Genomic DNA, 57,671 nt, shown 5'->3' with positions numbered 1-57,671 from the left:
GAGCATATCCATAGTAGCTTAAGCATACATTGATCGAACCTGCGCTTGCTCTTTTAAGTGAGTCAATAAATAACAATAATTCCATTAAATTATCATTTACAGGTTTTGACGTTGAAGCAATGATGTAAACATCTTTGTTTCTAACAGTTTCTTCAGCTACTCACATGGCTTCACCATCAGTATAAACTGTTCTTGTTGCTTTTGAAAGTGGTATATTAACAAGTTCAGAAATCTTTTTTGCTAATTTTTCTGAATTATGCATACCAAAAATAACTGTTTGATCTTTATTCATTTTTCCTCATTTATATTTTACCCTTTTTGTCGCTTTATTATTTAAATAAAAATATTAAAAAAATACTTTGTTTTATTTTTTCTGTGTTATAATATACAAGCAAAAAGAAATGCCCAGGTGGTGGAATGGTAGACACAAGGGACTTAAAATCCCTCGGTAGCAATACCGTGCTGGTTCAAGTCCAGTCCTGGGCACCAAAAAATGTGCGTCCTTAGCTCAGCAGGTAGAGCAAATGGCTTTTAACCATTGGGTCAGAGGTTCGAATCCTCTAGGACGTACCATTTCAAGAAATTGACCAAGGAACCTTAAAAGGTTCTTTTTTTATTACTTTTTTTACTTTTACAGTAGTGAGCTAATCATATAAGTAAAAAATCAATTTCTTTAATTTATAAAAAAGAGCAAGAAAAAACCAACTATTTCTAGTTGGCAAAAATAAGGTCATCTTTATGAAATGGTGCGAACGAATGGACTTGAACCATCGACCTCACGATTATCAGTCGTGTGCTCTAACCAGCTGAGCTACGCTCGCATAAATGCACTTCTATTATAGCATAAAACTATAAAAACAGAAGTACAAAATATTATTAATTTTATTAACGTTTTGAGAATTGTCTTGCACGACGTGCTGCACGTAAACCTGGTTTTTTACGTTCTTTAGCACGAGCATCTCTTGTAAGCATTCCGGCTACTTTTAAAGCTGAACGATATTCAGGGTTAGCTTCTAATAAAGCACGTGCAATACCTAATCTAATAGCACCTGCTTGACCACTAAGACCACCACCACTTACGTTTACACTAACATCAAATGTTCCAAATGTATCTGTTAAAACAAAAGGTTGGTTAGCATCTTTTAAGTAAATGTCAGATGTTAAGTATTCTCTAGCATCACGGTTGTTAATAACAAATTTACCTTTACCTGGTGTTAATCTAACACGAGCAACTGAAGATTTTCTTCTTCCTAATCCACGGTACATAACTGTTTCTTTAGCCATAATTATTTAACCTCTAATCTTTCTGGTTGTTGAGCTTCGTGTTTGTGGTTTGGTCCAGCATACACAAATAAACTACGACGTTGTTTGTTTCCTAATTTTGTGTGAGGAATCATTCCACTTACTGCTTTTTCAATTAAAGCTGTAGGTCTTTTAACTCTTAATTTTGCTGCTGTAATGCTTTTTAATCCACCTGGGTATCCTGAGTGTGAGTAGTAAATTTTGTTTTCTTCTTTTTTAGCTGTTAAAACTACTTTTTCTGCATTTACGATGATAACAAAGTCACCCATATCTGCGTTAGGTGTAAATGTAGGTTTGTTTTTCCCTCTTAAAATTGATGCAACTTGAGCAGCTAAACGCCCTAATACTTGTCCTTCAGCATCAATAACATATCATTTTTTGTTAGCTTGTTGAGTATTAACTATTGTTGTTTGTCTCACGCTATCCTCCTATATACGTTAATAATAAAAAATTTATCTCGGTTTATAAATTTATAAATTGCTTATTTATTATACCACATAAGTTTTTTTATACTCATTTTTTTACATATGGTTTGTTATGTTTTTTAGACCTATAGTCTAGGTATTTTATATATTTTCTTAATTAATTTTATTAATCAATTTTTATTTGCGATAACATGAAAATTGCTGCTGTTTCTGCTCTTAAAATTCTTGAACCTAATGAAACAACTTTTACATTATTTTTTGCAGCTAAATTGATTTCTTCATCTGAAAAACCACCTTCAGGTCCGACTAGGAAAATAACATCACTATCAATTGGTTGTGGTAAATTTGATGAAATATCAATTTTTTCATGCGCTATATATTTATTTTGAATTGGTAGATTTAACACTTGTTTTAATGTCATTAATTCGGTTAAAACTGGAATTTTATTTCTAAATGATTGCTCAGCTGCATTTTGCAAAATAGTTTTAAATCTTTCATATTTTGAGCTAAATTTATTAAATTTAAGCAAGTCATGATTTGTGTATTGAGTTTTTAGTGGAATTATTTTTGTAACTCCTAGTTCTGTAGCTTTTTGTAGCGCTCATTCAAAACGATCTAACTTAATTACAGCCATCGCAAGAACAACTTCGTATTTATGTTCATGATTTTGTTCTATTTTTTTAATTATTTTCGCTGCATTATTATCTAATACACATTCATAAAATTCTTCATTATAAACACAAATAAAAGGTTTTGTGTCTATTCTGATAACTTGAAGATGTTTTAATGTTTCTTTTGATAAAACAAAAGAGTCGTTGTTTTTCTCTGTTACAAAAAATCTATTCATAATTAGCTATCTTGCATAATTTCTTCATATTCTTCAAGAGAACCTCTGAATAAGAAGCTCTTTGTAGGTGATTGAAGTTCTAAAATAACATCAGCACATTGGTTAACAAATGCTCTGTTATATGTTGTGAAAATTGCTCCACCCTTGAAGTTTTTAACACCTTCAATAACTGAGTCAATACTTTCAGCGTCTAAGTGATCTAATGGTTGGTCTAAGATGATAAAGTTAGATTCAAGAAGCATCATTCTTGAGAACATTAATCTAGCTTTTTCTCCCCCACTAGTTACTTTAACTTTTTTGAATACTGAATCATTACTAAATAACATACGACCTAAGAACCCACGCATTCTAGCATCATCATTTTCTCTGTTTTCTTTTTCTTTATTTTCAAGTGGTCACTTAGAAATTCATTCAAGAATGTTTTCATCTGTATCAAAGTATTTACTATTTTCATTAGGGAAGTATGAAGGCGTAATTGTTTGTCCTCATTCAACTGTTCCTGAAGTTGGTTTACTAATTCCAAGTAAACATTCTAATAATTTTGTTTTAGCAATGTCATCTTCTCCAACAATAACCATTTTTTCACCTGGTTTCAATGAGAATGATACGTTTTCAAATAAAGTTTCACCTTTATCATTTTTATATGTTAAACCTTCAACATTTAAAATTTGTTTACCATGATCACGGTTCATTTCTCAACGAACGAATGGATATTTTCTATTTGAAGGTTTAATTTCATCAAGTGAAATTTTTTCAAGAGCTTTCTTACGTGATGTAGCTTGTCTTGATTTAGATGCATTAGCACTGAAACGTGCGATGAATTCTTTAAGTTTTTCTATTTGTGCTTCTTTTTTAAGATTTGATTGCTTCATCATTTCTCTAGCTAACTCTGAACTTTGTTTTCAGAATGAATAGTTACCTGTGTAAATTTTTGCTTCATTGTAATCGATGTCAACAATATGTGTACAGATAGCATCTAAGAAGTCACTGTCGTGACTAACTACAATAACAACATTAGGGTAGTCGATCAAGAAGTTTTCAAGTCATCTAATACTTCTAAGGTCTAAGTGGTTAGTTGGCTCATCCATAATTAAAATATCAGGATTTCCAAATAATGCTTTTGCTAAAAGAACCTTGATTTTTTGATTAGCTGTAAGCTCTCTCATTGGGGCTTCTCATTTTTCTTTAGGTATATGTAAGTTACTTAAAAGTTCTTGCGCATCATTTTCTGCTATTCATCCACCTAACATACCATATTTTTCTTCTAAATCAGCTGCTCTTTCATAATCTTTATCAGTTGCATCAGGGTTCATATAAATTGCATCTTTTTCTTCTTTGATTTTGTATAAATCAGTGTTCCCCATAATTACAACTTCAGTAACATTGTAATCATCATATGCATTATGATCCTGGCTTAATACCGAAATACGTTTGTTTTTCTCGATAACAATATTTCCACCTGATGGTTCAATGTCACCTGCAACTATTTTTAAAAATGTTGACTTACCAGCACCATTAGCACCGATAATTCCATAAGTGTTACCTTCTGTGAATTTTAAGTTTACGTTTTCAAATAATTTTTTATCACTAAAAATCTTGCTTAAATTTTGAACTTCAATCATATTTAGCTCCTTTGTTTTAATTAACAATATATAAATTAATGATTTATATATTTTATATTATTTTGAATAAAAAAACCTTCAAATTGAAGGCAGTACACATCTAAGTTTTCACTTCGATGTCGGCTCCTAAAAATAATACCATAAAAATAAAAATCACATAGCAAATTTGCTATGTGAAAGATAAATTATTTTTTGAATTCTGTAATAACTTCTTCACTGTATTCTCTGAATTTGTTTGCAACTGGATGTAATGTGTAGTAGTTTTTAACAATAACTTCTTCAACTACTTGTTCTGTAGATACTCTAACTGCTTCTTCTACTCTTTCTTCAACTTGTTCACAGTTACATTCACCTACGCAGCATGTTTGTTTTTCTTGGTCACAGTTACATTCACCTACGCAGCATGTTTGTTTTTCTTCTTCAAATCCACATTCTTCTTTAGCTAATGCTGATGAGCTGTAAACAACTTCTGCTTCTCTTTTAACCATATTAGCGTTTCTGTTTGCTAAGCAGTGTCCACCACATCTGTGTCCACCAACAGGTTCTATAATATTTTCTTCACGTGTTAAGTCTGATTCAACGTAAACGTATTCTTCTTTAGGTTCTTCTTTTACTTCTGAATATACAACTGTTTCTTTTTCTTCTACTGGTTGTTCTTCTTCAACTACAGTTTCTTCTACTAATAATTCTTCGTTTTTAACTTCTTCAACAATTGACATTTGTTCAACGTGGTATTTTCCTCCTAAACAAGGACATGATAAGCAAACACATTGAATTCTTGGTGATTTACATACTTTACAATTTCCATCTAATTTAACTTCTAATTCTACTTGTGCCATAAGGATCTCCTTTTATTTTCAAACTATTTAGATTTAATAAATTTATGATTTTGAACAATTTTTATTTATGTTTTACATAAACATTGATATTTAGCCTTGGTCTTTGTGGTTGTCTTCTTTTTGGTGCAAGAGCTACTGAACGACTAATTTTATGTTCATTATCTTTAATATAAGCAATATTACTACAATTATAAAGTTTATTATCAAGATTTCTAGCAATATTTTTATTAGTTTTATTACTTTGTTTTTTAACTTTTTTTGGTTTTTCATCTAATCTAACCACTTCTTGATTTTGTAGTTGATTTTCAACCGGAACTTCAATTGGTTCACTAGCTGCTTGAGCTAATTTTTCTTGCTCAGCTTTCTTTTGTTGCTCTAGCTCTTCCATTCTTTTCTTAATTAACTCGTAAGTTTCAATAACAACTCTTTCTTGCTCTTCAATTGATTTGTATGGATCAATTCTGAATGATGAAAGAATTTGTTGGAATATTGGGTCAGCTTTCATTTGTTTTGTGAATAATGTCTTCATTCCAATTCTGTCTGAGAAGACTTTTAAAAGCACTCCATAAGCAATATCGTCAATCATTTTGTAGAAAGCTTTTGTCCCTTCCTCTGTATAAATTTGGTAAGGGTTCTTTTGTGAATATTGAGCTAAGTTAACGTTTGAACGTAATTTGTCCATTAAGTTGATGTGACTTTGTCATTTTTCATCTAATGTACCTAAAATAAGTGCTCTTAAGTGTCTTATTAACTCTTCTTCTGAAGTGTTTTCTATTGCATTCTTTTCTCAATCTTGATAAATTGAAAGAATAATGTTAGCAATATATTCTGGTAAATCTGTTTCGTGAACTTTTGAAATGTCAATAATATCAAAGTGGAATTTAATGAATTTACCAATGTTTTCATTTAAAAAGTCTACAAGAGCTTCATAATGATAAACATTATTATGCAATCTATACTCACCACTTCTAACAATTGATCTAGCAGCAGATGCTATCATTCTTTGAACGATAAACACTATGTCACTGCTGTATAAGATTAAATCACGTTGCGCATAAATTAAGTCACGTTGTTGTCTAATAACGTCGTCATAATTTAAAACTGATTTACGTGAGTCATAGTTGAAACCTTCAATTTTCTTTTGAGCGTGATTGAAAGCAAATCTAAGTTGTTTATTAGTAACTTCTTTGTCACCATCTTTTGAGTAAGCTTCTCTGAAACTTTCATAGTTTGCAAAACGTTGCATTAATTGATCATCAATAGAAATAAAGAATTTACTTGTACCGACATCTCCTTGACGCCCTGAACGTCCTCTTAGCTGGTTATCAATTCTTCTTGATTCAGCTTTATCTGTTCCTAAAACGTATAATCCACCAAGTTCTAAAGCTTCAGGTGTAGGCTTAATGTCAGTTCCACGACCAGCCATATTTGTGGCAATAGTAACTGATTTAACTTCACCAGCATGTGAAATAATTTCAGCTTCAGATGCATTTTGTTTAGCATTTAAAACTCTATGAGGAATTGCTCTATGTGTTAAAAGTCTATGAATAATTTCTGAATCTTCAATTTGAGCAGTACCAACTAAAACTGGCTGACCTTTTTTGTAAAGTTCTTCAATTTTGTCAGCAACTGCATTTCATTTTGCTTTAGCAGTTGCAAAAATTGAATCAGGTTCATCAACACGAACAATTGGTTTATTTGTAGGAACAACATTAACTCTCATATTGTAGATATCAATGAATTCTTGCTCTTCAGTTTTTCCTGTACCGGTCATTCCACAAAGCTTTTTGAACATTCTGAAAAAGTTTTGATAAGTAATGGTTGCTAAAGTTTTTGTTTCAGGTTCCACTTCAACCATTTCTTTAGCTTGGATAGCTTGTTGAAGCCCTTCCGAATAGCTACGTCCATCCATTATACGACCAGTGAATGCATCAACTAATTCGATTTTTCCTTCACGGACAATGTACTCAACATCAATACGCATAATTTTATGTGCTCTTAATGCGTTTTGGATTAAGTGAACATTTTCAGAGTTTTCAATTTTATAAAGTCCATCAGTTTTGTAAAACTCATTAGCTTTAGCAATCCCTGAGTGTGTTAGTGCTACAGCTTTTGACTCTTCATCAACTATGTAATCTTCAGGACCAAGAGTTCTAACGAATTGGTCAGCAGCAAAGTAAGCTGCTGTATCATCTTTTTCACCACCTGAAATGATAAGAGGTGTTTTAGCTTCATCGATTAAGATTGAGTCAACCTCATCGATTAAACAGAACTGAAGTCCTCTTTGAACCTTGTTATTCTTATTTGAGACCATATTATCTCTTAAGTAATCGAACCCAAGTTCAGAGTGAACTGAATAAGTAATATCAGCTGCATAAGCTTTTCTTTTATCATCCTCATTCATTTGTGCTTTATTAATACCTACAGTAAGTCCTAAGAAATTAAACACAGCACCCATTTCGGTTGCATCACGTTCAGTTAAGTATTCGTTAACTGTAGATACAATCGCACCTTTACCTAAAAGGGCATTCAAGTAAACTGGAGCAATAGATGTAATTGTTTTACCTTCACCAGTTTTCATTTCAGCTACTGAACCTAAATCTAAAAGTAATCCACCTAATATTTGAACGTCATAAGGTCTTTTACCTAAAACTCTCTTTGTTGCTTCTCTAGCTACTGCAAAAGCATCATTTCGAATGTCTTCTAATGAATAACCTTTTTCTAATAGCTTTTTAAAGTATTCTGTTTTAGATTTAAGTTCTTCATCTGTAAACTTAGAAACTATGCTTTCAAGCTGATTAATTTTCTTTAAAGCTTTCTCAGCAATACGCATTTCTGATGTTTTGAAGTCTAATAATTGTTTTCAACTTTTCATAAGTTCAATTATACTTTTTTATTTATAAAATAAAAAAGACCTATTAACTTTTATGAGTTGAATCGGTCTTTTTGACTTTTAATACTATGTGCGTGATGAAAAAGTAATTTTCAGGTTAATAATTATTGTATGAATATTTAGTTAAAAATAAAGTTTTACACCATTTATTTTTAACGTTTTTTAGATATAAAAATTAAACTAGAAATCATAATCTTGTTTGTAGTTATTTGCTAATGTAAATTTTCGTTTCGGCAGTTTAATTTTCTCGGCAAGCACAGATCTCCTATACTCATAATAAAACATTTCAGGTTTTAATTCAATATTACTAAGTTTTCACATACCATCACCACATAATAACATTGCTAAATAAATATCCATTTTCTTAGTTTTTGATTTCTTTAAAAATTTAATTTTAATATGCATTCAAGGAAATAACACTGAAGATATGTCCACTCTAACTGAAGGCCACACTGTTTTAAATTTTGTCTTTTCATTTATTAAAAAATGAACTTCGGAATGAGCATTTAGAATTAAATTATCATATAAATTTTCATCGGATAATCTTGCATTCTTACTTGAATATTCTGGTATTAAGTAATTTATATAATCATCCAAATATGATTTTAGATTACCTGATATTCAAAGACCGAAAAGTGAAGAACCCTCACATAGTAAAATAATAGAAGCAGGTAATCCTGTGTAGAAACAGAAACTAGTGATAGTATTTATTTTAGCAAAATAAATGCATGCCAAAATTATCGAAATAATTGTGTGTATAGCTGATATTGTGATGATTACAAGAAAAACGATTAATAATACCTGTTCGAATTTCAATCTTTTAAGAAATTTTTCTTTTAAGTAATCAAAAATTTCAGGACGTATTTTCGTGCCTGAATCAATTAATCGTATAATGTCAAACAGTTTATGTCATATAAATCTCATTTTTCCATCTATCAGTCAGGATAGATAATAAATAATCATTAATATCATTCTTGATTCCTTTTCTTAATATTTAAATAATATCACCTGTTCCATAAAATAATTAAAAATAAATAGTTATTGAATGTTAAGTAAAAAGAGAGCTCATCGAGCTCTCAAAGTTATCTAATATCCTAAACTAGTTTTATTAATCACATTTTGTTTATAAACTCATTTTAAAAATGGATAAATTGCTATTGAAATTATCACTAAAACACCTCATTCAACCAGCATATTTACTCAAATTAATGTTAATCAAACCGATGGTGATGTTACTTCTTTTATGCCTATGAATTGAATTCCGATAAAAATAAAAATCGAAACAAATAATGTATTGGCAGCAAAAATTAAGAAAGCAAAAATTGTGCTTGTGAATATATTGAATTTACCTATTTTAAAGCATAAATAATATGCCCCTACTAAAAATAAAGCTAAAGCGATTCTTGGTACAAATGAATATAAGATGTTATTGAAAATTGGATAACCCAAAACAATCGAACCTATTCAAGATCAAAATCCAAATGACAGCGTGCTTCATAAAGTTCCAATCATACCTAAATGAATTGATGCAATTAAAATAACAATTGGAACAGTTGTTATTGATATAACACCAATCGTAATATAGCCTGTGTAAGGTGTAAAAGTTAAAATTACAATAATTGCCATATACATAGCTAAGTAAGCTATGTTTTTTATTGTGAAAAGATTTTGTTTGCGTTTATGTATAGTTTGTTGTTGTTTATTTGAATTTGCAATTCATATTAATTCTTTATTAGAGCAAGAATTATGATTTTGTGAATTATGTAGTTCCATAAATTAAGAAAAGAAAAATTCAGCTTAATTACTGAATTTAACACTTAAAATTTCAATCATGTATTTTGTTTGTGCATCAACTTCGACAACATCACCAGCTACATGTCCCATCATTGCTACTGCAAGTGGACTTTTGTTTGAAATTTTATTTTCAAATGGGTTTGTATCGTGTGTACCCATAATTGTAACTTCTTTAACTTGATTTGTGTCTTTTTTAACAAATTGAACTGTTGTACCAATTCCGACTGTGTTTTGTGTTGACTCATCTTTAGCTTCAATAATTTTTGCATTATCTAAAATTTGTTCTAATTCGCTAATTCTACCTTCAACAGCACCTTGTCTATCTCTAGCTGCATCATATTCAGCATTTTCAGATAAGTCCCCTTGTGCTCTAGCTTCTTTTAAGGCAGCTTGAACAGCAGGTCTTTCAACATTAACTAAATGTTCGTATTCTTTTTTATATCTATCGTAAGTTTCTTGCGATAGGTAAACAACACCTTTTAATTCTTCATTGTTCATAATCATTCTCCTTATGTTATTTTGAGAAAAGTTAATTTAATTATATTTTATTTTAGTCTGATTTTATCTTTTTACTATAAAAAGAAATTTAGAACTTAAAAATGATACTTCATATGGGATTGAAGACATTCTAAGTAATGAAATTAATCTTTTAATTTCAGATCTTTTTGCATTATCAAAACTAATAATACACATACCTTTTTGCATCTTGTGAACATACTTATCATATAAGTCATTTACATCTTGCTCAGTACGTAAAATCGCAACAAAATCTAATTCTTGATCTTTATATTCTATTATTCCTTTACCAGCTTCATTACCAAAATTCTCTTTAACTTTATCATATAAGTCTTTATTTAAACTTGAGTTTAAATAATAAATATTTGATTTTGTTTTTGAGTCAATCGCAACTATTGGGAACATATCTTTTTCATCGATAATTAAACAATTTTGATAATGATTTTGATAAATTGTATTAATAATACCTTCAATGTCTAAATCATTTGCTTTTGATTTTAGGAAGTCTTTAATATCAAAAGGTAATACACCAAGTTCACTACGTAAAGATTCAATTTGAACCAGCGCTTCAGCATGTGCTTTTGCTAAATATTTTTTACGAATCTTTCTTGAGTAAATATTTAACGCAATGTAAATAGCAATACCTAAAACAAACACAACTATTGCAGATACCATTAAAATCGTTCTTGTTGTTTCGTTCATTATTTACCTCATTTATGTTTGTAGTAATCTAAATAATCATTAAGTATGATTTGTGCTGCAAGTTTATCTTTATGATCTTTTCTTTTCTTTCTAGTTAAACCGGCTTCAATCATAGTCTCATGGGCTTTTTTAGTTGAATATTGTTCATTAACCAATAAAACAGGTAAGTTAAATTTTTCTTCAAGTTGCTTTTTGAAATCTTCAACCATTAAAGTTCTATCACTCTTATCTCCACTAATTTTAAGTGGGTAACCAAGCACTATTCCATCAATTTTGTTTTTATAAACTTCGTTAATGTAGTAGCTAATTCTGTCAAGAGCTTGGGTAAATTTATATTCTTCGAATTTAAAGTTTTCTAATCCTGATGCAATGATTTCACTTTCATCAGTGATTGCAATTCCACAACTTTTAGTTCCTAAATCTAGACCTATTTTTCTCATGTAATCTCTTCTAATGCAGCAATTAAGTTATTAGCAGTTGCGACTTTACCCATAGATAAGATAGCGTTTCCACCACCACGTCCATTAAGTTTTGCAAATAATTGTTGTGCAATAGCATTTGAATTGTATTCTTTTGAAGCTACAACAATCATTGGATTAGTTTCATCGTTTGATGTAAGCACAACTAAAATGTCATTGTATTTTTCTCTTAATGTAGAAGCTACTGTTTTAATGTTTGATTTATCAACTGTTTGATTTAAGTAAACTTTGTTTCCATTTATTGTTAAAACTTCAATTGAGTCATAATCAAATTCAAATGAATTTTGTAAATTTTTTTGAATTTGCTTATTGTCTTCTTTAAGTTTTTCAATTGCTTCTTCTAAGTAGTCAATTGCTTCTTCTTTTACAGTAGGAATATTTAAATCAAAGTTGTATGAAGCTTGTAGCTTAGTGTTTTTGTCAATTAATTTTTCTGCTTCAATAATTAATTTGTCAATTTCTTCATCTAAAAACTCATCAACTAAAGCATTTGATGAAATAGCTCTAATTCTATATACACCAGCTGCTTTCTTATCAACGTCTGTAATTTTGAAGTTTTCTAATTTAGCTGTATTTGACAAGTGAGTACCTCCACATAAGTCAGCTGTAATATTGTCAAATTTAACAATTCTTACATTTAATGGGTTCATATATTCTTGTTCTTCAAGAGTCATAATTGCACCCATTTCTTTAGCTTGGTCTGTTGTCATATTCAAGTAATGTCTTACAGCGTCCATCTTAATGTACTTACGAACTAAGTTTTCGATTGCTCTAATTTCTTCTTTTGTAGGTCTTGTATCAGCTGGTAAATCAAATGTTAAACGTTCTTCATTGTTATTTGAACCTAATTGTTTAATTTGATTTCCTAAAACACTTCTAAGTGCACTGAATAATAAGTGTGTTCCAGAGTGGTTTCTTTCAAGACCTAGTCTAATTGTTTCGTCAACAAAGCACTCTACCGGTAAGTTTTTAACAATTTTTCCTTCAACTTTGTGAATGTGGTTTCCAAATTTATCTTTGAAAACATCTAAGATTAAAATTGTATTTGTACCTTGTTTTATGTAACCACGGTCGTGTTTTTGTCCACCACTAGTTGCATAAAAAGGAGTTCTATCAAGCACAACATATGAAATTCCGTTAGCTTGCTCAATTTCTTTTTCAGTATCTAGTAAGTATAAAATGTTTGAAACTGATTTTGTGTGTTCATAACCAATAAATTCATCAACTTTTGATTTGATTAAAGTTAATGAGTTGATTACTTTATCCATTCCTGAAACTTTTATTCCTTTACTCATTTCAGCGTGTTTTTGTTTTGCTGCTTCAAAAGCTTTATAATCAATTTGGATATTTTGTTGAGCTAAAATTTCTGCAGTTAATTCAACAGGGAAACCATATGTTTCGAATAATTTAAATGCAATGTCTCCTGGGAAAACTTTTAAATCTTCAACAATAAAGTCAGATAGAATTTGTTTTCCGTTTTCAATAGTTTTAGCAAAAGTTAATTCTTCATCTTCAATAACTTTTTTAATTGGATTTACATCATATTCAAAAGGTAATGTTTCTTTAATCACATCAACAAGTTTGTATAAGAAAGGTTCGTGAATATTTAATTGCATAGCTTTGTAAACACTACGTCTAATTAATCTTCTTAAAATGTAACCTCTACCAACATTAGATGGTTTAGCACCATCAGCAATAGCATTAGTTACTGTTCTCATGTGATCGGCAATAACTTTAAAATATGAGTTCAATAAAGTTTGATCTTTATCATTTACAAAGTAATTGTTTGTATCATATCTATAATTTGTGAATTTCTCGATTTCGTGAATAATAGGTAAAAATAAGTCAGTATCAAAGTTTGTAGGTGCATCTTGCATAATTGAGACAATTCTTTCTAATCCAGCACCAGTATCAATATTTTTTTGCTTTAATTCTGTATATTCACCTTCACCATTTGAGTTATATGTTGAAAACACAATGTTTCAGATTTCAATGTATCTGTCATTTTCAATGTCTTCTTTAAGTAACTCGATTCCTCTTGAATCATACTTCTCACCACGATCATAGAAAATTTCTGTGTTAGGACCACAAGGACCTGAACCAACTTCTCAGAAGTTAGTATCTTTACCACCTGGTATCATGTGTGATTCGTCAAAACCGTGAGCCATTCAGTAATTTTTAGTTTCTAAATCTTCATAGTAGTATGTGAAATATAATCTGTCTTTATCAAGTTTTAGAACATCTAATAGAAACTCAACAGCAAAATTAATAGCTTCTTTTTTAAAGTAATCTCCAATTGAGAAGTTTCCTAACATTTCAAAGAATGTATGATGTCTAGCTGTAATACCAACATTTTCGATGTCATTTGTTCTAATTGCTTTTTGTGAGTTAGTTAATCTTTTTGCAGGAGCTTCTTTTTTACCTGAAAAGTAATCTTTCAAAGTTGCAACACCACTATTGATTCAAAGTAATGATGGGTCATTTTGAGGAACTAAACTTTTTGAAGGCACAACAAAGTGTCCTTTAGATTCGAAAAACTTTAATCATGATTCTCTAATTTGTTTTGAATTCATACTTACCTTCCTTATGTTCTTTTATTTCTTTGAAATAAAAGTAAAAATATTACTAAATTATATTAAAAAGATTTTTAAACAGTTTAAATTTTCAATTTGTTTTAATGAATATCCTTATTTTCATTTTTATTACTAAAACATCTTGTAAACTACGTTAAAAGTTTTAATTGTAGATTTGAATTCAAAATAATTAGCACAAAATTTTCTTAATTTCAATTAATTAAAATAACCAAGTTAAATTCTATAAAGTGTAAAATTATATTAATTAGGAGAAATATGAAATTAAAAACAAAAAATATTTTTAAATTATTAACATTAACTGGTGCGATTTCATCAGTAACAGGAACTATTGCATGTTCTCAAGAAGCACCAAAAGAACCTAAACCAGGCAATCCGATTGCAAACCCAGGTGACACAGATCAAACAATTGCTAAAAAAGAGGAATTATTGGATTTCTCAAAATCACTCACCGATACTACAATGGCGCTTACACCAAATCTTTTCAATAACTATGCCAATTTAGTCAAATCGCTAACAAATGCAGATATTAATGATAATTCTGAGAATTACGTGGAAGCTCTAAAAATTAAAGACCAAATAGCAAAAAACTTACAAGATGTCAAATCATTAGAAGAAGGTAAAAAAGAGGTTGAAGGAATCACCTTTTCAAATATCCCTCTAACAAATGAAGTTATCTTATTAATTGAAAAGACAAAAAAATATGTGACTTCAAAATATCAATCTTCAATCGAAAAGCTAAATAGTGCCAACATAAAAGAATTAGACGATTTTGAACTAGATAAGCTGATTGCTTTAACCTCTTATGCGTTGAAATTGACTAGTTCATCATTTGATAACATGTATCCGATAGTTATGAAGGTTATTAGAGATAAATATATCTTACTTAATAGAATGGATATAAATTCTTTAAATGATCTATTTACAAATTTAAAGGATCAGGAGCAAGTTAAACAATTCTTTCTTGCTGCAATAACGGAATTATATGAATCTTTTGATGATACTGATAAAACTGTTAAAGCATCACAGAATAATTCTCTTCTTTTTCCATTTTTGAATTATTCTAATACGGAATCTGATATTCAAACTGAAAGAAGATCGCATATCGAAACCTATGGAATGGCAGAAACAATTGTTGATATTTCTCAATTAGCAAATTCTGTAATAAATAATCCTGAAACGCTTGATTCATTAGGAACTGAGAAAAAAGATGAAATCTTAACTTTCTTAAAAGAAATAAATAATAAACATAAGGGTAATACCAATTTGAACTTATATACAATCGGCCAAATGCTTAATAACAATGCTATAAAGATTGAAAAAAACATAATAGTTAACATTGTATGAGCTATGTTTCTTCAAAAAGATGAAACTACAACAATGTTGAAGTCAATCATTAATGAATTTACCGATTTCTTTTTAAAGAAACAAAACAATACTGTTTTAGGACTTAAATACGAAATTCCAGAAAAACAAATACCTATTTTCCTAAACGAAAATTACACTGCAATTATGGAGGAAGCATTTAAAGATAAAAAAGTTTCATATGTTTATGCACCATATGTTGAAAAAATTGGGAAAGATTCATTAAATACAGAAGATATTAGAAATGTATTTTTACCAAAGGCAACTTATTTAGGTGAAAATGCAATTAGACATCAATTGTTAGCAGAATTTGCAAATACAGTTCCAGAAAGCTTTAAAAAACAAATTAAACTTAATGAGAATACTTATGTATCTGTGGATAGTGAAGCAACTGATGTACAAATAACTTCAGATAAGCCGCTTTATTTTGTAAATGGTTTATTCAAGAGCAATGAAAATATCAATACAGTTACAATTACTTCAACACAACCAGTTTATGTTTCAGAAGAAATGTTTAAACACAGTACACTTAGATCAATAACAATTCAAGCACCTGAAGTTTATATTGCAAATGAAGCATTTGCAGATACTCCAGCACTTGAAACATTTGATGCTCAAAATGTTAAAAACATAGGTGAGTATGCGTTATTCGGTTCAAAATGATACTATGACCACATTTCAAACTCAAATGAAGAGCAAATTAAATTAGGTTCAGTTTTAATTGGTTACAAAAATATCAATAATAAAGCTGAAATCACTTTAGATCCATCAATTACACAAATCTACAACTCTGCATTTTCATTTGACAATAAACTTCCTGAAGCAGCAACTGCTAATGAAGTCATTACAAGTATAACAGCAGAAAATGTTAAAACAGTAAATCAAGGAACATTTGGGTCGTTATCAAACTTAACAAGTTTGAACTTACCTATCTTAACTTCTCTAGGTACTACAGCACTTCAAGGGACACCATATTACTATAACATCTTAAACGATCAAGAAAACACAAAAGCCATGTTAGGAAAAGTTTTAATTAAACTTAAATCTGATAACCCTTATGTTACATTGTCTGATGACGTTGAATTTATTTACACAACTGCATTCAAGAACTCAAACCAAATAAACTCAATTCAAGGAGAAAATGTCAAGGGCATTGCTTCAAATACATTTGCAAATGGATTTGGAACAATTTCTGCACTTAACTTCCCTAACTTGGAAAGTGTCGGTTCATCTTGAGCAACATCAATTTCTCCACAAAGCGAAACTCCAGTTCTAGTTGCACCTAAATTAAATGTAGTTAATAAAAACCAATTAATTGGAAATTAAGATAAGAAAAATCATATGAGTTAATTTAACACTCATATGATTTTTTATATATATCATTTTTTAGTTTCATCATCATAAACTTCATCAATTGTTGCTCCACCAATACATTTGTCTCCATCATATAAAACAACTTGTTGACCTGGCGTAACAGCTGATGAACCCTCAGGATAGAATACTCTGATTTTATCGTCGCCTAAAAATTCAACGGACACTTTAATATCTTTTTGTCTATATCTAAATTTAGCAGTTAAATTATCAGGATTAAAATCTTTGTTATTTAAGGTTAATCCTGAAGCAATTAAATTATTTGAAATTAAGTATTCAGGTTTTGAGTTAGGTGCAACATATAAAATGTTTTTTTGCACATCGTGACCACAAACATAATATGGTTCAGTCATACCACCTAAATTTAAACCTTTTCTTTGTCCAATTGTGTAATAGAAGCATCCAACATGTCTTCCAACAACTTTATTTGTTGTAATATCTACAATATCTCCATCTTGTGCCGGTATATAGTTTTGTAAGAATTGTCCAAAGTTTCTTTCCCCAATGAAACAAATTCCTGTTGAATCTTTTTTAGTTGCAGTAATTAAACCTAACTCAGAAGCAATTTGTCTAATTTCAGGTTTAGTTAATGCAGCAAGTGGCATAATAACTTTTTTAAGTTGATCATGACTTAATTGAGCTAAAAAGTAAGTTTGATCTTTATCTTCATCTTTTGCTCTGTATAAGTGTCCATCAATTACATTTGCATAATGTCCCATAGCAATATAGTCTGCTTTAAGTTCATTAAATGCATAGTTAGCAAAAGCATTGAATTTTATGTACTTGTTACATAAAATGTCCGGATTAGGTGTTCTTCCTTTTTTGAATTCTTCAATAAAGTTTTCAAAAACATTATCTCAATATTCTTTAACAAAGTCAACTCTTTCAAGTTTGATGCTTAATGAATTTGCGACTGATTGAGCATCCAAATAATCTCTTTCCTGTGGACACATATCTTGTTTAAGATCATTGTTTCCAAGAAAATCATTATTAACAATACTGTCTCAGTTACGCATAAATAATCCTACTACTTCGTAACCTTGCTTTTGTAATAAATAAGCAGCAACTGATGAATCAACACCACCACTCATACCTATAACAACTCTTTTAGACATATTTCTCCTTTATATACTTAAATAAGTATATAAATTGTAATATAAAAACCAAAAAAGCGAAATTTTTTGGTTTTTAATGTAAAAATTTAACTTTTTGCTATTAAGCAAATGGTTCTCATAACTCAAGAACAACTGATTTATCAGCTTTAAGATATTCTTCCGGAACATATTTAGGATCTACAATAACTGAGAAATTGTATTCATCAAATCATTCATCAGACATTGAGTAAACACCTTTTTTACCAGAATCATCACCTCAACTGTTTTCAACTTTTCAAGCAATCGGTTTACCGTTTTCTGTCTTAACACCTGCAAAAGCCATCGCGTGATTTAACATTGAGTTAAAGTAGATAATTCTATCTTCTTTATTAAAGTCACTAATTGGTTCAAAAACTGAATCAAAATCATAAAGTTTGGGGTCAAAAATTCCTGATTTATTATCTTTGAAAGGATCAACATCACAAGCAAATCAAACTGGTAAGTTATCTTTTAATGAAGCAATTACAGCACTCTTAATTACATCTAATGGAACGTTAATCATTTCAACATCTTGATCTTCATAAACTGATTTTTGATATTTAAGAACATATTTAGTTCCATAGTCATAAAGATTTCTGGGGTCGTGCACTAGATTAACTTTTTTATCAAAATCTTTACCTACATATTTTTCGAAAAACTCTACAGGAGTTATGTTTTCAATTTTGTGATACTTATTATCTTTATCTTTGTATTCATAAGTGAACTCAGTAACTGGCGTTCCTAAACATTTAGAAATAATATCATAAACTCTGTAAAGCGCATCTTCTTTAACTGCTTGAATTTGTGATTCAGCAGCACCTTGTGAAACAAGTACTCTAATTTTCTTCATTCCATTTTTAAGATGCTTATCAATTTGTTCATTCATATCTGTTGTATTTCCTGAATGGAATGTTTCAGGCATAATTGATTTTGGAACTGCACCATATTTTTTAAGTAAGTTAGCAAAATATTCTCAGTATCCACCATCTGAAGCAACATTTCTATTAATTAAGTGATAAACTTCTCTATTTTCTAATGGTAAGTTCGCTGTTTGGATTGCATAATTTAAAAATGTATTTGCTTTTTCAATTTTGTCATAGAAAGCAAAGTAGTTTTGTGAAAACTCAAAGCTACTTACATTTAAGTTTTTAGCAGCTTCAACTCTACCCATATTTAACGAAGCGAAAATTCAACATCTTCCACTATTTTTTTGTGATGTTATATCACCTAATGTTGTTTCTATGTCAAAAACGTGATCGTGTTTGATAAATGTTTGATGATCAAAAACTGTATTCTTAATACCATTTTTGATGATTGAGTTTTGAATCATTTTATTGTTTGATTTTGATTCAAATTTTGACTTGAATTCATCTAATAAGTTTTTAGTTACATTCATTTTTACTCCTATATACCTTGTATATTAGTTATTAATATAGTTCAGTTTAATTCATAATGTATTACAATTTAAATTATGAATAATCAAGAAACTATTAAAGCAGTTCCTGATGTTAAATCAGGCTCTGTAAAATTATTTTATGGAATTATACTATTAACAAGCACTGGTGGATTGCTTTTATTATCATTATTATCAATCTTCTTTGTGTGAATTAATTTACTAATACTAAATTCAATGCCAAAATCGTTTTATCAACTTTTATTTTTAATAATGATGATAATCGTCCCTTTTATTGGAATTATGATTCTAAGTTTTATAAAACCGAAAAATGAATCTCAAAATCTAATACTCACGAGCATCAAGTTCTTCTTCTATGCATTATTCTATGGAATTTTAATCGGAACAGCTTTATTATTAATTAGTTTTGGATCATATACATATGATAAATCTGCATTAGAAATTGTCAAGTATGCATCATTGCAATTAGCATCAGTTATTTTTATACCAGTAGGAATATTATTCTTGACCGGAATATTAGGAATGTTAAAAATTATTAATGTAAGATCACTAATAGTAATGATTTTAGTTCTATCATTTGCAATATTAGTTACATTCTTAATTTCATTCTTTGCTTTTAGACAAAGAGATAACATTAACTGATGAATCGGAATTTTAATGGTTGCATTAATCTCATTATTTATGATTCTTCAATGATATTCAATTAGAAAAACAGCTGATTATGTCGAGTATATGAGTAGAAAATCATTAATCACTTTAGGAATTCAGCACGGACTTCAGTTATTTGTTTCATTAGCTCAACTACTTTATTACGTTATTGTTATATTGGTTAAAGAAAGATAAAACAATTTACTCTCAACACTACGGTGTTGATTTTTTTGTTAAAAACGCAAAGAAAATACACAGACCTAAATCTGTGTATTTGAAATTATTTGTGAAAAACAATTAGTCAAATTATTTAACAATTTTTGTAACTGTTCCTGCACCAACTGTACGTCCACCTTCACGGATTGAGAATTTTGTTCCTTCTTCAACAGCAATAGGTGCGATTAATTTAACTTTTAAGTTAACATTTTCCCCTGGCATAACCATTTCACGTCCTGGTTCGAATTCAATTCCCCCTGTAACGTCTGTTGTACGGAAGTAGAATTGAGGTTTGTAGTTTTTAAGGAATGGAGTGTGACGTCCTCCTTCTTCTTTTTTAAGAACGTAAATAGCAGCTTCGAATTCTGTGTGAGGAACGATTGAACCTGGTTTAGCTAAAACTTGTCCACGTTCAACTTCATCACGGTTAACTCCACGAAGTAATAATCCAGCGTTATCTCCAGCTTGTGCTTCTTTAAGGTTTTTACGGAACATTTCGATTCCTGTAACAACTGTTTTCTTAGTAGGTTTTAATCCAACGATTTCAACTTCGTCGTTTAATTTAAGTGTTCCACGTTCTACACGTCCTGTAGCAACTGTTCCACGTCCTGTAATTGTGAAAACGTCTTCAACAGCCATTAAGAATGGTTTGTCAAATTCTTTAACAGGTGTTTGGATGTATGAATCAACTGAATCCATAAGTTCCATAATTTTTTCTTCGTATTTTGCATCACCTTCTAATGCTTTAAGAGCTGATCCACGAATGATTGGAGCATTGTCTCCATCAAATCCGTATTCTGAAAGAAGTCCACGGATTTCCATTTCAACAAGTTCGATCATTTCTTCTTCACCTTCAAGCATATCTACTTTGTTTAAGAATACAACGATACGAGGAACCCCAACTTGTTTAGATAAAAGAATGTGTTCACGTGTTTGAGGCATTGGTCCATCTGTTGCAGCAACAACTAAGATAGCTCCATCCATTTGAGCTGCCCCTGTAATCATGTTTTTAACATAGTCAGCGTGACCAGGACAGTCAACGTGTGCATAGTGACGTTTTTCTGTTTGGTATTCGATGTGTGATGTGTTAATTGTAATTCCACGTGCTCTTTCTTCTGGTGCGTTATCGATAGAAGCGTAATCACGAGCTTCTGATAATCCTTTTTTAGCTAAAACTGTAGCAATAGCAGCAGTTAAAGTTGTTTTACCATGGTCAACGTGTCCGATTGTTCCAACGTTAACGTGTTCTTTACTACGATCAAAATCTAATTTTGCCATGTAATTTCCTTTCTATTTTATATATATAAAATTGTTTAATAAATGTATTGTGTTTTAGCGCCAAAACCAACCTATGCCTAGCCTTTCATCTAGGTCCTGTCCATTTGTTAAATTAGCACATTAATTTTATCAAAAATAATTTTTGAAAACATTATTTCCAATAACATTTAAATTAGTTTTTATATTGTACCACAAAATGCAATTTCTATTATTTCTGTCTAATAATGAAACTAATTAGAGACGCAGTTTTATATAAAATCATCAAATAAATTTAATAAAAATATATGCGATAAATAATACTAAAAATTTCTAAAAATTAATTATATAAATGTGCAAAATTCAAGCAGTTTGATGGTGCAAAATATTGGTTATTTTCGGTTTTGTTTAAAAAATAAATAAAGTAAAATAATGATACATTAAGTTACAAAACGTTTTAACTTGATGTTTAAATTTATTTCGAAATAAAATCAAACAAAAAAGGAAACAAGATGAAAAAAACTTTATTTGATAGTAAAAATTATTTAGATAAAGTGCATGCTTGATGACGTGCTGCTAACTATCTTTCAGTTGGGCAAATGTTTTTAAGAAACAACCCTTTACTTAGAGAAGAGTTAAAAGCCGAAGATGTTAAGATGTACCCAATCGGTCACTGAGGAACAATCCCAGGACAAAACTTAATCTATGCTCACTTAAACCGTGTTATTAACAAATACGACTTAGAAATGTTCTACATTGAAGGTCCAGGACACGGTGGTCAAGTTATGATTTCTAACTCATACTTAGATGGAAGCTACACAGAATTATTCCCAGAAATCTCACAAGATGAAGAGGGATTAAAAAGAATGTTCAAGAGATTCTCATTCCCTGGTGGAACTGCATCTCACGCTGCTCCTGAAACACCTGGTTCAATTCACGAAGGTGGAGAGTTAGGATACGCATTATCACACGCAACAGGTGCTATTTTAGATAACCCACAAATCATTGCTGCTACAGTAATCGGTGATGGGGAAGCTGAAACAGGACCACTTACAGCAGGATGATTCTCATCATCATTCATTAACCCAGTTAATGATGGAGCTGTATTACCAATCATCCACATCAATGGTGGAAAAATTGCAAACCCAACAATCTTAGCTAGAAAATCAGATAAAGAAATCAGAGATATGTTAGCTGGATTTGGATGAGAAGCTATCTTTGTTGAAGCTGATGTTTTTGACCAAAGAGGAATTCACAAACCAATGGCAAAAGCATTTGACAAAGCTATTGAAAAAATCCAAAAGATTCAAGCAAAAGCAAGACAAAAATCAGCTGAAGAAGCTACAAGACCTATTTGACCAGCTCTTGTTGTTAGAACACCAAAAGGTTGAACAGGACCTCACATATACAATGGTTTAACATATGAAGGAAGCTTTAGATCACACCAAGTTCCACTTCCTGTTACATCAGAAAAACCAGCTACATTAGACTTATTAAAAGAATGATTAACTTCATATCATCCAGAAGAATTATTTGATGAAAATGCTAAATTCAAAGCTGAATATGCTGAAATTGCTCCTAAAGGTGCAAAAAGAATGGCAATGCACCCTATTACAAATGGTGGTGTAAACCCTAGAGCATTAAACTTACCAGACTGAACACAATTTGCATTAGACATCAAAAAACCTGGTTCAGTTCAAGACCAAGATATGGTTAACGCTGGAAAATGATTTGCTGAAGTAATCAAAATGAACCCAGATAACTTCCGTGTATTCGGACCAGATGAAACTAAATCTAACAGACTTTACGATGTTCTTAAAGTTACAAACAGACAATGATTAGAAAGAGTAAATCCTGAATTAGATGAAGCTATTGGACCAGTTGGAAGAGTTATCGATTCACAATTATCAGAACACCAAGCTGAAGGATTCTTAGAAGGATACGTATTAACAGGACGTCACGGAATGTTTGCTTCATACGAATCATTCTTAAGAGTTGTTGACTCAATGCTTACACAACACATGAAATGAGTTGCTAAAGCAAGAAAAGTTCACTGAAGAAAAGATTATCCATCTCTTAACGTTATTGCTACATCAACAGCATTCCAACAAGATCACAACGGTTACACACACCAAGATCCAGGTATTTTAGGTCACTTAGCTGACAAAAAACCTGAATTAATTCGTGAATACTTACCAGCTGACTCTAACACATTATTAGCTGTATTAGATAAAGCTTACAGAGAAAGAGATGTAATTAACCTTATCGTTGCTTCTAAACAACCAAGAGACCAATTCTACAATGTAGAAGAAGCTAAAGAATTAGTTGAAAAAGGTCTTAAAGTTATTGATTGAGCTTCTACAACAAAACCAGGTGAAGAACCAGACTTAGTTGTTGTTGCATCAGGTACAGAACCAAACTTAGAAGCATTAGCATCATTAGAATACATCAACAAAGCATTCCCTTCACTTAAAATTAGATTCGTTAACGTAGTTGATTTATTAAAATTACGTCACCCAAGCATTGACCCACGTGGATTATCAGATGCTGAATTCAACGCAATCTTTACAAAGAACAAACCAGTTGTATTCGCATTCCACGGATACGAAGGTCTTATTAGAGATATCTTCTTCTCACGTCAAAACCACAACTTATTTGTTCACGGTTACAGAGAAAACGGAGACATTACAACATCATTTGACATTAGACAAATGAGCCACATGGATAGATTCCACATCTCAATCACAGCTGCTAAAGCAGTTTACGGTGATAAAGCAGCTGACTTCGTAAAACAAATGGAAGAAAAAGTTGCATACCACAACAGATACATTAAAGAAGTTGGAATTGACATTGACGAAGTTAGATTCTGAAAATGATCAGGTCTTAAAAAATAAGACAAATACTTTATAAGTGTTAAAAGATAATCAAAAACACCTTAGTAATTCAAACTAGGGTGTTTTTATTTTGCTTTTTTAATTAACTATTTTCTAAACCTACTAAAATACCTCTATTAACAAATGGTTTTCTACCTTCAAGACTATCAATAAGGTCTGGATAATCGATAAATGGATTTCTTAATCCACCTTGGTATCTAGCTGTTTCGTTGTTTCTATCAATATCAAATTGTGAAATTGAATCTGTTGAAACTCAGTTTTTGTATGTTTGATAATAGTGGTCTTTAATGTATGGTTTAGTACTTGAGAATATTGAATTTGATTTTTGATTTAAGTTTCTATTTCTATATGTAACTGTAAAGTATAGATATGCTCTAGCAATATCTCCTTTGAATGCATCTATTGGTTCAAATGTTGTTTCACCAATTGAGTTTCTTCCTAATTTTCCACCATTTCTTGATGTTTTAGTTGCATCACTTACATTATCGTGAGGAAAATTACCTCTATTTGCATTAACTTTAATATCTGTAGGTCAAACGTGGTGCGCATCTGAAACCATTGGTGATTCTTTGTTGAATCAAGATTGTGGAATTAAGTGTTCCTTGTTTGTCCCTTGCCCTTCATCTCTTGCAGATGATCTTTCACCTCATTGAAAATCAGGGAATGTATATGGATCTCTTCCATTTGGATTTTCTGAATAAATATCTAACAATGTATTATCTTTTTCAAAATATTTATCTTTAAATGCATTATATTGATCATAGAATGTTCCTAAAGCACCATATGAGCGAACTCCTCCAAAGTGTCTGCTTTGAATCGCTAATAATGCATCATATAACTCATTACCCATTTTACCATCAGCTTGTGCATAGTAATTATTACTTGCATCATATCTTAAACCATTAACCGTAATTGGTCGAGTTGGTTGTGAAGGTTCTGGATTTGGATTTGATGGTGTTGCGCCATTTCCTGATGATGGTAGAGTTGATGGATTATCACTTCCATTAACTGGTTCTTCTGTAGATGACTCCTCAATAATGTTAAGTTTTACAACAGATGTGTATAAATTGTCATTTGAGTAGTCAAATGTCTTATCTTCATTTCTAACTGTTAATTTATATTTAACTGTTAGTGTTTGTGTTTGTGCATTATATTCATAATTTAAGAAACTATTTGGATATTTCTTATTTTTGTATGTAAATTCTTTTTCTACATCATTTACTAATTGGAACTCATCGTTTTCAAATTCTGATTTGAATTTAAGAAATGCTGGTCCTTTTTTCTTATCTAATCCAACTGTTCTGTCTGTATACATATAAGCAATATTTTCATGAGCATTTAACTTAGCTAAAACTTGTGTTTTTAAGTCTCCTGAAAGTGGTAATGAAACTAAAATATTGTTATATAAAGTTGTTATATCCTTTTCACCTGGTTTAGCCACGTTACCTGAAAAATCAAGTGTAAATGTTGAAGTATACACATTGCTTCCAACTGCAATATAACCATTAGCTGGTTGTGTAACTTTATAACTAATTACAACTGTGTTTGTTTGTGCATCAAATGAATCAACATCTATTAATTTGTTGCTTGTAATTTCTTCATTAGTGATTTCGTTTCCTGCAAATGCTTTATTAATAAGTTTAAACTCTTGAAAAATACCGTCATCATTTAACATCGCAACAAATGTATTATTTGTGTTGTTCAAGCGAAGTGTGTTATCAGCAGCATTGAAGACAAGTTTTGCATCTTGTGCACTTAATCCTGAAACAATTGCTTGCTTGTTTTCTTCTGTTAAAGACATTGGGTTAGTAACTACGTTTGAAGCATCAGGTATTTCGTATTCGTTTATAGGTTGTCCTGTATAAACACTATCCTCTGCTTTATCCGGATCTTCCGGTTCGGGTTCTTTTGGTTGTTCTGGTGTTGGAGTAGGATCTGGTTCAGGTTGTGGATCAGTTGGTTCTGGCTCAGGTTCTACCGGATCTGGGTTTGATGGTTCAGTGTTTGGATTTGAAATAGGTGGAGTTATTGGATCTGTAACTGGTTTCTTAGGTTCTGGTGTCGGGTTAGCATCAACTGGATTTGATGGTTCTGGATTTTTTTGTGAACATTGAGTTGATAATACTGATGTAGATGTAACAAATAATGATAATACTAATAATGGTTTTAAAAACTTTTTCATACCTTTACTATTATCACTTTTTTAAAAAAGTGATAGAAAATAGCCTTAATTTTCACAAAATGTGAAAAAAATAAGCCATTTTGGCCTATTTGATTAATTCTTTTGTGTAGCTGAAACAAGTACTCCTAAGTTTGTGAATGGTTTAGGATTTGATCCAACTAAGCTTTCTAATAAGTTAGGGTAGTCAATGAATGGGTTTCTTAATCCACCTTCAAATGCAGCAATTTTATTATTTCTTGCAACGTCAAATGGAGAAACTGGATCAGTTGCTGTTCAGTTTGCAAAAGTATTAAAGTAGTGTTCTTTAATGTAAGGTGCTGTTCTTGTGAAGATTGATTGAGATGTAGCTGCTAAGTTTCTGTCATTGTAAGTTACAGTGAAGTAAAGGTATGATCTAGCAATGTCACCTTTGAATTCATTGATTGGTTCAAATGATGTCATACCAATTGAGTTTGTCCCTAATTTTCCACCGTTCATTGATGTTCAACTAGCAGAAGCATTTGCAACTAAATCGTGAGGATAGTTACTTCTTACTCCGTTTACTTTAATATCTGTTGGATAAATGTGGTGAACGTCTGAAACCATTGGTGATTCTTTACTGAATCAAGATTGAGGAATAACGTGTTCTCTGTTCATTCCATAGCTCTCACCAGAAGCATTATTACTTGTTGGGTAAGATCTATATGTGTATGGATCTGTACCTGTTGGGTTTTCAGAATAAATATCTAACATTGTGTTATCTTTTTCAAAGTAAATATCTCTGAATGGTGAGTTGCTTGATTGGTAGAAACCTGGAATATATTTATATTCTCTAACACCTGATAAATGTGCTTTTTGAATTTTTAATAATGCAGCATATAATTCTGCACCGCTTTTTCCGTTAGCTGATGCATAGTAATTATTGCTTGAATCATAGTTGTATGAGTAGTTTGAATTTACTGGTGTAATAGTTATATTTGAACTACCTGTGTTTCCACCTGTTGTTGGTGTTGTTGTAGTTTGTGCTTCCTTAAAGAAAACAGTAAATTTTGATGTGAATGTTTTAGTTGAAAATTCATATCCACTATTATCAGCAGCACCTGTGTTAATTGCAGCTTTGTATGTTAAAGTTAATTCATTTGTACTTGCATTAAATTGGAAGTTAATATCACCATTTGGTCTATCTGTACTTTTGTATGTGAAAATTGGTTCTTCAAAGTTTGCTGGATGGAATTTAGCATTAATAGCTTCTTCAAATAATGCCCCAACAGCTGGTCCTGTTTTTCTGTTTAAACCAATTTCATTTGTATTTCTCATGAAGTATAAGAATTTGTTATTTCCATCTTTTAAATAAGTTAAGATTTGATCTTTTGAAGTAGCAGGAATTTCGATAGGTTTAAATACATTGCTTGCATTTTCTAATGAAACCTCAGCTGGTGTAGCAGGAATAACTGGTTTTGGTGTAACAATTTCTTTTCTTGCATTATCACCTGTTTTATTACATGAAAGTGAAACCATTGGTAAAATAGCACTAGCTGCTAAACTTGATGTTAAAAATAATTTTTTAAAAATTTTCTTCATTTTTCCTCCTTAAAATAAGGTTAAAAATTTCTATTATTTTAGTTGTATTATGTATCAATATAATTTGAAAATTATATTACTTATAATTTTATACAAATAAAAAATAAAAATATGGAAAATTTATTCCATATTTTGTGAAAAATTTACTTGTCTAAAAATTGAGATAAATACTTTGCAAGTCCAGATTGATTGCATGGCAATTCAGTAATTTCATCAGCAATTTTCTTTAGTTCAGGAACTGAATTTTGCATTGCAATTAATGTCCCAACTTTACCTTTTGTAGTTGAATCATTCATTGAATCACCAATGTGCATAGCATCTTCAGGATCAATTCCCTTAAGTTTGCAATATGCAACTTCAGCTTCACCTTTTGATGAACCAATCTTAGTAATTTCTAAGGTTTTATTTTTTTCTCCAACAAATGCTATTTCAAATATGTGTCCATATTTTTCTTTTCATCTTTTAGCAAATTTAGCAGCCTTTCTAGCTGATAAACTAGATAAAAGAGCCTTGTGTATAGGGTAATCGTTTTTAAAGTCTTTGTATGGTTTTGCATTTGTAATTCATCTGAATTTATTAGAAAAGTTTTTGTAAATTTTATTTACAAATTTAATAATGTAATATAAGTAGTTCTTTACATATACGTGACTTGAATCAATTGTTACAAAAGCAAAGTTTTTAGAGATTAAATCAAATAATAACTGTGCTTTTTCTGATTCAATTATTTCCTCTGAAATAATTTTTCCATTCTCAATTGTAACAGCTCCATTTCAAGCTATATATGTAATTTCTCCTGTTAAACCTTTAACAATATCAGAAGTTTTTGCACTTAAACCACGACCAGTTGCAACCACAACTGGAATTTGTTTATTTAACTCTGTAAGTGTTTTTTTAGTAAATTCTGTTGCACTACGCATTCAGAATTTTTCTTCCGGTCCATCTAATGTGGTTCCATCTAAATCGATAAAAATAATTTTAGGTTTCTGCATTAATCTCCTATTTAACAATGTCAACTAAGTTTTTCATTAATGCAACTACAGTCATAGGTCCAACTCCACCAGGAACTGGTGTAATTGCAGCTACTTTATCTTTGACATTTTCAAAGTCGACATCACCTGATAATTCTGCCGAAAGTTTGTCATCTAAGTTAGTTCCAACATCGATAACAATAGCACCTTCTTTAACATTGTGAGCTTTAATGTATTTTGGAACACCTATTGCAACAATTAAGATGTCTGCATTTTCAATACCTTTAATTCCTGTTTCTTCATTATATGTAGAAACGTTAGCATTTTTTCTTTTAATAATGTGTGCAAGAGGTTTTCCTACAACATGTGATCTTCCAACAACACATACTCTTTTGTTTTCTACATCAATTCCATAGTGTTCCATTAACTCTAAAACACCACGTGCTGTAGCTGGAATAAAGTGTTTGTCAGCTGTATCGTTATATAATCTGAATTCATTTTTTGTTGTAAGTCCATCAATGTCTTTATCATATGGAACTGCATCTAAAATAACTTGAGTTGGTAAATGAGAAGGCAATGGTAACTGAACAATGATTCCATCGAATTTTTCATTGATTCTGTCCATTTTCTTAAGTAATCTGTCTTGAGAAATATCCTCATCAAATTTGAATAATTCAGCTTCAATACCTAAATCTTCAGCTACTCTTAATTTGTGAGCTATGTATTTGTTTGAAGCAGCATTATCTCCTACTTGGATAATTGCCATTCTTAATTTTCTTTCTAAATCAAGATCAATTATCTCTTGTCTCAATTTAGCTAATTCTTGTTTAGCTAACTCTTTACCACTTAATATTTGCATGATAATTCCTCCTCATATTTTTTAAGTTCATCTGTATATTTTTCTAATTTTGCTTTTTCAACAGCAACTTTATCAGCAGGAGCTTTTGAAACGAATCTTTCATTGTTTAAAAGTTGCTCTGCTCTAGCTATTTCTGCTTTAACAAAATTAATTTTTTCTAAAAGGAGCTTTTTATTTCTTTGTTTTGTTTCATCTGATTGTTTTATGAATAAAACATTGTCATTTAGTGCTATTAAGTAATCGTTATTATCTTCGTATAAAGCAAATACCATTTTGTTAATTGTCTCAATAGCAACTTGTGGAACGTCATTTTTAAGTGAATAAATAAGAAGTTCTTTTTTAGAAATTTGATTATTTTCACGATATTTTCTAAGTTCAGTTACAACTTCAATAACTGTGTTTATATAATCGGTTGAATGATCATCTTCAAATGTAGGTCATAATTGTTCTAATAATTCTGCATTAAAGATTTCTGAATATAACCTGTCTGTTATGAATGGTAAGAATGGATGAAGCACAATTAAAGTTTTTCTTAAGACTTCAAGAGCTGATTTTTTAGAATATGAACTCTTTAAGAATTCAACGTATCATCCACTAAGGTCTGTGAAAATAAATTTGTAGATTTCTGAACCGATGATTGAAAACTCATAGTTATCAATAAGTGAATCGATCTTAACTGATAAGTTTTTAAGTTGATTTAATATTCACTTATCTGCATCAGTAGCTTCATTGTTATTATCTTCTAGTTCATTAATGTATCTAGCAATGTTTCATAACTTGTTATTAACTCTTCAAGCAGCTTCAACTTTATCGTCTGAGAATTTAATATCTAAACCTGGTGTTGTGTTTGTGATTAAGAATCATCTTAAAGCATCTGAACCATATTTTTCAACCATATCCATAGGGTCAACACCATTGTTTAATGATTTAGACATTTTTCTACCTTGCGCATCTCTAATAAGGCCGTGAAGTAGTAATCTATCAAATGGTTTTTGACCTGTAAATTCAAGTCCAAAGAAGTACATTCTAGCTACTCAGAAGAAAATAATGTCATAACCTGTAACTAAAAGAGATGTTGGATAATATCTTTTTAGTTTTTCATCAGTTTGAGGCCATCCTAAGAACACAAATGGAGCAAGTCCTGATGAGAATCAAGTATCTAGAACATCCGGATCTTGAACTCATCCTTCACCTGGTGAATCAACTTGAACTTTCATATTACCATTTTGGTCATATCAAGCAGGAATTCTGTGTCCTCATCAAAGCTGTCTAGAAATTGTTCAATCATAAACATTTTCCATTCATTGACGCATAGTTAATTCAAAACGTTTTGGATAGAACTTAACAGCTTCTGGAGAATCTAAATCTTTTAAGATTAAATCTCTGAAGTGTTCCATTTTAACAAATCATTGTGGTAGCACTAAAATTTCGACTGGTGTTTTAGATCTATCTGAAATACCAACATTTGAAATTGTTGTTTCAACTTTTTGAATATAACCATTATCTTGTAAGAATTGTGCAATCTTCTCTCTTGCCACAAATCTTTCTAAACCGTGGAATTCAGGTAATGTAGGATAGTTAATTAAACCATCTTTTGAAATTGTTTCGTTGATTTCAAGATTGTGTTTTTTTATAATATCAATATCAACTTCAGCGTGTGCACTAAGTTTCATTAATCCTGAACCAAAGTTAATATCAACATATTCATCAGGTATGATTGGTAATTCTTTTTTAGTAATTGGGTGAATTACAACTTGTCCTTCTAAATCTTTGTATCTTGAGTCATTTGGATTAAATACAACAGCAACGTCGCTTAATAAAGTTTCAGTTCTAACAGTAGCAATTGTCAACACATTGTTTGAACCCTTAATTGGATAATTGATGTAGTACATTTTTTGCTCTGTAGGTTCATTATTAACTTCAATGTTTGATAAAGCAGTTTGTAACTTAACATCTCAGTTAATTGCTTTAACACCTTTGTAAATGAAACCTTTGTTGTATAAGTCAATGAAAACTTTTGAAACAGCTTCATTAGCTTCTGCATCAAGTGTGAATCTTTCAGCTGAATAATCAAGTGCTAGACCAATTTTTGATCATTGTTGTCTAAATAAGTTTGCATATTCAGCTTTTCATTCTCAAATCTTATCAACGAAAGCTTGTCTACCTAAATCGTGGCGAGTTTGACCTGTTAATTGAAATAAAACATCCTCAACTTTCGATTGTGTAGCAATTCCAGCGTGATCCATACCTGGAACTCACATAACATCAAAACCATTAAGTCTCTTATATCTTATAATTGTGTCAGGTATATAAACATCAAGTGCATGACCTAAATGTAGCTTACCAGTTACGTTTGGTGGTGGTAACAAAATAGTGAAAGGTTTTTTATCTAAATCATGAGTTTGAAAATATTTCTTAGCTTGTCATTTTTTATCAATGTCTTTTTCAACTAGCGTGTGATTATATATTTTGTCCATTAATACCTCCGTTAAATAATTTCAAGGTATTTTTACTTAAAAAAATATCTATATAAATAATTATTAAAATTATAATAAATTTTGCTAAAATTCCTTACCCCTTTTACTGGTAGCACATAAGTGAAAAAATAAAATGTTTATAAAACAATATAGTAAAATTTAATTGTATGAAGATAATTAGCACAAATAAAAAAGCTCATCACAACTATGAAATTATTGATAAATATGAAGCAGGAATTGAATTACTCGGTTGAGAAGTAAAATCAGCTAGAGCTAATTCAATTGACATTTCAAATGCATTTTGTTCAATTTACAAAGGTGAAATGTATCTTAAGGAAGCTTACTTCAAGCAATATATGCACGTAAAAGCTGATGAGTTTAGAGATAGAAAATTACTTCTTCATAAAAATGAGATTCGTAAGATTAAATTTGCTACAGAATCACAAGGTCTTACTATCATACCTTTAAAAATGTACTTTAATTCTTCATCAAGAATTAAAGTAGAAATAGCTTTAGCTAAAGGTCTTAAAAAGTATGATAAAAGACAACAAATCATTAAAGATGAAGTTAATAAAAAACTCAATAAGCTAATCAATTCATATAAATAATCATTATGGGGATATAATGGTTTCGACATACATTGGGGTGTTGTTGTTGCAGTAGTGTGGTAGACTATAATTACTTCTAGACTTTCTTAAATGGAAACGCTAAAAAAGAAAACAAAGTTTCAAACTTTGCAATGTTCTCAATGAACAACTTAAACCCAGTTTTTGCTTAATTAAATGCAATCTGGTGACTTTAATGTAGCTCCTTTCTATGTTAAAGTTGGTCTTAAAAGGATAGCATTAGCTTTGGTAAACTAATGTGAAATTTAGCCAAACTGTTTAATATTTTTCGAATGCTTTATCATTAAAACAGTTATAAAAAGTATTCTAAACTGTAGATGCAACAACATGCTCAATTTGTGGACAGGGGTTCGATTCCCCTTATCTCCACCATTAGCCGCTTTAGTTCTAGTGGTAAAACAGTTGACTCGTAACCAACCATCATGAGTTCGATTCTCATAAGCGGCACCATTAGATTAATCTATTTAAACATCATGACTATTGAAGTTGTGATTTTTTTAATGTCTTTTTTAAATCAATCACTAAGTGTCTACCTTTTTCAGAATTTACTTACATTTTTTAGAATAAGGATAGCTAGCAAAGTTATCTACTGTAATTATTAAAAGGAATGTGTGAAAATAACTAAAATATTAATTCCATTTGGCGCAATATCATCTGTTGTTGCTGCAACAATTTCGGTATCTTGTGGTTAAAGATACCAACAGGTCGTAAAAGAGTTCAATGAGCGTAACCTTTTAGCCATTTGCTTGATTTTGTTTATATCCATCCTTTTGTATAACTTGCATGATTTGAATAGTTTATATATTTTGCAAAAAGTTAAAATTTAGCAGTTATTTTAATGAAATTTTAATGTTTTTATCAAGAAGGGCAAAATAAAAAAACACCTTAGCAATAGCTAAAGTGCCTTATATGTTTGATTGAATTTAGAAATTATAATTCGTTAATTGTTCCACCTAATTTAGCAAAAGCTTCTTTAGCTGATGCTGATGCTTTGTGTACATCGATTGTTAATTTCTTTGTTAATGTACCATTTCCTAATAATTTAACAGGCATATTTCTTTTAATTAAGTTTACACTGAATAAAGCTTCAATTGTGATTACATCACCGTCGTTAAATCTTGTTTCTAAATCAGCAAGGTTGATTACTTGGTATTCAACGTGGTTAACATTGTTAAATCCACGTTTTCCGATTCTACGGAATCATGGTGTTTGACCCCCTTCGAATCCTAATCTGTGACCTTTACGTTTGTTTTGACCTGATTGTCCTTTACCAGCTTGTTTACCTTTTCCAGCAGCGTGTCCTCTACCTTTACGGTGTTTTTCTGGTCTTGAACCTTCTGTGAATTTTAAAGTATTTAATTTAATTGCCATATTATAAATCCTTAACTTCTTTGTCTCTGATTTCAGCGATTTCTTCAACAGTTCTCATGTTTAATAATGCTTTAACTGTAGCTTTAACAACGTTTGCTTTTGAACGAGATCCATATGTTTTTGTAACGATATCTGTGTATCCAGCTAATTCAACAACAGCACGAACTGTTCCTGAAGCAATAAGTCCTTTTCCTTTTGGAGCAGGTTTTAACATTACTTTAGATGCTAAGAATTTAGCAGTAATTTCATGTGGAACTGTACCATTAACTACTGGTACTGAAACAAGGTTATTTTGTGCATCTTTAACAGCTTTCTTGATAGCATCTGGAACTTCGTTTGCCTTACCGTGTCCAAATCCTACAAGACCTTTTTTGTTTCCGACTACAACAAAAGCTGAGAAGCTGAATCTTCTTCCACCTTTAACAACTTTTGTAACACGAGCAATGTCAACTACTTTTTCTGAGAATTCTGATTCGAATTTAGGAGCTGCTTGACGTGGTCTTCTGTTCATTGGTTTTCTGTTTGCACGTTCTTGTTTGTTTTCTGTAGCTTCTGATTTAACTGTTCTTGGTCTTCTTGCTGTAACTTCTTTTGTTCCAGCTTCTAATTTAACTTCTTTTTTGTTTTCCATTAGAATTTAACTCCTTGTTCTCTTACTGCTTCTGCGAATGCTTTAACACGTCCATGGTAGATATATCCACCACGGTCAAAAACGATTTCTGTAATACCTAATTTGTTAATTTTTTCACCCATTAATTTACCTAATTCTGATGCTGCAGCGATGTTTCCTGAGTATTTTTCATTTTTAAGTGTTGAAACACTTGCTAATGTAACACCTTTTGTGTCATCGATTAATTGTGCATAGAAGTTTTGGTGTGATTTGAATACATTTAAACGAGGTTTTGTAGCTGTACCGCTAATGTGTTGACGTAAACGAACATGTTTAACTTTTCTAGCTGCGTTTCTTGATTTTGCTTTCATTTTATTCACCTAGCAACTCCTAAATTATTTAGAAGCTGTTTTCCCTTCTTTACGTCTAATTTTTTCACCTTTGTAAGAAATACCTTTACCTGAGTACACGTTAGGTTTTCTGATTGCTCTAACTACTGAAGCAAATTGTCCAACTTGCTCTTTGCTAATTCCAAATACTGAAATTTCTGTAGGTTTAGCAACTGTAACTTTTAATTCTGATGGAACTTGTTTTGAAACTGGGTGTGAGTATCCAGCGTTAACTATAAGTTCATTTCCTCTAAGTTCAGCTTTGTACCCAACCCCTTTGATTTCTAAATCAATTTGGAACCCTTCTGAAACTCCCTTGATCATGTTTGCGATAAGAGCGTTTGTTGTTCCATGTAATTGTTTTGTTTGTTTGTTTTCGTTTGCACGTACTGTTGTAACTTGATTGTTTTCTACTTGTACTTTGATTAATGGACTAAATGTTCTTTCTAATTTTCCGTGTTTTCCTGAAACTGTAACTGTGTTACCGTTAACTGAAACTTCTGTTCCAGCAGGAATAACTAAAACTCTATTTCCAACACGAGACATACTAATTATCAAATGTAAGCGATGATTTCACCACCAACATTAGCCTCCTTAGCTTGTTTTCCTGTCATTAATCCTTTTGAAGTAGAGATGATTACTGTACCGTAACCTGATAAAACACTAGGAATTTCATCTGCTTTAACGTAAGTTCTAAGACCTGGCTTAGAAACTCTTTTAAAGTCAACGATAGCTTGTTTGTTTTTCTTGTATTTTAATGTAACTACTAATTCTTTGTTTACACCTTCACCTGAAACTGTGTAAGATGCAATGTACCCTTCTTCTAAAATTAACTTAACAATAGCTTCTTTTTTAGTTGAATATGGAATTGAAACAGTTTTATGTTTTCTAATGTTAGCGTTTTTGATTCTAACAACTAAATCTGAAATTGGATCTGTAATAAACATAATTATCAACTCGCTTTCTTCATACCTGGAATTTTACCTTCGTGTGCAAGGTTTCTAAAGCAGATACGACATACTTTGTATTTTCTTAAAACTGAGTGTGGACGTCCACATAATTCACAACGTGTGTAAGCACGTGTTGAGAATTTAGGGTGACGTTTAGCTTTTGCGATTAATGCTTTTCTTGCCATAAACTATTTAGCTCCTTTTTTTTCGAATGGTACACCAAGTGCTTCTAATAATGTTTTAGCTTCTTGGTCAGATTTAGCTGAAGTTACAATAATAACGTCAAGCCCTTTGATTTTACGGATTTTGTCAAATTCGATTTCTGGGAAGATGATTTCTTCTTTAATTCCTAAGTTGTAGTTACCTCTTCCATCGAAAGCTTTTGGATTAGCTCCACGGAAGTCACGAATACGTGGCATTGCAACATTGATTAATTTGTCTAAAAAGTCTCACATTCTTTCTCTACGAAGTGTAACTTTTCCACCCATAGGCATACCTTCACGAAGTTTTCATGAAGCGTTTGATTTTTTAGCTGTTGTTTGGTATGGTTTTTGAGAAGAGATTAATGTTAACTCATTTAAAACTTCTTCAATAGCTTTTGAGTTGTTGATTTCTTTTCCAGCTGTCATGTTTAATACAATTTTTTCGATTCTTGGAACTTCCATTGATGATTTGTATTGGTATTTTTCTTTTAAAGCAGGAACTGCTTTTTCTAAATAAACATTTTTTAACATATTAGATTTCCTTTTGTGTTCTTTTTGCGATTCTTACTTTTTTACCTTTGTCATCAATTTTGTATCCGATTTTTGAGATTTGTGCTGGTTTATCTTTTGTAGCTTTTTTAACTAAATATGCAACATTTGAAACGTGGATTGGAGCTTCTTTTTCTGAAATTGAACCATCTTGGTTTTGGTGTGAAGGTTTGTTGTGTTTTTTAACAATATTTACACCTTTAACGATAACTTTGTTTTCTGAACGTAAGATTTTTTCGATTTGACCTGTTTTTCCTTTATCTTTACCGGCAATAACCATAACTTCATCATTAACTTTGAATTTGATTTTGTTCATAACTTATCTCCTTATAAATAAATTAAAGTACTTCAGGTGCAAGTGAAACGATTTTTGGGTATTTTTCTCTAATTTCACGAGCAACAGGTCCGAACACACGTGTTCCACGTGGTGTTCCATCTTCTTTTAAAATTACAACTGCGTTATCGTCAAAACGAATGTATGTACCATTGTCACGGTGAATTCCGTAAGCTGAACGTACAACTACTGCTTTAACAACTTGCCCTTCTTTAACCATGCCGTTTGGAATAGCTTTTTTAACTGAACATACAATAACATCACCAATGTTTGCTGTTTTTTTCTTTGACCCACCTAAAACACGAATAACACCGATTTCTTTAGCACCTGAGTTATCAGCAACGTTTGCTCTAGATAATTCGTGAATCATTAGTTATTTCCTTCGATTGCAGCTTGTTTAACTTCAACTAATCTGAAGTGTTTTGTTTTTGATAATGGTCTTGTTTCCATAATAACAACGATGTCACCTAATTTAGCAACATGGTTTTCATCATGAACAGCAAATCTTTTTGTTGATTTGTAACGTTTTGAATATAATGGGTGTTTTTTGTATGTGTCAACTGCTACGATGATTGTTTTTGCTGTTTTACCAGCAGAAACAACTGTTCCAACTAAAGTTTTTCTTGAGTTTCTTTCCATAATTATTTAGCTCCTTTTTTTTCATTTAAAGCTGTTTTAACTTTAGCAATGTCTTTTCTAATGTTTGCAATTTTGTGTGTTTCTTTTAAATCACCTGTAACGTTTTGATATCTTAAAGTAAATAATTCTGCTTTAAGTTGTTCAACTAATGTGTTTAATTCATCAACTGATTTGTTTTTTAATTCTTTGTAAAGCATTATTTATCTCCTTCTTCTCTTTTGATAATTTTTCATTTAACAGGTAATTTGTGACCAGCTAATCTTAAAGCGTCTCTTGCTACATCTTCTGCAACACCTGACACTTCGAACATAACTGTATTAACTTTAACTGCTGTATATCATAATTCAGGAGTACCTTTTCCTGATCCCATACGTACACCAATTGGTTTAGATGTTTTAGCAAAGTGAGGGAAAATACGGATAATAACTTCCCCTTCACGTCCCATTCTACGTGTAGCAGCAATACGAGCTGATTCAATTTGACGAGCTGTTACTCAAGCAGATGTTACAGCTTGTAAACCAAATTCTCCAAAAGAAACTTTGTTTCCTTTTGTTGCTTTACGTTTGTCGTGTCTTTGAATGAATGGTTTTCTGTATTTGGTTCTTTTTGGTTGAAGCATTATTTATCCCCTTCCAATTTTTCACCTAATGATACTCAAACTTTAACACCAATTGCACCGTATGTTGTTCTAGCAGTAGCTGTAGCGTAATCAACATCTTGTCTTAATGTGTGAAGTTTCATTTCTCCTTCTGAGTACCCTTCTGTTCTAGCCATATCAACTCCGTTTAAACGTCCTGAAACAGCTGTTTTGATACCTTTAGCACCAGCACGCATTGCATTTCTAATAGCAATTTTTTGTGCTGAACGGAAACTTTCACGATTTTCTAATTTTGTTGCAATCATTTCTGCAAGTAATTTTGCATTTAAATCTGGATTTTTAAGTTCTAAAACTTGAACATTTAAGTTTAAGTTTTTGTTTTTAATAAATTTTGATAATGCTAATGTTAAGTCTTGAATGTTTTTACCTTCAGCACCTAACATAGCAGCTGGTTTAGCTGTGTGAACTAAAACTGTAACTTTGTTGTTTGCGTTACGTTTTACTTCAACTTTACCAATTTGGTATTGACGTACTAATTTATCAAAGAATTTGTAGATTTTAGCATCTTCAACTAAGAATGAACCAAAGTTAGCTTTTTCTGCAAATCATTGTGAGTTGTGAGCTTTTGAAATTCCGTAACGGAAACCATTTGGATTAACCTTTTGTCCCATATTAATTTCTCTCCTCTAATGTGATTGATAAATTTGATGTACGTTTTAAGATAGAGTAAGCTCTACCTTGGCTTCTTGGTTGGAATCTTTTAAGAGTTGGACCTTCATTTACATAAACTTCTTTTACGAATAATTTTGTAGCATCTAAACCATGGTTGTGTGTTGCGTTAGCAACAGCTGAGTTTAATAACTTGATGAAAATAGGAGCTGATTTTTTGTTTGTGTTGTGTAATAACCCTAAAGCAACAGTTACATCTTTACCTCTAAATAAGTTTGCAACTAATTTAGCTTTAGATACACTAACTCTTTGCAATTTAACGTGAGCTTTTGCTTGTTGTTTTTGCATTATTTCTTCTTCCCTTTATCTGCACCGTGACCAGAGAATGTTCTAGTTGGTGAGAATTCTCCTAATTTGTGACCTACCATGTCATCTGTAACGTAAACTTCAACAAATTGTTTTCCGTTGTGAACTGCAAATGTTAATCCAACGAAGTTAGGGAAAATTGTTGAACGTCTTGATCAAGTTTTAATTGGTTTTTTAGGTGCTTTTCCTTCAACGATAGCATCTACTTTTTTAAGTAAATGGTCATCTGCGAATGGACCTTTTTTAAGACTACGTGCCATTATTTAGCATCCTTTCTTCTTCTTAAAATAAGTTTATTTGAAGATTTCTTAGTTTTTCTTGTTTTAACTCCAAGAGCTTTTTTACCTCATGGTGTAAGAGGAGCTTTACGACCAACTGGTTGTTTACCTTCCCCTCCTCCATGTGGGTGATCTACTGGGTTCATTACTGATCCACGTACTGTAGGTCTAATACCTTTGTGTCTGTTAATTCCAGCTTTACCAATATTTACTAATAAGTGTTCTTCGTTTCCTACAACACCAATTGTTGCACGGCAACGAGCTAAGATACGACGTGTTTCACCAGATTTTAATCTTAACACTACGTATTTTCCATTGTCATCTTTACCAAGGATTTGAGCTGATGTACCTGCACTACGTGCAATTTGTCCTCCAGCACCTGGTTGCATTTCAATATTGTGTACAAATGTACCTTCAGGAATGTTTGAAAGTGGTAATGTGTTACCAACAATAATATCTACGTTGTCTCCTGAAACAACTTTTTGTCCTAATTTAATACCTTTAGGAGCTAAAATGTATCTTTTTTCTCCATCTGCATATACAACTAAACTAATGTTTGCTGATCTGTTTGGATCATATTCAATAGTTTTTACTGTAGCAGGGATGTTATCTTTATTACGTTTAAAGTCTACAAGTCTGTAGAATCTTTTAACACGTCCTCCATGATGTCTAACAGTAATTTTACCTTGGTTGTTACGTCCAGCATGATTTTTTAAATTCACTAAAAGTGATTTTTCTGGAGCGTGACCTGATAAGTTTTGTCTGTAATCAAGAGTAGACATGTTTCTACGACCATTTGTAGTTGGCTTAAAATGTTTGATAGCCATTTGTCTTCTCCTTTGCTTAAAAATATTTGGGGATTTGCAAGATTATCTTTTAAGCAACTATCTAAAACCCCTTAACTAATTGTTTGATTTGAACATAAAGTTCATCGGATTTAATTATTCTCCACCAACTTTACGTTTTGTAGTAGTTTTCTTAACTGCTGTGTTTGCTTTTTTAGCTGTTGTTTTTTTAGCAGCTAATTTAGCAGCAGCTTTTTTCTCAACTTCTGAAGCTTTAGAAGCTTTTGCTTTTTTAGCTTCATCTACTTTAGCTTTAGTTTCAGCTAAAACTGCTTCTTCAGCGTCTGATGGAACATAGTTTAATGTTGAACCTTCTTTTAAAGTAACCATAGCTTTTTTGTAACGGTTTGTAAATCCGTGGAAACGTCCTACGTTTTTAGCCTTTTTATCAACTTTGATTGTTCTAACTTTGTCAACTTTAACTTGGAAAATTGTTTCAACAGCTTGTGCAATTTGGAATTTGTTTGCGTGGAAGTCTACTTTGAATGTGTAAACACCTTTAGCTCTTTGAATGTCTGATTTTTCAGTTAAAACTGGAGCTTTAATGATTCTTGTTAATTCCATTATTTAATTCTCCCTTTTAATAATTCAAGACTTTCGTTTGAAACAATCATAACGTCAGCAGCAATAGCAGCTTCAACTGTTAATGAGTTAGCTTTAACAACTGTAACGTTTGGTAAGTTTCTAACTGATTTGTAAACCATTGTGTTTTCTGTAACAACTAAAACATGTTTTAAGTTTGCTACTTGTAATTCAGCTAATTTAGCAGCAACTGTTTTTGTTGAGATTGTGTCTAATGCTAAATCATCAACGATAACAGCTTGATCTTGTGCTAATAATGTTAAAGCTGAAATAAATGCACGGAATTTAACTTTCTTGTTAACTTTAAGTGAGTAGTTTCTGTTTGGTTTAGGTCCGAATGCTCTTCCCCCTCCAACTCAGATTGGTGAACGCATAGAACTGTGACGTGCTCTACCTGTTCCTTTTTGTCTTCAAGGTTTTTTACCTGAACCACTTACTTCTGAACGGTTTTTAACTTTGTGTGTTCCTTGTCTTCTTGATGCTCTCTCTGATAAGATTGAGTCAAATACTGCTTGTTCATAAATTTTTTCACTAGCAAATAATTGTGCTGGTAAATCTGCTTTATGAGCAACTTTAGCAACGTTTTTGTCTTTTTGAACTGTAACTTTAGCTGATTTTGAAGCAGCTGGTTTTGTTGAAGCTTTTTTAGCTGGAGCTGATTTAGGAGCAGCTTTTTTAGCTGTTTTAGATTTTTTAACTGTTTCTGCCATAAATTATTCTCCTTTGTTTGCTTCTGCAGCATCAATTAATTCTTGTAATTGTTGTGCGTTCATTCCAACTGTAACTTCAATGTTGAATTTTTTAGCTTTTTCAATAAGTTCGTTCATTAACATAGCTTCTTTAACGTTTACTAATTTAATTTCTTCACGGCTTGGTAATCCTTTAACCGCTTCTTTTACTACTACGAATGATTTTTTAGGCCCTGGAATTGAACCTTTGATTAATAATAAGTTGTTTTCTACATCTACTTTAACAACTTCTAAGTTTTGAACTGTTGTTTTAACATGTCCAAGGTGTCCTGGCATTGTCATACCTTTGTAAACACGGTTACCTGAGATATCCCCAAGTGATCCTGTTTGTCTAATAGGTTGAGATCCTCCACCTCCACCGTGAGATTTAGGTCCGATGTGTTGGTTATGTCTTTTAATTGTACCAGCGAACCCTTTCCCTTTTGATGTACCTGTAACGTCTACAAGTTCACCTGCTTTAAAAATGTCAGCTTTAATTAAATCTCCAAGTTCGTATCCTGACATATCACGAACTTCTTTAACGAAGCGCTTAGGTGTTGTTGAAGCTTTAGCAAAGTGACCGATTTCAGGTTTGTTTGCTCTACTTGCTTTTTTATCAGCTGTAGCAAGTTGTGTTGCAACGTAACCATCTTTGTCGTTTGTTAAAACTTTTGAAACAACATTTGGTTGTACTTCGATTACTGTAACAGGAACACTTTTTCCTGATTCAGTAAAGATTTGAGTCATACCAACTTTACGTCCTAAGATTCCTTTCATATTGTCTCCTTAAAAATTGAGTATTAAATTTGATTATTTAACTTTAACTTGAATATCCACACCAGCTGGTAATTCAAGTCTTTGTAATTGATCTTGAGTTTTAGCAGAAGGATCGGTAATTACAACTAATCTTTGGTGTGTTCTGCTTTCGAATTGTTCACGGCTTTTCTTGTTAACGTGAACAGATCTTAAGATAGTAATTTCATCTCTTTTTGTAGGTAAAGGAATTGGTCCACTTACTTTAGCATCTGTTGCTTTTGCAATTTCATAAATTCTTTTTGCAGCAGCATCAACTAATGCGTGGTCAAACCCTTTAACTTTGATGTTTAACTTACTCATTGTTGTCTCCTTTGTTCTTAATTTTGAACATAGCTCCTTTTAAAAACCCAACGTGTCCTCAACAACATTTTGGCACGTTGGCAACCTTAAAATTCATAGCTATAGTTGCTTATTGATTATATAGTAAAAATTAAAAAACAGAAACCGAAATTTCTGTTTTTATTTCTAGCAACTCCTCTCCGTGTATCAAGGAGCTTTTTCTTATGAAATTTTCTTTAAAATTCAGTTATTTAAAATCTGAAATGGAACGTATTCATAAGCTTTTTCTTGGATAGTTTGACCTTGTAGTAACATCATTGTGGGAACCTTTAAAACTTGTCATTTTGTATTAGGAACTCTAAATAATTGAGCCTCTTCAGCATCCACATTAATGAAACGAATTCCATGATTTCCTTCATATTCTTTAGCAATTTCCTCTACAATAGGTCTCATCATTTTACAATCACCACATCATTGAGTAGTGAAATTCAAGAAGATTAATTCGTTATCTTTATTAGCTTCAATTATTTTTTTAGCTTCTTCTCATTTTAAATTTTCAAACATATTCACCTCTAAACAGCTAAAAGTGATAAAGCGATCATAGGGTCTTTATCAGTTGCTTTAAATATTTTCTTTCTAATTGTTTTACGTAATTTTTCATTTAAATCATACATACGTTTGCAGCTATTTGATTTAACTACATCTACAATGATTTGTTTAATTAAGTTAGTCATTTGCTCTTGCTCAGAAATATCAATAACACCAACATAATTAATGTGTAATTGTCCTGTTAAGTTACGTGTTTTCGAATCGTACATAATATTGATTACAATAACACCTTCTCTACCTAAAAATTCTCTTTCAGAAATAACTTCAGATGAAATGTCTCCAACTCCAAAACCATCAATAATAGTAGTTCCAACTTCTTTAACTTTTCCGTTGTGACTAAATAATTTACCATCAATAAAGTGAGCTATTTTTCCATTCATTAAGACAAGTGTATTGATGTCTTGAACATTCTTAAGTTCATCATTAATGTATTCACTAGCTGAAACTAAATATCTGTATAAACCTTGAGCAGGCATGAATACATCTGGTTTAAGAACTTTTACAAGTGAAACCAAATCATCTCTTGTAGGTCTTACGTAGAAGAACATTTTTTCACTAATATCAAATAGGTTGTGCGTGATTTTAGCTATTTCATCCATTGTTTGTGCATAATCAGACTCAAGACCATTAACTGGTGGAGCTAACATAATCACAGTGTCAGTAGGTTTAATTTTTAAATAAACGTCATTATTTTCTGTAATTCTATTGAAACGTGAATAAAGTCTTTCAGTTGATGCAGTAATTAAAACAATAGCATTTGAATGTTTATTAATTTGTCTGTGGTCAATTAATTTTGGTAATGGCACTACTGTTGAGAATTTAGAAATTAAATCTAATAAATCAGCATATGTTTTTCCATATGGAACTACTGGTCTATTGTATTTGATTGCTAAATCTAAAACTTGTTGCAATGTAACCATTTCTTCACCATAGGCACCAACAATTATTTTTTCATCAGGATTTGCTTTCTTGAAAATATCATCAAGTTCGGTATATGCATTATATTTTTCAATCCCTCTACCTGAAACATTTGATTTACCAGCATCTGAAACAATAGCCACAATTTTTCTACCTTCAAAGTATTTTGCAAGTAATGGGAAGTAAACTTTTCCATAAATTCCTAAGTTACCTTCAACATAGTTAAACATAAATAAGTAGTCACCTGTTTTAGTTTGGAAGTTAAACCCAATATTCCCAGGCATTGAACCTGTTAGCCCAAAAGGAACGATTGTTAAATCACCAAATTGAAGTTTTTGTCTAATAACTTGAACTTGTCCTTTTTTAAGTTGAATATCGTATTTTGTAATTCTGTCAATAACTAAAACTTGATTAAATGCAGAAGTATAGATTTTAAGGTTAGGAATTTTCATTAACAATCAAGGGATTGCACTGAATGTTTCATTCTTAATGTCTGTGATGAATAAACCTTTAATTCTGTCTTTGTTTTTGATTAAATAATCAAAATTTGGAATAAGTGTATTAACACCATTTGACATATTTAAAGGCACCTTAGCACCTGCATTAACTATAAAAATGTCATCATTATATTCAAAAACATAACAGTTTTTACCGTTTTCGTCTTGTCCTCCAAGAGCGAAAATATTTACATTTTCCATATTTTTCTCTCTTTCATTATGTATTATGTGTTTTAAAAGTAAGGAATAATTAGTTTGCTAATTAATTTTTTAATTATAGCAAATTGATTTTTTGAGGGTAAAAATAAAAACACCTAATACATAGGTGTTTTAGTAATTAATTACTTAATGCAAATTACTTAACAACGTGTTCTGTAATTTGATCGTTTTCAACAACTAAGAAAGCGTCTCCTTGTTGAATTCCGTATGGTTCTAATGCTGAAACAGCATTTTCGTGATCTTGTTTTACAAGTGGGAATAATGATTCTGAATCAACTGAGTTTCATACTGATGAATATGAACCGAATGCATTGATTAATAATGGATCATTTACAATACCAATAACTGTTGAGTTAGGTCTGAATTTAGCAACTTCTTTTAATAAAGCTCCTGTTCTTGATAAAACAACAACATATTTGTATTTTCCTTCTTGTGCTTTTTGAGCTATTGAGTAAGCAATTTGTGAACGTTTGTTTGATTGATCTGAATTTTTTCAAACTTTTTCTAATTGAATTTCGTAGTAGTTTCTTGAGTAGAATTCTTTTTCTGCTCTTCTTGAAATAGCTGACATTGTTTTAACAGCCTCTAATGGGAATGAACCGTTTGCACTTTCTCCTGAAAGCATTGTTGAGTCAGCTCCTAATTCAACTGCGTAGTAAACGTCTGTAACTTCAGCACGTGTTGGGTGTGGTGAGTTTTCCATTGAGTCTAACATTTGTGTTGCAACGATAACTGGTTTACCAGCTTCACGACATTTTCTAATGAACATTTTTTCATAGTATGGAACATCGTAGTAAGGAATTTCTAATCCTAAGTCTCCACGAGCAACCATAATACCATCTGATGCTTCAATAATTTCATCAATGTTTACACATCCTAAGTGTGATTCAATTTTTGAGAAGATTTGAATGTGTTTTCCACCGTTGTCATCTAATAATTTTCTTAATTCTTTAACGTTTTTAGCTGAGTTAACGAATGAAGCAGCAACATAGTTAATTCCACTTTTAATTCCGAATTTAACGTCGTTGATGTCTTTTTCAGCTAAGAATGGTAATGAGAAGTCTACACCTGGTAAGTTAACACGTTTGTTTGTTTTTAATTTGTGTGTGTTTTCAGCTTTAACTTTTACGTAGCCATTTCCAACTTCTGTAACTACTGTTGATAATTTACCATCATCAATTAAAACTTGGTTTCCAACAGATAAGTCTTGTGCCATATCATATGCAACTGTAATTTCTGTTGATGTACCTTCGTGCGAAAGATATTTATCTTGTGTTGTGTAGATGATCATTTCTGTACCTGATTGCACAACTTGAGCTCCATCTTTCATTTTTCCAATACGAATTTCAGGTCCTTTAGTATCTAACATAAGAGAAACTGGAACTTTTAATTCTTGTGAAACTCTTTTTCCTAATGTAAATTTATTTAATTGTTCTTCGTGTGAACCGTGGCTAAAGTTTGCTCTAATTGTTGTTACACCATTTTGAACTAATGATAATAACATATCATAGTTATCACTTGATGGGCCAATTGTAGCAACTAATTTAGTTCTTTTATCAGTAATTTTCATATTGCTCCTAGTAATTAAATATATATTTAAAATATAAACATATTTTACAACATTTTTCAAGTTTTACCTTATGGTAGTTTGTAATTAGTTCTATATTTTTATTCCTATGCACAAGGAATAAAAAAACACAATGCGCTAATTGTTAGAACATTGTGTACACAAATAATTTATTAAGCTTGTTGATTTAAAAATGAAACATCTTGACTAAGTTCAATTGTATTATCACTTGTTAATGGAAATACAGATTTAGCAGTTAAATCATCTTTTGTAGCTTTTAAAACGTTTTGATTGAATACTAAATGAACATTTAATGTGTTATCTGTCATTGTAATTGTTGATTGTGCTCAATCAATTGCAACTAAATCATTGACTTGTAAATCAAAGTTAGCTTTGATAAATTCAGGTTTAGTTTCTTCATTTAAAGTAGTTACATAATCGTTTAATGCTTGAATAGATGAGTAGTTAGTTTTTAATTTTTCTTCACTTAATGTAAGTGATTTAGTAATTAATGTTGAATATTTATTATCTGCAGCAACTGTTGCAAATCCTGTTAACTCATAAACATATTGTTCTGTAGCTTCATTTTCACTATTTAGTTTCTTAAATTGTAAATATAAAGTTCCTGTTTCATCATTTGCATATGATGTAAATTCGATGTTTGACATAGTGTAGAAGATATTTTCAGTTGTTGCATCATCATTATAAACAAATGTAAATGATTTACCTGTGTCAGTTTTAGCAGCTTGTTCTGAAGTCATTGCATTTTGAGTTTTAAGTTCTGCTAATCATTTATCTTTGTTTCAATTTGTATCACCGATTTGAAGAATTGGAGAACTAGTAAATTCTGAAGCTAAATGAGTTGATTTATCTAATGAACCTGTTGAAACTAATGAATAATTTTCAATTGTCGGTCTAACAGCATCTAAGAATGATAAATCAACATTAGCATCAACTTTATTATTCTCTTCTAAATTAAACACTGATTGTGAACTTAAATTTTCTTTTGTAGCAGCTAATACATTTAAGTTGTATGAAAGACTTAATTTCATTATTTTGTCCTCAAATGCAACTTGCAGACTGCTTCAATTAAAATTAGTCAATTTAGATGATTCTTTTGTTGAGAAATGATTTTTAATAAATTCAACTTTTTTATCTTGCTCTAAGACTTCAAAGTGTGTTTTTAACGCGTCTGAAGATTTGAATTCTCTAAATAATTTTTCAGTATCAGCAGTTAATGTAGCAATCGTTAAATTAGCATATGGATTTTTAGTAGACAATGTTGCAAAACCAGTTAATTCAAAAATGTGAGTTTTAACTGTATTTGCATTTTTATCTTTAACTAACATTTTAAGCAATAATGTACCTGTTAAATCGTTTGCATATGAAACAAATTCAATTCTATAACCTTGATCTCTAGCTTCTTGAGCAATCGCATTAAATACCATTCCATTGCTTGCTGTTAATTCAAATGATTTAATATTATCAACTTGATTTTTATCACTTTCAGTTTGGATTTTAGCAGCTGTAAGTTCTTTAATTCAAGCTGAATTATCTCATCTTGTTCCACTAATAGGAACTAATGGATTTGTTACATATTCAGAAGCTAAATGTTTATCTTTAGTTAATGAACCGGTAACATTTAGATTAAAATCTGCATAATCTATATTAGTTTTTTTCTTTGATTGTTTAACCAATAATGCTGATGTAGCTGCTATTCCACCAAGAACAACAACTGAACCACCTAAAAGTAATAATGGTTTTAATGTTTGTTTAGTCAATTTCATTTTCATCTCCTGAAAGAGTTTGTGTTAAATCATCACTAAGTTGCTCAATTCCGACTTTTTTTTCTGAAGAAACTAAGAAATACTCAAAGTTTCCAAGTTCATTACGTAAGCTTTTAATGTGATTTAATAGTTGGTTTTTGTCTTTTTGTTTAAGTTTGTCAGTTTTTGTGAAAACTAACTTAAAGTTTATATTATTTGATATTAAAAAATTTAATTCAGGAACATCTGTATTAGTAATTCCGTGTCTAGAATCAATTAGTAAGTAAACACATCTAAGGTTTTCTCTTTCTATCAAATATTCATAAATCATCTTCATCATTTTATCTTTTTGAGTTTGCGAAATTTTTGCGTAACCATAACCTGGTAAGTCAACTAAAACTGCTCCAAATTCATTTTCAAAATAGTTAATTAATTGTGTACGACCTGGTGTCTTAGATGTTTTTGCTAATTTCTTATTTTCAACAATTGCATTGATTAATGAACTTTTTCCAACGTTTGAGCGACCTCAAAAAGCGACTTCATAATTTGGATGTTCGTATCAATTTGCCCTGTTTGTAGATGATTTAATAAATTTAAACATTGTCCTAAATTCCTTTTTTGTTTTGTTTTGCTTTTTCTATTTGTTCTTTATGTTGTTGTCTGATTTGAGTTGAAGAAATATTTGAGTTTTCATAATCAGGCATTATTATGATTGTTTCAAGACTATTATTTAAAGCATTATTTGCTGTAGCTAATTTGAGTTCATAATTAAAGTCAGTTTGATTTCTAGCACTACGTACAAGTCATTTTACATTTAATTGATGAGCTAAATCAGCTGTTAAATCAAAGTAGTTTTTTAAGACAACCACTTTATCGTTTTCTTGATATTTATTTTTAATTGCTTCAAAATTTTCTTCAATTCTTTCAATATTATCTTTATCAGGATTGTAAGTTACAACAACATAAAGTTTGTCAAAAAGCTCGGTAGCTTTTTGCACTATTGATTCGTGACCTTTATGAAATGGATCGAATGATCCAGGAAATAAAGCTATTTTAGTTTTGTTCATAAATTTTAATTGCATTTCTTGCAATAACTAATTCTTCATTTGTTCTAATTACATAAACTGGAACTTCTGAATCAGGTGCAGAAATTAAAGCGAATTCACCAATTGGTCCATAGTTAACTTCTGAATTTAATTTAATGTTTTTGAAGAATAATTTGTCTGCAATCATTTGTCTAATAATAGGTGTGTTTTCTCCAATTCCAGCTGTGAAAACAAGCGCATCTGGTTTACCACCAATTTTGTTTGCATAAACTGCTACATAGTCAGCAATTTTTTGTGAGTAAAGTTCAAGTGCAAATTGTGCATCTACATTTCCTTTGTTTGCTGCAGCACAAATATCTCTCATATCTGAAGAAATTGTAGAAACACCTAAAAGACCACTTTGTTTATTTAAAATATCTGTGAATTGATTGATGTCTAAACCTGATTCGTTCATAACAAATTGATGAATTGAAGGGTCAATGTCACCACTTCTTGTTCCCATCATTATTCCAGCTAATGGTGTCAGCCCCATTGATGTGTCAAATGATTTTGAATCTTTAACAGCACATAATGAACCGCCGTTTCCTAAGTGCATATTAACAAATGTTACAGTTTCTTTGTCTAAGATTTGAGCAAGTTTTTCTGTAATGTATTGGTGTGAAATTCCGTGAGCACCATATCTTTTGATTTCGTATTTTTCTACTAATTCTTTCGGTAGTGCATATGAGCTATTTACTTTGTTAATTGTTGTATGGAATGCTGTATCAAAGTCACCTGATAATTTAGCGTGTGGGAAAACTTTTCTAAATCCGTAAATTGATTGCACTGCTCCTGGGTTGTGTAATGGTGCATAAATTGAAACTTTATCTACAATGTTAATTACTTCATCTGTGATTTTTGCTGTATTGTTAAAGTATGTACCACCTTGAACAATTCTAAATCCAATGTACTCAATTTCTTCTGGTTGGTGGATTAAGTTAATTTCTTCCATTAATTCATATAATTTGTTAACAGCAACTTCGTGATTTGGCATTGCTACTGTTTTTTCAAATTTTTGACCATTGAATTTAATTGAAATAGCTCCCTCAGGTAATGTAATTCTTTCAGCAATACCACTAGCGATTAATTCTAATGATTCTTTATCAAATAAACTTAATTTAATTGAGCTACTTCCTGCATTGATTACTAAAACTTTTTTATTCATTATTACTCCTTGTTTGTGTTTAAAATCGAAATAAGAATTGTTCCTATTATATCTTTTGTCGTTGCTCCCCTTGATAAGTCTGCAACGGTTTGATTAAATCCTAAAACAAAAGGACCATACGCATTGAATTTACCTAACTGCTGAATAAATTTGTAAGATATATTAGCTGAATTTAAATCAGGAAACACAAATACATTAGCATCTTGGTAATTAAATAAATCTTTTTTCTCTCTTATTTTGTTATTTAACGCTGCATCAACTTGAACTTCACTTGCATACACATTTTCATGTGGATATTTTTCTGAAAACAATTTTGCTGCATTTGACATTTTTAAAGCTTGTGCACTTGAGTTTGAACCATTTGTTGAAAAGGACATAAATGCACCAGTTGGTTTATCAAGAACTTTTTTGCTAAAGTCCATAGCATTTTTAGTTATATCAACTAATTGTTCTTCAGTTGGTTCAATAATAAAAGAAGGATCAGAAACTACATAAGTTTGTGATTTTTTATTAAGCACCATTGCTGATGAAATTGTGGTTGTTGTTTTATCTAAAACCCTTAGAGCACTACGATAAAATGATTTTGAAGTTGTGTTATATCCACCCACAACAACGTCATATTTTTGTGTTTTAGCAATGTGCATACCAATGATGTTTCTAGTGTTTGAATCAAACTCAAGGTCAAGTTGATTTAAATCTAAATTAGGTTGTTTTTTTAATCTAGATTGTATGTAGTTTTGCTTAACTTTTTGGATTTGGTCAAATGAGACAAAAACATCATGTTTATCATTTGAGTTTTCAAATGATAAGTAGTTGATTATGATGTTTTTATTGAGCATTAATTTGTTTATTCAGAATCTTTGAGAAGGTGAATAAGTATCTATTAAAAGCACTGTGTATTGGTGCTTTTTATGTTTAATTTTTCAAAATATTGAGTGTAAAAGCATAGTATCCTTTTTAGTTTGTTATATTATACCAATAGTTTAGTTTTATGTAATTGTATATAACTAAGTTATTTAGTGTTAAATAAAAAAATATCAGTTTGAATGTAAACTGATATCTATATATAAAACTCATATTTATTATTAAAAAGTAAAGATTAAACTAATTCAATAATTGCCATACGTGTTGAATCACCTTGACGACGAGGTAATTTAATAATCCTTGTGTATCCACCGTTTCTTTGTGAGTATTTTGGTGCAATATCATCAAATAAGTATGATAATACAGCTTTACCATCTTTAGTTTTAATTGGACGTAAGAAACCTGCAACAGCACGTCTGTTTGCTAATGTAGGGTTTTTAGCTTTTTGAATCATTTTTTCAGCGTGTCTTCTTAATTCTTTTGCTCTTGTTAAAGTTGTAACAATTCTCCCGTTTACGTATAATTCACTAACAAGTGAACGCATCACACCGTTTCTTCATTTAGTGTCACGTGAATAGATTTGTGTTGGGTTTGCCATATTACTCATCTCCTTCTCTTAATTCAAAACCGTAATCTTTAACTTTATCAATGATTTCTTGAATTGATTTTCTACCTAAGTTTTTTGTTTGCTCTAATTGTGAAACTGTAAGTTCTCTAATTTGTGATAATTTAGTTTTCTTAATTTTTCTAAGTGCATTAGCTGAACGAACTGATAAGTTCATTTGTGAAATATCGATATCATCTTCTTGTTTTTCTTCTGGTTTTTCAACGATTTCCTCAAAGATATCAACTTTCATTTTATCTGTATCTCCGATTACTTCAAGAAGACCAATTAAAATGTCAGCTGCTTGTCTAAGAGCATCTTTTGCATCTACTGTTCCATCTGTTTCAATGTTAAACTCAAGTTCTTCTTCAATTCTGTTTGAAGCTGAGTTCATTTCTTTGATGTTGTAGTAAACTTTTTTGATTGGTGAGAAGTTTGAATCAACTGCGATAAATTCACCTTTTTTAATGTCACTCATTGGAGCTAAATCATCTTTTTTACGTTTAGAAATGTAAGCTTTGTTTTCATCAAAAGAAACAAATCCACGTCCTGAACGTAAGTAAATTTCAACATTAAGAGCCTTAGCATTCATAACTGTAGCTAACTTAATGTTTGTATCAATAACTTGAACACCTGGGTGTGAAACTACTTTAAGTGATCTTGAAGTAACTTCTCCAGGAGCTTCCGATTGTAATGTAACTTTTACAATTTCATTGTCTTTAACAATGTTAGGGTTGTAAGCAAAACGAACTTTACGTAAATTCATTAATAAAGTAATAACATCTTCTGTAACATCTTTGATTGTTTGGAATTCATGATCAACACCTTCGATTTTAACTGCAAATGGTGCTAATGATGAAATTGTTGATAATAATGTTCTTCTTAAAGGAACAGCTAATGTATTACCAAAACCTCTTTCAAGACCTCTTAATACAAAAGTTGTTTCAGCAACATCATCTCTTTTGTGGATTACAGGTTTATCTAAGTAAACCAATTTTTTCATTTTTTCCATTGTTTACCTCTTTTGAATTATTTTTTCATACGTTCACGTTTTAAGATACGTTTTGGTGGTCTTGTTCCGTTGTGTGGAACTGGTGTAACATCTTTGATTTCTGTTACTGTAATACCGCTAACTTCGATTTGTTTTCTAGCAGCATCTTTTCCAGCTCCAAGACCTTTTAATTCAACTTTAACTGTTTTGATTCCGTGTTCTTTAGCAGCTTCAGCAGCAGCTTGCGCAGCTAAACCGGCAGCATATGGAGTTTTCTTTTTAGTACCTTTGTATCCAATTGCTCCTGCTGAACTTCAAGCAATAACATTCCCGTTTTCATCAGCAAAAGTAACAATTGTGTTTTGGTTTGTTGAGTGGATGTGTGCTACACCACTTGTAATGTTCTTTTTCTTAGTTTTACGAGCCATTATTATTTACCTTTCTTTCCTGCTACAGTTTTTCTTGGACCCTTACGTGTACGAGCATTCTTTTGAGTACTTTGTCCACGAACTGGTAATCCTTTACGGTGTCTCATTCCACGGTAGCATTTGATTTCCATTAAACGTTTGATGTTTAATGAAACTTCTCTACGTAAGTCACCTTCTGTTGTGTAAACTTTAGCTGCTTCACGAATTCTTGATAATTCTTCTTCTGATAAATCTTTTACACGAGCATCTTCGCTAATGTTTGCTACTTTACAAATTTCTTTTGCTAATGTTCTTCCAATTCCATAAATGTATGTTAATGAAATAACAACACGTTTATTGTTTGGGATTTCGACGTTTAAAATTCTAGCCATTTAAAATCCTTTCTAATGATTACCCTTGTCTTTGTTTGTGTTTTGGTTGAACACAAATAACACGGATAATTCCTCTACGTTTAATGATTTTACAGTCTTTACACATTTTTTTAACACTTGCTCTAACTTTCATTAGTTCTCCTTATTACTTGTGTCTGTAAGTAATACGTCCTTGTGTTGTATCATAAGGACTTACTTCGACATCAACTGAATCACCTGGTAAGATACGAATGTGGTTAATTCTCATCTTTCCAGAAATATGAGCTTTAATTGTGATGCCATTTTCAAGTTCTACTAAATAATCATCAATTGTAAAAACTTCTTTGACAACACCTTTTATTTTAATAGCATCTTTTGCCAATTAGATTCCTTTCGTTAACACGATTCCTTTTCCATTTTTGATGAGTACAGTGTGTTCATAATGAGCTGTTCTTGTATTATTGGCGCTAACTATTGTTCACCCATCTCTAAGTTGAATAAATTTATTAGTTTGGGCAATCATTGGCTCAATACAAATTACCATACCATCTTTAAGTAATGGACCAGTTCCTTTTTTACCTTCATTGAAAATATTAGGATCTTCATGTAATCTTCTTCCGATTCCATGACCACAAAAGTCTCTTGGTGTAAATAAACCGTGCTTATGGATATATTCACCTATTGCATAAGATATATCACCTGTTCTAGCACCTTTTTTAATCGCTTTTAATCCAGCTTGAAAAGCTCCTTTAGCTACATCAATAAGTTTCTGATCTAGAGGCGAAACTTTTCCGACCGGTTTAGTGAAGGCACTATCACTATAAAAACCTTCTCAGATGCATCCTAAGTCAACACTAACAATGTCACCTTCTTCTACGATACGATCTGTAGGTATTCCATGGATCAATTGTTCATTAACTGATATACATGCTGTACTTGGAAAACCTTGATAACCTTTAAATGCAGGTTTGGCTCCACGTTTGATTATTTCTTTAAAAGCCAATTGATCAATATCTTTTAAAGAAACCCCTGGTCTTACAAAGTCTCAAACTATTTGCTTGACTTCTGCCAAGATTTGACAAGATTTGGTAATCTTTTGAATTTCTTCTTCTGTTTTTACTCAAGACATAATTAGATCACCTTTCTCTGTAAAAAATAAAATAATCTAACATATATGTTAGATATTTTAAAGTTTATTTATTTTATCACTTTTTTGCAAAATTTCAAGTACCTGTTTTGCAACTTCTTCAGGTGTAGCTGAAGCATCTACAACTCTTAATTCATCAAGTGATTTGTAGTAGTCAATTAATGGTTTTGTTTGTTCTTCATAGATTTTTAATCTGTGTTCAATACGTTCAGGTGTGTCGTCTGCACGTTGAACAATTTGATTAGAACAAACATCACAAACACCTTCTGCTTTAGGTGGTTGGAAGTCTACATGGTAACCAGCACCACAATTTACACATGTTCTTCTACCACTTAAACGCTTAATGATTTCTTCATTATTTACTTGAAGCTCAATAACTACAAATTCAAAGTCTTTAAGTGAATTTAAGAACTCGGCTTGGGCTTTAGTTCTAGGAAAACCATCTAGGATAAAAAATTCGTTATTTTCTTTTAATTTTAAGATTGCATTTTCAACAATTTTATTTGTGATTTCATCAGGTACATATCCACCTGTTGTCACAATGTTTTGAACTTTAAGACCAAGTTCAGTTTTTTGTGCTATTTCGTTTCTAAAAATGTTACCTGTTGATAAATGAATTAAATTGCTTGTTTTTGACAACAAAGAAGCAACAGTACCTTTTCCTGCTCCTGGTTGTCCCATAAAAATCACATTTTTATTTATTTTATTTATCATAATAAACCTTCTACGTTTTCTGCTGAGTTGCTTTCAATATTTTTAATTGACTCTCTTTTTGCTTTTGATAAATTATTTGATTTAATTCTTGCTTGTAATTGCCCTACTGTTTCAAGTGCAACACTTACTAAAATCATAAGTCCTGTACCACCAAACGAAATTACACTAGGTAAAATGCCTGCCATAATTTCAATAAATTGCATACTTCCTAATGCTAATAAATAGAATGATGAAAATACACTTAATCTAAATACAATCCCAATTAAGTAATCTTGTGTTTCTTCTCCTGGTCTTACACCTGGAATAAATGTTGAATTTTTAGCAAAATCTTCAGCTATCTTATCAACTTTTGATTGTTGAATACCCATAACTAATGAGAAAGCAAAAATAATAACTATAAGTAATGTAAATCCAATTGGTTGAGTAAATTGCATATTTTGGTTAATTCATTGTTTTGATGCATTATCATCTGGTAGTATGTTTGCAATCATTGTTGGGAATGATAAAACCATCATAGCAAAGATAATAGGCATAATTCCAGCTGGATTTAGTTTAATAGGTAAATAACCAATGTCTTTTTTAGATTTAGATCTACCTGCTCCTATTTGTTGAATAGGTACATGTCTTTCTGCTACATAAACAATAGCTATAATCATTAAAACAAGTAAGTAAACAAGTATATATGTAAAGAAGTTGACTATACCAACAAGTGCGCCACTTGAACCAGATAAATCAACACCTATGTAATGTAAGAATGCTTCTTTAAATTGGAATGGTAATCTAGCAGCAATACCTGTGAAAATAATTAAACTTGTTCCATTTCCGATTCCTTTATTTGTGATTTGTTCTGAAATAAATAAAGCAAATAATGAAGCAGAAGTTAAAACCATCGGGATCATAAAGAATGTTAAAAATTCTTTTGATACAATTCCGTATCCATCCAACTCAATGAATTGACTATTTCCATTACCAAGTGTTTTAATTAAGAAAACAGCTTGTGGATAAGCAATAACAATTGTTAACAATCTAGTAATAATATTTATTTTTCTTCTACCTTGCGGCCCACTCTGACTTAATTTATAAATTGGAGGGAATATTTTTGATTGTAAAATCATCATTATAAGAGAAGCATTAATAAATGGACTAATACCTAAAGCAAATAGCGAGAACTGTCTAAGTCCTCCACCACCAATTAAGTTTAATGTATTTAAAAAAGAGTTACTACTAATTGCGTCTTCATTTTTAATCTTTACAAATGGTAATGTTATAGTCGTTCCTAAAATATAGATAGCCAACATGAGTAAAGTAAAAATAGCCTTCTTCGTTAAATCCTTATTTGTGAAGAATGCTCTTAATCTATTTTTTGTTTTATAGATTAAATTACCCAATGTGCTCGCCCCTTTTTTAAAATATATTGGTATTATATAACAAAATATTTTTTTTCATAGTTTGAGTTAATAAAAAAACACCATTAAAGGTGTCAAATATTCTTTGAAAACTGAATAGTTATTTTAATAATTCATTAAAATGTCTGAATACATCTTAATATACTTTTAAACCTATC

The 57,671-nt window shown here is 30.9% G+C and carries 61 protein-coding genes, 4 tRNA genes, 1 other RNA gene and 1 pseudogene (1 of these 67 running past the window's edge); 8 read left to right on the top strand and 59 right to left on the bottom strand.

The features are described from left to right. Positions 1-292 carry the 5' end (the start) of a ribose-phosphate pyrophosphokinase gene (locus VBM91_RS00815; RefSeq protein ID WP_323188957.1) on the bottom strand. The gene continues 695 nt to the left of window position 1, outside the view, so only the first 292 of its 987 coding nucleotides appear in the window; the start codon lies at positions 290-292; its stop codon lies off the left edge, out of view. 111 nt (positions 293-403) lie between these two features. Here VBM91_RS00815 and VBM91_RS00810 point away from each other — a divergent pair. Beyond that, positions 404-489 (top strand) — tRNA-Leu (locus tag VBM91_RS00810). A gap of 8 nt (positions 490-497) precedes the next feature. Further along, positions 498-573, top strand: a tRNA-Lys gene (locus tag VBM91_RS00805). Positions 574-744: 171 nt separating this feature from the next. Here the strand turns inward: VBM91_RS00805 and VBM91_RS00800 are convergent. The 13 genes from VBM91_RS00800 to alaS all read right to left on the bottom strand — a co-directional run bounded on the left by VBM91_RS00800 (position 745) and on the right by alaS (position 13,992). Then, positions 745-821, bottom strand: a tRNA-Ile gene (locus tag VBM91_RS00800). A gap of 64 nt (positions 822-885) precedes the next feature. After that, positions 886-1,284: a 30S ribosomal protein S9 gene (rpsI, locus tag VBM91_RS00795; RefSeq protein ID WP_323176655.1), complete on the bottom strand. Its 399-nt coding sequence runs from the start codon at positions 1,282-1,284 to the stop codon at positions 886-888. A gap of 2 nt (positions 1,285-1,286) precedes the next feature. Next, the gene (rplM, locus tag VBM91_RS00790) at positions 1,287-1,721 is read right to left on the bottom strand and encodes a 50S ribosomal protein L13 (RefSeq protein ID WP_257089389.1); all 435 of its coding nucleotides are present in this window, start codon (positions 1,719-1,721) and stop codon (positions 1,287-1,289) included. Between the two features lie 172 nt (positions 1,722-1,893). Continuing rightward, positions 1,894-2,574: a 16S rRNA (uracil(1498)-N(3))-methyltransferase gene (locus VBM91_RS00785; protein WP_323188956.1), complete on the bottom strand. Its 681-nt coding sequence runs from the start codon at positions 2,572-2,574 to the stop codon at positions 1,894-1,896. Positions 2,575-2,576: 2 nt separating this feature from the next. Further along, positions 2,577-4,196: an ABC-F family ATP-binding cassette domain-containing protein gene (locus VBM91_RS00780; protein WP_323188955.1), complete on the bottom strand. Its 1,620-nt coding sequence runs from the start codon at positions 4,194-4,196 to the stop codon at positions 2,577-2,579. A gap of 185 nt (positions 4,197-4,381) precedes the next feature. Further along, entirely contained in the window at positions 4,382-5,035 is a 654-nt protein-coding gene (locus VBM91_RS00775; protein WP_323188954.1) for a hypothetical protein, read from the bottom strand. Between the two features lie 61 nt (positions 5,036-5,096). Continuing rightward, positions 5,097-7,910 (bottom strand): preprotein translocase subunit SecA, encoded by a 2,814-nt coding sequence (gene secA / locus VBM91_RS00770; protein ID WP_323188953.1) that lies wholly within the window; start codon positions 7,908-7,910, stop codon positions 5,097-5,099. A 198-nt stretch (positions 7,911-8,108) separates the two neighbouring features. After that, the gene (locus VBM91_RS00765) at positions 8,109-8,744 is read right to left on the bottom strand and encodes a hypothetical protein (RefSeq protein WP_323188952.1); all 636 of its coding nucleotides are present in this window, start codon (positions 8,742-8,744) and stop codon (positions 8,109-8,111) included. A gap of 270 nt (positions 8,745-9,014) precedes the next feature. Further along, on the bottom strand, positions 9,015-9,554 hold the full coding sequence (locus VBM91_RS00760; RefSeq protein WP_323188951.1) for a hypothetical protein: 540 nt from the start codon (positions 9,552-9,554) through the stop codon (positions 9,015-9,017). A 171-nt stretch (positions 9,555-9,725) separates the two neighbouring features. After that, positions 9,726-10,220 carry a transcription elongation factor GreA gene (greA, locus tag VBM91_RS00755; RefSeq protein ID WP_257089363.1) on the bottom strand — a complete coding sequence of 165 codons (495 nt, stop codon included), beginning with the start codon at positions 10,218-10,220 and terminating at the stop codon, positions 9,726-9,728. Positions 10,221-10,283: 63 nt separating this feature from the next. Further along, entirely contained in the window at positions 10,284-10,940 is a 657-nt protein-coding gene (locus tag VBM91_RS00750; protein ID WP_323188950.1) for a BC85_0335 family putative methyltransferase, read from the bottom strand. After that, positions 10,940-11,380 (bottom strand): Holliday junction resolvase RuvX, encoded by a 441-nt coding sequence (gene ruvX, locus VBM91_RS00745; RefSeq protein WP_323176663.1) that lies wholly within the window; start codon positions 11,378-11,380, stop codon positions 10,940-10,942. Before ruvX ends, VBM91_RS00750 begins: the two co-directional genes overlap by 1 nt. Next, positions 11,368-13,992 carry an alanine--tRNA ligase gene (gene alaS / locus VBM91_RS00740; protein WP_323188949.1) on the bottom strand — a complete coding sequence of 875 codons (2,625 nt, stop codon included), beginning with the start codon at positions 13,990-13,992 and terminating at the stop codon, positions 11,368-11,370. The genes ruvX and alaS overlap by 13 nt, the downstream gene beginning before the upstream one ends. A 276-nt stretch (positions 13,993-14,268) precedes the next feature. On the opposite strand from alaS, the gene VBM91_RS00735 reads away from it, so the two are divergent. Further along, positions 14,269-16,701, top strand: coding sequence for a leucine-rich repeat protein (locus tag VBM91_RS00735; RefSeq protein ID WP_323188948.1), 2,433 nt, complete (start codon positions 14,269-14,271; stop codon positions 16,699-16,701). Between the two features lie 44 nt (positions 16,702-16,745). On the opposite strand, the gene mnmA is transcribed toward VBM91_RS00735, so the two are convergent. Together mnmA and VBM91_RS00725 are read right to left on the bottom strand one after the other, a co-directional pair. After that, positions 16,746-17,861, bottom strand: coding sequence for a tRNA 2-thiouridine(34) synthase MnmA (gene mnmA / locus VBM91_RS00730; RefSeq protein ID WP_323188947.1), 1,116 nt, complete (start codon positions 17,859-17,861; stop codon positions 16,746-16,748). A 100-nt stretch (positions 17,862-17,961) separates the two neighbouring features. Then, the gene (locus VBM91_RS00725; RefSeq protein ID WP_323188946.1) at positions 17,962-19,275 is read right to left on the bottom strand and encodes a C1 family peptidase; all 1,314 of its coding nucleotides are present in this window, start codon (positions 19,273-19,275) and stop codon (positions 17,962-17,964) included. A 75-nt stretch (positions 19,276-19,350) separates the two neighbouring features. Here VBM91_RS00725 and VBM91_RS00720 point away from each other — a divergent pair, with 75 nt between their 5' ends. Next, complete coding sequence (locus VBM91_RS00720; RefSeq protein WP_323188945.1) at positions 19,351-20,136, top strand: MAG0110 family membrane protein; 786 nt, start codon at positions 19,351-19,353, stop codon at positions 20,134-20,136. A gap of 111 nt (positions 20,137-20,247) precedes the next feature. On the opposite strand, the gene tuf is transcribed toward VBM91_RS00720, so the two are convergent. Further along, positions 20,248-21,435 (bottom strand): elongation factor Tu, encoded by a 1,188-nt coding sequence (tuf, locus tag VBM91_RS00715; protein WP_257089347.1) that lies wholly within the window; start codon positions 21,433-21,435, stop codon positions 20,248-20,250. 488 nt (positions 21,436-21,923) lie between these two features. Here tuf and VBM91_RS00710 point away from each other — a divergent pair, with 488 nt between their 5' ends. Then, complete coding sequence (locus tag VBM91_RS00710; protein ID WP_323188944.1) at positions 21,924-24,305, top strand: phosphoketolase family protein; 2,382 nt, start codon at positions 21,924-21,926, stop codon at positions 24,303-24,305. A gap of 82 nt (positions 24,306-24,387) precedes the next feature. Here the strand turns inward: VBM91_RS00710 and VBM91_RS00705 are convergent, their stop codons facing one another. The 5 genes from VBM91_RS00705 to VBM91_RS00685 all read right to left on the bottom strand — a co-directional run bounded on the left by VBM91_RS00705 (position 24,388) and on the right by VBM91_RS00685 (position 32,351). Further along, the gene (locus tag VBM91_RS00705) at positions 24,388-26,487 is read right to left on the bottom strand and encodes an endonuclease (RefSeq protein WP_323188943.1); all 2,100 of its coding nucleotides are present in this window, start codon (positions 26,485-26,487) and stop codon (positions 24,388-24,390) included. Between the two features lie 93 nt (positions 26,488-26,580). Continuing rightward, on the bottom strand, positions 26,581-28,047 hold the full coding sequence (locus tag VBM91_RS00700) for an endonuclease (protein ID WP_323188942.1): 1,467 nt from the start codon (positions 28,045-28,047) through the stop codon (positions 26,581-26,583). A 143-nt stretch (positions 28,048-28,190) separates the two neighbouring features. Further along, positions 28,191-29,036: an HAD hydrolase family protein gene (locus VBM91_RS00695; protein WP_323188941.1), complete on the bottom strand. Its 846-nt coding sequence runs from the start codon at positions 29,034-29,036 to the stop codon at positions 28,191-28,193. A gap of 7 nt (positions 29,037-29,043) precedes the next feature. Continuing rightward, complete coding sequence (locus VBM91_RS00690; RefSeq protein WP_323188940.1) at positions 29,044-29,874, bottom strand: bifunctional 5,10-methylenetetrahydrofolate dehydrogenase/5,10-methenyltetrahydrofolate cyclohydrolase; 831 nt, start codon at positions 29,872-29,874, stop codon at positions 29,044-29,046. After that, positions 29,862-32,351, bottom strand: a complete 2,490-nt coding sequence (locus tag VBM91_RS00685; protein ID WP_323188939.1) for a valine--tRNA ligase — start codon at positions 32,349-32,351, stop codon at positions 29,862-29,864. Before VBM91_RS00685 ends, VBM91_RS00690 begins: the two co-directional genes overlap by 13 nt. Before the next feature lie 167 nt (positions 32,352-32,518). On the opposite strand from VBM91_RS00685, the gene smpB reads away from it, so the two are divergent. The 3 genes from smpB (at position 32,519) to VBM91_RS00670 (ending at position 33,427) form a co-directional block, all read left to right on the top strand. After that, a complete protein-coding gene (gene smpB, locus VBM91_RS00680; protein WP_323188669.1) occupies positions 32,519-32,959 on the top strand; it encodes an SsrA-binding protein in 441 nt (146 codons plus the stop codon). Positions 32,960-32,966: 7 nt separating this feature from the next. Continuing rightward, positions 32,967-33,349, top strand: a transfer-messenger RNA (tmRNA) gene (gene ssrA / locus VBM91_RS00675). A 3-nt stretch (positions 33,350-33,352) separates the two neighbouring features. After that, positions 33,353-33,427, top strand: a tRNA-Thr gene (locus tag VBM91_RS00670). Positions 33,428-33,907: 480 nt separating this feature from the next. Here VBM91_RS00670 and rplO read toward each other — a convergent pair. The 37 genes and pseudogenes from rplO to secY form a co-directional block, all read right to left on the bottom strand. Beyond that, positions 33,908-34,342: a 50S ribosomal protein L15 gene (gene rplO, locus VBM91_RS00665; RefSeq protein WP_323176692.1), complete on the bottom strand. Its 435-nt coding sequence runs from the start codon at positions 34,340-34,342 to the stop codon at positions 33,908-33,910. A gap of 7 nt (positions 34,343-34,349) precedes the next feature. Beyond that, the gene (gene rpsE, locus VBM91_RS00660) at positions 34,350-34,979 is read right to left on the bottom strand and encodes a 30S ribosomal protein S5 (protein WP_416234916.1); all 630 of its coding nucleotides are present in this window, start codon (positions 34,977-34,979) and stop codon (positions 34,350-34,352) included. After that, the gene (gene rplR, locus VBM91_RS00655; protein WP_257089321.1) at positions 34,979-35,329 is read right to left on the bottom strand and encodes a 50S ribosomal protein L18; all 351 of its coding nucleotides are present in this window, start codon (positions 35,327-35,329) and stop codon (positions 34,979-34,981) included. The genes rpsE and rplR overlap by 1 nt, the downstream gene beginning before the upstream one ends. A gap of 24 nt (positions 35,330-35,353) precedes the next feature. Next, complete coding sequence (gene rplF / locus VBM91_RS00650; protein ID WP_323188670.1) at positions 35,354-35,893, bottom strand: 50S ribosomal protein L6; 540 nt, start codon at positions 35,891-35,893, stop codon at positions 35,354-35,356. A gap of 5 nt (positions 35,894-35,898) precedes the next feature. Then, a complete protein-coding gene (gene rpsH / locus VBM91_RS00645; protein WP_257089317.1) occupies positions 35,899-36,294 on the bottom strand; it encodes a 30S ribosomal protein S8 in 396 nt (131 codons plus the stop codon). A 2-nt stretch (positions 36,295-36,296) separates the two neighbouring features. Further along, the gene (locus tag VBM91_RS00640) at positions 36,297-36,482 is read right to left on the bottom strand and encodes a type Z 30S ribosomal protein S14 (protein WP_257089315.1); all 186 of its coding nucleotides are present in this window, start codon (positions 36,480-36,482) and stop codon (positions 36,297-36,299) included. 3 nt (positions 36,483-36,485) lie between these two features. Then, positions 36,486-37,031: a 50S ribosomal protein L5 gene (rplE, locus tag VBM91_RS00635; protein ID WP_323188938.1), complete on the bottom strand. Its 546-nt coding sequence runs from the start codon at positions 37,029-37,031 to the stop codon at positions 36,486-36,488. A 1-nt stretch (position 37,032) separates the two neighbouring features. Further along, the gene (gene rplX / locus VBM91_RS00630; protein WP_416099228.1) at positions 37,033-37,356 is read right to left on the bottom strand and encodes a 50S ribosomal protein L24; all 324 of its coding nucleotides are present in this window, start codon (positions 37,354-37,356) and stop codon (positions 37,033-37,035) included. A gap of 31 nt (positions 37,357-37,387) precedes the next feature. Beyond that, positions 37,388-37,753 (bottom strand): 50S ribosomal protein L14, encoded by a 366-nt coding sequence (gene rplN, locus VBM91_RS00625; protein WP_257089308.1) that lies wholly within the window; start codon positions 37,751-37,753, stop codon positions 37,388-37,390. Further along, positions 37,753-38,022: a 30S ribosomal protein S17 gene (gene rpsQ / locus VBM91_RS00620; RefSeq protein WP_416234915.1), complete on the bottom strand. Its 270-nt coding sequence runs from the start codon at positions 38,020-38,022 to the stop codon at positions 37,753-37,755. Before rpsQ ends, rplN begins: the two co-directional genes overlap by 1 nt. Positions 38,023-38,024: 2 nt before the next feature. Next, positions 38,025-38,219, bottom strand: coding sequence for a 50S ribosomal protein L29 (gene rpmC, locus VBM91_RS00615; protein ID WP_323176676.1), 195 nt, complete (start codon positions 38,217-38,219; stop codon positions 38,025-38,027). Next, entirely contained in the window at positions 38,219-38,641 is a 423-nt protein-coding gene (gene rplP / locus VBM91_RS00610) for a 50S ribosomal protein L16 (protein ID WP_257089304.1), read from the bottom strand. The genes rpmC and rplP overlap by 1 nt, the downstream gene beginning before the upstream one ends. Further along, positions 38,641-39,291 carry a 30S ribosomal protein S3 gene (gene rpsC, locus VBM91_RS00605; protein ID WP_323176677.1) on the bottom strand — a complete coding sequence of 217 codons (651 nt, stop codon included), beginning with the start codon at positions 39,289-39,291 and terminating at the stop codon, positions 38,641-38,643. The genes rplP and rpsC overlap by 1 nt, the downstream gene beginning before the upstream one ends. A gap of 1 nt (position 39,292) precedes the next feature. Then, positions 39,293-39,637, bottom strand: a complete 345-nt coding sequence (gene rplV, locus VBM91_RS00600; protein WP_257089299.1) for a 50S ribosomal protein L22 — start codon at positions 39,635-39,637, stop codon at positions 39,293-39,295. Then, the gene (gene rpsS / locus VBM91_RS00595) at positions 39,637-39,915 is read right to left on the bottom strand and encodes a 30S ribosomal protein S19 (protein WP_257089297.1); all 279 of its coding nucleotides are present in this window, start codon (positions 39,913-39,915) and stop codon (positions 39,637-39,639) included. The genes rplV and rpsS overlap by 1 nt, the downstream gene beginning before the upstream one ends. After that, a complete protein-coding gene (gene rplB / locus VBM91_RS00590) occupies positions 39,915-40,760 on the bottom strand; it encodes a 50S ribosomal protein L2 (protein ID WP_323176678.1) in 846 nt (281 codons plus the stop codon). Before rplB ends, rpsS begins: the two co-directional genes overlap by 1 nt. A gap of 114 nt (positions 40,761-40,874) precedes the next feature. Then, complete coding sequence (gene rplW / locus VBM91_RS00585; protein ID WP_323188671.1) at positions 40,875-41,342, bottom strand: 50S ribosomal protein L23; 468 nt, start codon at positions 41,340-41,342, stop codon at positions 40,875-40,877. Further along, on the bottom strand, positions 41,342-42,070 hold the full coding sequence (rplD, locus tag VBM91_RS00580; protein WP_323188937.1) for a 50S ribosomal protein L4: 729 nt from the start codon (positions 42,068-42,070) through the stop codon (positions 41,342-41,344). Before rplD ends, rplW begins: the two co-directional genes overlap by 1 nt. Positions 42,071-42,241: 171 nt before the next feature. Beyond that, positions 42,242-42,865, bottom strand: a pseudogene (gene rplC / locus VBM91_RS00575) (50S ribosomal protein L3); the annotation flags it as partial. Positions 42,866-42,898: 33 nt separating this feature from the next. Next, on the bottom strand, positions 42,899-43,204 hold the full coding sequence (gene rpsJ / locus VBM91_RS00570) for a 30S ribosomal protein S10 (RefSeq protein WP_257089286.1): 306 nt from the start codon (positions 43,202-43,204) through the stop codon (positions 42,899-42,901). Positions 43,205-43,405: 201 nt separating this feature from the next. Next, positions 43,406-43,747 carry a thioredoxin family protein gene (locus VBM91_RS00565; protein WP_323188936.1) on the bottom strand — a complete coding sequence of 114 codons (342 nt, stop codon included), beginning with the start codon at positions 43,745-43,747 and terminating at the stop codon, positions 43,406-43,408. Positions 43,748-43,755: 8 nt separating this feature from the next. After that, positions 43,756-45,408 (bottom strand): ribonuclease J, encoded by a 1,653-nt coding sequence (locus tag VBM91_RS00560; RefSeq protein WP_323188673.1) that lies wholly within the window; start codon positions 45,406-45,408, stop codon positions 43,756-43,758. A 154-nt stretch (positions 45,409-45,562) separates the two neighbouring features. After that, positions 45,563-46,996 carry a pyruvate kinase gene (gene pyk / locus VBM91_RS00555; RefSeq protein ID WP_323176682.1) on the bottom strand — a complete coding sequence of 478 codons (1,434 nt, stop codon included), beginning with the start codon at positions 46,994-46,996 and terminating at the stop codon, positions 45,563-45,565. Between the two features lie 170 nt (positions 46,997-47,166). Continuing rightward, a complete protein-coding gene (locus VBM91_RS00550) occupies positions 47,167-48,780 on the bottom strand; it encodes an MAG1430 family protein (protein WP_323188935.1) in 1,614 nt (537 codons plus the stop codon). After that, positions 48,767-49,360, bottom strand: coding sequence for a ribosome biogenesis GTP-binding protein YihA/YsxC (gene yihA, locus VBM91_RS00545; protein WP_323188934.1), 594 nt, complete (start codon positions 49,358-49,360; stop codon positions 48,767-48,769). Before yihA ends, VBM91_RS00550 begins: the two co-directional genes overlap by 14 nt. A gap of 4 nt (positions 49,361-49,364) precedes the next feature. After that, the gene (gene coaD / locus VBM91_RS00540) at positions 49,365-49,826 is read right to left on the bottom strand and encodes a pantetheine-phosphate adenylyltransferase (protein ID WP_323188677.1); all 462 of its coding nucleotides are present in this window, start codon (positions 49,824-49,826) and stop codon (positions 49,365-49,367) included. After that, positions 49,813-51,009, bottom strand: coding sequence for an acetate/propionate family kinase (locus tag VBM91_RS00535; RefSeq protein WP_323188678.1), 1,197 nt, complete (start codon positions 51,007-51,009; stop codon positions 49,813-49,815). The genes coaD and VBM91_RS00535 overlap by 14 nt, the downstream gene beginning before the upstream one ends. Before the next feature lie 2 nt (positions 51,010-51,011). Beyond that, on the bottom strand, positions 51,012-51,956 hold the full coding sequence (locus VBM91_RS00530) for a phosphate acyltransferase (RefSeq protein ID WP_323188679.1): 945 nt from the start codon (positions 51,954-51,956) through the stop codon (positions 51,012-51,014). Between the two features lie 152 nt (positions 51,957-52,108). Beyond that, positions 52,109-52,480, bottom strand: a complete 372-nt coding sequence (gene rplQ, locus VBM91_RS00525; protein WP_323176688.1) for a 50S ribosomal protein L17 — start codon at positions 52,478-52,480, stop codon at positions 52,109-52,111. Continuing rightward, the gene (locus tag VBM91_RS00520) at positions 52,473-53,489 is read right to left on the bottom strand and encodes a DNA-directed RNA polymerase subunit alpha (protein WP_323188680.1); all 1,017 of its coding nucleotides are present in this window, start codon (positions 53,487-53,489) and stop codon (positions 52,473-52,475) included. The genes rplQ and VBM91_RS00520 overlap by 8 nt, the downstream gene beginning before the upstream one ends. A 17-nt stretch (positions 53,490-53,506) precedes the next feature. Beyond that, complete coding sequence (gene rpsK / locus VBM91_RS00515) at positions 53,507-53,896, bottom strand: 30S ribosomal protein S11 (RefSeq protein ID WP_257089267.1); 390 nt, start codon at positions 53,894-53,896, stop codon at positions 53,507-53,509. Between the two features lie 2 nt (positions 53,897-53,898). Continuing rightward, positions 53,899-54,267: a 30S ribosomal protein S13 gene (rpsM, locus tag VBM91_RS00510; RefSeq protein WP_257089265.1), complete on the bottom strand. Its 369-nt coding sequence runs from the start codon at positions 54,265-54,267 to the stop codon at positions 53,899-53,901. Between the two features lie 19 nt (positions 54,268-54,286). Beyond that, the gene (gene rpmJ, locus VBM91_RS00505; protein WP_257089263.1) at positions 54,287-54,400 is read right to left on the bottom strand and encodes a 50S ribosomal protein L36; all 114 of its coding nucleotides are present in this window, start codon (positions 54,398-54,400) and stop codon (positions 54,287-54,289) included. A 12-nt stretch (positions 54,401-54,412) separates the two neighbouring features. Next, positions 54,413-54,628 (bottom strand): translation initiation factor IF-1, encoded by a 216-nt coding sequence (gene infA / locus VBM91_RS00500; RefSeq protein ID WP_323188681.1) that lies wholly within the window; start codon positions 54,626-54,628, stop codon positions 54,413-54,415. Next, positions 54,629-55,375, bottom strand: coding sequence for a type I methionyl aminopeptidase (gene map / locus VBM91_RS00495; protein WP_323188682.1), 747 nt, complete (start codon positions 55,373-55,375; stop codon positions 54,629-54,631). A gap of 57 nt (positions 55,376-55,432) precedes the next feature. Continuing rightward, positions 55,433-56,107, bottom strand: a complete 675-nt coding sequence (locus VBM91_RS00490) for a nucleoside monophosphate kinase (protein ID WP_323188683.1) — start codon at positions 56,105-56,107, stop codon at positions 55,433-55,435. Continuing rightward, positions 56,101-57,495, bottom strand: a complete 1,395-nt coding sequence (secY, locus tag VBM91_RS00485; RefSeq protein ID WP_323188684.1) for a preprotein translocase subunit SecY — start codon at positions 57,493-57,495, stop codon at positions 56,101-56,103. The genes VBM91_RS00490 and secY overlap by 7 nt, the downstream gene beginning before the upstream one ends. Positions 57,496-57,671 lie beyond the last annotated feature (176 nt).

The sequence above is a fragment of the Mycoplasma sp. 2248 genome, assembly GCF_034863245.1.
GTDB lineage: Bacteria > Bacillota_I > Bacilli_A > Mycoplasmatales > Metamycoplasmataceae > Mycoplasmopsis.
Note: the sequence above shows the minus strand (reverse complement) of the source record. Positions and strands in the feature narration are given on the sequence as shown.